Below are 57,253 nucleotides of genomic sequence, written 5' to 3' on the forward strand. Positions count from 1 at the left end.
CTTACCTTTGTCTTCAGGAAGAGGTCCACGTTGCACTTTCATTTTATGCGCTGTTTGAAAAGTTCTAGAGATCACCTCACCTACACGTCCCATTGCTTGGCTATCGGAACTCATGATTGAGAAGACACCCATGTCTTGGAAAATATCCTCTGCTGCCATTGTTTGTGGGCGAATTCTAGAATCTGCAAAAGCTACGTCTTCTTTGATTTTCTTGTCTAAATGGTGAACAGCCATCAACATATCTAAGTGTTCATCTACTGTATTTACAGTAAATGGTTTTGTAGGGTTAGTTGATGCTGGCAAAATATTAGGATACATAGCGATCTTAATAATGTCAGGTGCGTGCCCACCTCCTGCACCTTCCGTATGGAAAGTATGGATTACACGTCCATCGATTGCAGCTACTGTATCTTCCAAGAAACCTGCTTCATTTAATGTATCTGTATGTATTGCAACTTGTACATCATATTTATCTGCTACTTTTAATGAAGCATCAATTGTTGCAGGTGTTGCTCCCCAATCTTCATGGATCTTTACCCCTAGAGCACCAGCTTCGATTTGTTCTTCAATTGGTTTTGTTGTCGACACATTCCCTTTACCGAAGAAGCCCACATTTACAGGGATATTTTCGAATGCTTCTAACATTCTTTCGATATACCATTTTCCTGGGGTTACGGTTGTTGCGTTAGTACCATCTGCTGGTCCTGTACCACCTCCAATAAAAGTGGTAACACCACTATATAAAGCAGCTTCTACTTGCTGTGGACTGATAAAGTGGATGTGAGTATCGATTCCTCCAGCCGTCAGAATATAACCTGCACCACTATGAACTTCTGTTGAAGCGCCAATTACCATTCCTTCGGTTACTCCTGCTTGGATATCTGGGTTACCTGCTTTTCCTACACCTACAATTTTTCCATCTTTAATACCGACGTCACCTTTTACAATTCCCCAGTGATCAATTATGATAGCATTTGTAATAACGAAATCCAGAACCCCTTCATCTCTGAGTGCTCTTGCAGACTGGCCCATTCCATCACGGATTGTTTTACCACCACCAAATTTGTTTTCTTCACCATATACATTGAAATCTTTTTCGATTTCAATAAATAGCTCGGTGTCTGCCAATCTCACTTTATCACCTGTTGTTGGTCCAAAAAGTGAAGCATATTTATCTCTTGGGATATGCAATACACCATCAATATATTTTACCGATGATTTATCTATACCTAATTTTTCTATTCCGAGTGCATCTAGACGCATTGCTGCTGTTCCTGCTGCTGAAAGACCAACAACTTTGATCCACTCTCTTCTATTCCATGCTGCCATGTTTTTTTCTTTAATGATTATTTGGAATTTCTATATTTCTGATCTTTAATTTTTGACATTGCTGCTGATTTTATCTTAGCATCTGTCACTTTACCGTTGGTCAAATTATTGAAGCCATATACTTCTTTGTTTCCACCAATATCCACAAGGATTACGTTTTTTTCTTCACCTGGTTCGAAACGGATTGCTGTACTGGCCGGGATATTCAAGCGCATACCGAATGCTTTTTCACGATCGAATGACAAAAATTTGTTAGCTTCAAAAAAATGATAATGAGAACCGATTTGAATAGGTCTGTCACCTTCATTTTTCACAGATATGCTCACTGTCTTATGACCTTCGTTAGCAATAATTTCTTCCTTTTTTAGGATGTATTCTCCTGGAATCATATTCTTTAATTTAAAAGGTTATCGAATTGGGTTGTTAACAGTTACTAATTTAGTTCCATCAGGGAACGTCACTTCAACTTGTATATCATATATCATTTCAGGAACTCCTTCCATTACCTGATTTTTTTTCAGGAGTTGGGTTCCAAATTCCATCAATTCTGCCACAGATTTCTTACCAACACGAGCTTCTTCAACAATCTGGGAACTGATATATGCAATGCTTTCTGGATAATTTAACTTAACTCCTTTTTGGAGCCTTTTTGCAGCTAGCTCTCCGGCTAGATACAACATCAACTTTTCAGTTTCTCTTGGTGTTAAACGCATATTTTCTTTAATAAAATTTTCAAACTGTTTATGATTACAATACAGGAATAGTATAGTAGGCTCCTAATGAAACCCTATTGAACTGCTGTTTTATCTACTTCTATAATATTTTTATGAGTTACTGTATTTCCCATATATCCTAGATAGAATCTGAGGTCTTGGGTCCTAAATGGCTTGTGCTGTAACGCGGCGAAGTAGGTATAATTAGTTCTGAAATCATTACCTAATTCCTCATCATTATTGGATCCCGCAGTTTCAATTCCACCTTTTAGCGCGATTTCCCATTTATCTGCTAGAAATTGATCGTACCTAAGAATTGCTGACTTGTAGACAACATCCTTTGCCAATGTTTTATTGGCACCTGTTCTTGCATAAAAGTCATTGATTACAGATGAACCAATCATCACATGGTCAACTGCATAAAAGGAGTATTGAAGGTCCAAATAGATCATTTGGCGATCAGTCTTATATTTGTTTGCTAACGATACTGCGTGATTGATGTTGTTATTAGCGAACTGAGAGATATTGTAGGACCATTTTGTATTGAATTTCTTATCGTCAAATGCTCCAATCCAAGTAAAGTATGCGCCTAGTGGAACTTTTGATGCTTCTAAATCTCCGACAGCATATCCATTATCTGCCAACAGTCTATCAAAACTATGGTTAGATGTATTATAGATTTGAAGATTTAAGGAGTGATTGGGATTTACTTCATAAGATAACATTCCTCCGACCACGAATAAATTGAGGATACGATCGACGTAGTCTGTGAACTTATATTCATAAATTGGGTTGTTTTCGAACTCATAACTACCTACAACTGCACTTTGTTTTCCCAAAGTAACGGCCCATTTATTATCCTTACCGAATTTATATTTTAGGAATGCGAAATCTAATGCAGCTGATCCATTATCTTGGGATGTTGGTGCAAAAGATCTATTCAATCTGAACCTTACTTTATATGACAAGCGCTCATTGTATTCTCCCCCCATCAAAATTCGAGCTTCATCGAGGTTTGCATTCAATTTGTTGTTGTCATTTCCTATATTATTAGCATTTAAACCCGCTCTTAACAGTACGTCGAGGTTAAATAGTTTAGAGGCATTTGGTTCATTTATTATGGTATCTTGAACCGCATCATTCTTTAATGAATCGACGGGTTCATTTGCATTTGTGTTTTGCAGAAACAGGCTAGAAATAAAGGCTATAAGTAGATGTTTTTTCATGTTGAAATATTCAGTATGACCAAATATAGTTTCAACATATAAAAATGAAATTAGCCTGAAATTAGAGCGAGATTAGAAAGATGGTTTGGGGATTTTTACGGTAACGGTTGTTCCTTTATTCTCCAAGGATTCCAAAATCAATTGGGCATCATGTAGAATAAAAATATTGCGCGCTAGGACTAATCCGAGTCCATTTCCATAGATTTCACCGACATTAGATGCTCTAAAGAAAGAATAGTAAATATTGGGTTGATCTTGAGTTGGGATTCCTATTCCTTCATCGGTTATTTTAATAATGACATTAAATTGATCATACTCCAGTAATACCCTTACCGGTTTGTCATTTCCATATTTGATTGCATTTGATAAAATATTGGAGAAAGCAATGTAAAAAAGGTCTGGATTTGCTTTGACCAACAAGTCATCACTATCTTCGGGAATATTTGTTAGGTCAAATCGGACCTTACTTTTGGAATTCAGTTCGGTTTCTGTTTTTATTACTTCGTAAATTAATTCGTCAATTCTCACAGGAAGTATATCCCTGATCTTTCTTTGGCTCCCCAGACTGGACATTACCAAAAGATCCTTAATCATCAATTTCATTCTATTGGTATGATGGATAATGGTATCGATGGAATGATATGCTTCATGAGAAGAGTCTAAATTCATTTGAGCCAACTCAGCCTCCCCCCCAATGATTGTGAGTGGAGTTCTTAAAGAATGAGATGCATTTCCAATAAAACTTTTTTGTAATTGTACTGCAATATCCAGACGGTCTAACATAGAATTATAATTGCTGTAAAGTTGATCTATTTCATCACCTTCACTGCTAAATTTATTTTTGAGCCGATGGTCAAGTGTTGCAATATTTACCTTTTCCAACTCATCGTTCAAAACTTTTAGAGGGTTCAATATTCTATTTGCAAAGTAAAATGCAAGGCCAATTATCAGCATAAAGGATATAAGTCCTCCTGTGACTAATGTTCTATCCAGATCGGCCTGTTCACCATGTCCATAATCATCTATTCCTTCGGAAATAACTAATAGATTTTCAGAATGGAGGCGATCCTCAAAAAATAATGCGACATAGGATACCTTTCCATGCAAGTATGTTGCCTTTCCTTGTTCAATTGCTGTGGTGTAGAATTCTGCTGGCATCGGCAATTCAGGCTTTATCCTCAATTGTTTGCTTCCTTTGACAATTCTTAACAAGTAATCATTTCCTTCGGATAATTGACGCAGGTATTTTCTTTTTACTTCATAATAAATTTGGTTATTATAGGCATCATTCTGAATAGTATGACCGCCAACTATTCTAGCATTTTCTTCAAGCCTATGGAAAAATTTAGTTTGAAGACTATCCCTGGTAAAATAGGACACATAATAAGCGAATAATGCAATAAGGCTAATTGCAATAATTGAAAAGGTTAATATAATTTTTACCTTAATTTTCATTTCTCATCACATACCCCATTCCAATTACCGTATGGATGAGTTTATTTTCAAAATTCTTATCTATTTTTTTACGTAAATAATTGACATACACATCGACTACATTGGTATTCATGCTCACATCCATTTCCCAAACCGCTTCCAATATATCCATTCTTGAAATCACCTTATTCCTATTGACCATCATATATTCCAATAATCTAAATTCTGTGGCAGTTAATATGATTGCTTTTCCGTTTCGGGAAACGCTTTTACTTGCTCTATCCAGGATAAGATCATCTAATTGAATAAGATGCTGAGTGGAATTATTGTTGGATACTTTTCGAAGTTGTCGATGAATTCTAGCTTTTAACTCTTCTAATATAAAGGGCTTTGTCATGTAATCATCTGCGTCGCGATTAAATGCTTCAACGACATCCTCTGTTTGATCAAGAGCTGTTAAGATTAAGATAGGGACATCCGTATCAAATTTCCTAATTTGTCGGCAAACATCTAATCCATTCATATTAGGGAGCATGACGTCCAAAATGATCAGGTCAAATTTCTTTGAGCTGGCAATTTTCAGACCACTCAAGCCATCCATAGCCACAGTAATCTGAAAATCTTCATATTTCAGTCCTCTTTGAATTAAAGAGATTACTGAACTTTCATCTTCTACTAATAATAGTTCCAATAGTTAATGCAATATTTAAAAACGGGTACGGTAATAAATATACAAAATTTAGAAAATTTTTAGCTTAAATTTTAAATTTAGTGATGTTCACCACAATCAAAAAGAAAAAATTATCCTTGCGACAGAATCTCTTTCGCCTCTGTATCTTCTAGTCTATCTATTTCAGAATTCAGTAATTTCAACATTTTATCTTGAACCTTTTTATATTTAGGATTACCATAAATATTTTTGAGTTCCTTAGGATCACTTTTTAGATCAAATAATTCCCAACCATCCACTCGTTTATAAAAACGGATTAATTTATATCGTCCATCACTTACTCCAAAATGCGGGGATACAGCGTGTTCCCCATTTTCGTAATAATGATAGAAGATTTGGTCTTGAATATTCTTTTTCTTTCCATTCAGTAATGATAAGAAAGATTTACCTTGAATGTCCTTAGGAATTTTGGTTCCAGCCAGTTCCAAAAATGTTGGGGCTATATCGACTACTGATACCATTCCTTCGATCTTAGAATTAGGTTTTATCAATCCTGGCATCTTCATCAACATGGGTGTGCGGAAAGATTCTTCGTACATAAATCTTTTATCAAACCAGCCATGCTCACCCATATAGAATCCTTGATCGGATAAATATAGTACTAAGGTATTATCATCGAGTTTATTTTCTTTCAGATAATCTAGTACCCTTCCTATATTTCTATCCATTGATTCTGCCGTATTGAGATAGTCGACCATATAACGATGATATTTCCACTCTGCAAGTTCTTTTCCGCTGAGTTTATCATGTTTTAGTTTTTCATAGATTGGTTTATAATAGTCAACATATGCTTTGAACTGCTCGTCATTCATTCTTTTAAAATTTCCATCTTCCCTCATTTTTTCAATGTTTTCGAACATTTTGAGGTCATAGCCCATTTGCATATCTTTATCTATGCTCATTTCTTGTACTGCTGCAGCTTTTCTTGTTGAGTAGTCATCATAGAATGTTTCTGGGATGGGAATTTCCTTGTTATCATTTTTCCCAAAGTCTTCAATTGCAGGCATCCAGGTTCTGTGTGTATTTTTATGGCCAATAATTAGGCAGAATGGTTCCTTTTTATCTTGTGTATCTAACCAATCCAATGCTCTGTCAGTCACTATATCTGCCACATATCCTTCTTCTCGATCTTGTATTTCTCCTTCACCATTTTTACTGCTGATAAAGTCGGGGTTAAAATAATGACCTTGACCTGGGAGTATGCTATAATAATCAAATCCTTCTAATTTACGGCCGAGATGAATTTTACCAATCCAAGCTGTTTGATATCCATTGTTATGCAGTTCTTTGACAAAAGAGTTTTGACCATGGTTGAAGTTGGATGTTTCATTGTCTTTAAAACCGTTTTTGTTACTATACTTTCCTGTTAACAAGCTTGCACGACTAGGTCCACAGATTGAGTTTGTGACATATCCTTTAGTGAAAGTTGCACCTTCACTTGCTATACGGTCAAGATTTGGGGTATTTGCTATTTTGGATCCATAGGCTCCTATTGTCTGATAAGAATGGTCATCAGAAATAATAACTACAATGTTAGGTTTGTTTTGAGCAAATGCACAAAAACTGAGCATGCATACGCATAGGATAGATAGAATTCGCATGTATAATATTGTTTAGGAAGCTTCAAATATAAGCATTGCTTCGGAATCCTCTTGCTTTTGGATTTCCAATTTTAATTTCTTCATCATTCTTTTTTGTAGGCTTGAATGTTTAGGATCGTTATATAAGTTTTTCATTTCTCTGGGATCCAGAGATAAATCATATAGTTCCCAAGCATTTACTTTATTGTAGAATCGAATAAGTTTATACCTGCCGTCACTTACTCCGAAATGAGGAGATACATTATGTATTCCATCTTCATAATAATGATAGTATAGAATATCCCTTTTTCCTTTTCCTCCTTCAATTATTGATTTAAACGACTCTCCCTGAATTTCTTGTGGCACTTCTACTCCGGCTATTTCAAGCATAGTGGGGGCTATATCTACCGTCATTAACAGATCATTTACTTCTCTTGATTTATTAATTTTTTGAGGATATCGCATTATCATAGGGGTCCTAAATGACTCTTCATACATAAATCTTTTGTCAAACCATCCATGTTCACCCATGTAAAAACCCTGATCAGACATGTAAATGACGATTGTATTATCACTAAGATTTTTGTCATCCAAATAATCCAGAACCTTTCCTATATTTCGATCCATTGACTCAGCAGTATTTAGGTAATCGATCATATATCTTTGGTACTTCCATTCGGTCAGTTCCTTACGGTTTTTAAACTGATGGTTATCATAATCCTTTTTAACCTTAGCATAATATTCTCTGTATTTCTGTTTATCATCGATATCCATTCGATAGAAATTATGCTCTTTGTTTCTTTCTTCTTCTGATTTAAAAATTTTTAAATCGTAGTCCAGTAGTAGATCTTTACTGATTTGCATTTCTTGGATTTTTGCTGCTTCCCGTTTATCATAATTATCATAGAAATTTTCTGGCAAAGGGAATTTTTTATGGTCGTTTTTTCCAAAATCCTGCGGGTCGGGGTGCCAACTTCTATGCGTTGCTTTATGTCCCAAAATCAAGCAGAAGGGTTTATCCTTATTTAATGTATTTAACCAATTGATTGCTTTTTCAGAAATAATATCTGACACATATCCTTTTTCAATTCTTAATTCACCTTTTTGGTTTTTTAAATTCCGGATTGAAATATGATCCCTGATTGATAAGTACATCAAAATAGTCAAATCCTTCTAGTGTATCTCCAAGGTGCTGTTTGCCTATCCAAGAAGTGCTGTATCCTGCTTTTCTCAATTCTTTGGCGAATGAATTTTGGCTATGGTCAAAGTGTGATTTTTCATTTTCCTTATAGCCATTTTTATGGCTGTATTTCCCAGTCAATAAACTTGCACGACTTGGTCCACACAATGAATTGTTTACATAAGCTCTATTGAACAATATCCCTTCTTTAGCAATTCGATCAATATTGGGTGTGCTTGCTATTTTCGATCCATAAGCAGATATGGTTTGATAGGAATGATCATCAGAAACGATAATGATAATATTAGGTTTTTGCTGCGCAATTAAGGCACTGAAAGACAACAAACTAAGAGTTAGAAAGGTTAAAAACTTGTACATAAGATTAAATATACGATTTCAATGGTAATATTGACACTTTTAAAGATGACAGAAAATGAATAAAATTCTAGTTGAACAAATTTGTATAATCAATAAAAAAGAGGACTTTTGCCATATAATTCCCAATGATGAAAAAGATTATTTCCCTTATTTTATTAGTAATTTCCAGTCAATATCTATTTGCTCAAGAAGAGGTCTATAAAATTGATTATACTCTTTTTGTTGATGATTCCTTTAAATCTAATTTACAAGATATAGATTCTACTAATGAAAATACAGATCTGTTGATTTCTATGTTGGAAGGATTTAAAAACGAATCACTTTTATCTGCATGGGTGGGAAAAGAAAAAAATAAAATTCAATCCAATTACCTTGATGTATGGATTCAACTAAGAGATACTAAAGCGAAAACTTTGGTTCGTCTTGACACCAGCAATTCAACTTATTCGACTATTGCATACAATGGCGAACCAAATTTACTGTTAAAACCGGTCCAACTATCAACTGAAACAAAAACTATTGCTGGCCAAGAATGTAAATTGGCAATTTTTGAATTTGATTTTGACGATATGGAGATTGAAGAAACACCAAAAATTGAAGTTTGGTATTCAGAAAAAATCCCACAAATCGTTTGGGGTGAATATCAATACTTAATTGATGTTCCAGGTGCTGCTCTGGAAATCTCAACATCTGGCGTTTCTTTTATTGCTAAAAATGTTTCAAAATTAACTGTTCCCAACTCATTTTTTGACATTCCTGATGGTTATACGGAGGTTGATAGCTTAGACCCAGATTATTCTGAAATGTTTGAAAACATAGAGATGGGCGAGGGTATTTTAGCCTATTTTGACCAAGATCTCAATAAATATGGGATGAAAAAAGAGAATGGGGAAATAATTACAGAGCCCATTTTTGGTTCCATTACTCCTTTTAACAACAAAATTGCAATAGCTTTTTATGATTTAGATGGGTTTGCTTTGATCGACGTAAATGGTAAAAATGTAAGCAAAACAAATTTCGAATATATAGGGTTTGATCCAGAATTAAATGCTTATCAATATATGCTTGATGGTAGAATGAGCATGATGGATGACAAAGGGAATCCTATCTGGAAAAACTCATATGAATATTTCACTCCATTTACGGGGAATTATAGCATTATTTCAGAAAATGGCCAAAGTGGAGTAATTGATAGAAAGGGAGATATTGTTGTTCCATTAACGGAACACATTATTGTTTCCAATGATATCTTCCACTATATTACAGAGGAGAAGAATGAATTCAAGGCTTATGAAATCAAGAGCAATAAATTTGTGATTTCAGGCTATGCGTATCTAAGTACTACCAACTCAGAGAATTTATTTAAAGCATCGGAGGACGGAGAGAATTTCGGGCTGATTAATAAGAATGGAGAAGTGATTCTACCCTTTGAGTATGGGTATATTTCTGATTTCACCAATGGTCTTGCTACGGCCATGAAGAATGGAGAAAATGAGGAAGTAACTATCAATACACAAGGTGAAATAATAAACGATTGATAAGATGAGATACCAAATCAACACCTTACATCGTGGACGATTTATCTGGATCCTTTTAGGGTCCTTGTTTTTTGTTGGGTATCTATTGTCACTGACCACATTACAGGAAATCTATAAAATTCTTATTCTTTTGTTTTGTATTCCAGTGATTATGTGGTCGGCTGTTAGGTTCAGCAAAGATACTTCTACATGGGAAATCATAGACAACAAAATTGTTATAAACATCTTTGGAAAAGAAATTCTGTTACCTATAGACAGTATCGCTTATATCAAGAACCACATTCGTTCGGGCGGAAATCTAGTTGTATTCCATAAAAAAGGCAAATCTGGCGCTACCCGAATTTGGAGGAACAAGATATTTGCCAATAATGACCAATTCGATCCGCTGATTTCCCATCTTAAAGAACTCGGAATCGAGATTATGATCGGTTAGACTTCTTATTTTCAAATGTTAAATTTTATATATTTGACATTATGAATCTAAAACAATCTTTTTGGCCTATTATTATTGGTCCTTAGCACCCTTACCAGTTTTGCTCAGCGCAAAGGTTATTGGGATCAGAAAGTGGATTATACCATGGAAATTGATGTCAATGAAAAGACTTTCCAGTATGATGGTAAAATGAAGCTTAAATACAGCAACAATTCGGGGCAACAACTTCACAAAGTTTATTTCCATTTATATTTCAATGCTTTCCAACCTGGGAGCTTTATGGATGAGCGTTTAAAGAACATTGCAGACCCTGATGCTAGGATGGTGACCAATATTGGGACTAAAGAAAAGCCTGTTCGCCAGAGTCGTATTTCCGTATTGACCCCCGATCAAATAGGATATCAAAAAATTGAATCTGTAAAATACAGAGGTTCAGAAGTTGCATTCAAAGAGGATGGTACTATTTTGGAAGTTACCCTTCCCAGTGCGATCAATGATGGTGAGACTGTAGAATTTGATTTAACATGGAAGGCTCAGGTTCCAGAGCAAATTCGTCGCAGTGGGCGTAATTCTAGGGAAGGTGTTGCTTTTTCAATGACTCAATGGTATCCAAAAATGGCTCAATTTGATGAATTCGGTTGGCATTTAGATGAATATGTGGGTCGTGAGTTTATTGCACCATTTGGGAATTTTGATGTTACTATCCATATCAATAAAGATTATGTTATTGGATCATCGGGAAAATTACAGAATCCTTCAGAAGTAAAAGGATATGTTAAGAATGCTAAGATCAAAACAAAAAACAATAAGGCTACCTGGCACTACAAGGCTGAAAACATTCATGATTTTGCTTGGGCAGCAGATCCTAAATTTGTAGTTGATTCAGCGAAATCTAAAGGAGGAGTAACGGTTTACACTGTTTTTTTACCTACAGACAAAGAGGTTACGGATAATTGGAAAACAGCATTAGGATTAGCAACGGAATTTTTCGATTTCGTTGGGGAGCGATTTGGAGCTTATCCATGGAATACGTATACCGTTGTTCAAGGTGGTGATGGTGGCATGGAATATGGTACAGCTACCTTAATCACAGGCGGAAGAAACCTTAAAGGTTTGGTAGGGGTTATTTTCCATGAGGCTGCGCACTCGTGGTATCAACAACTTTTTGGTATCAATGAGACTGTTGATGAATGGATGGACGAAGGATTCACCAGTTATATCGAAGAGGTTGCTAATACTGAGCTTTTCGAAAAACCAACAGCTCGTGCATTAAACCCAATCGGTTCTGCATATACTTCCTATTTTAGGCTTGCAAAATCGGGACTTGAAGAGCCTATGAGTCTTTTGGCAGATTATTATAACACCAATTTTGCATATAGCATTCAAGCTTATAGCAAGGGTGGCGTTTTAGCTGAACAAATGGGTTATGTCATTGGTAAGCAGAATTTGAATAAGACTTTTCTTAATTTTTATGATATCTGGAAGCTGAAACATCCAACTCCTAATGATTTCAAAAGAGTAGCTGAAGAAACATCAGGAATAAACTTGAAATGGTATTTCAATCTATTCATCAATACGACAAGAACTATCGATTATGCAATTTCCAAAGTGTCTGAAGATAGCATAGAGCTTGTTAACAAATCCAATTTTGCAATGCCGATTGATCTTTTGGTAGAATATGAAGATGGCACAAAAGAATTGTTCTATATTCCATTGCGTGAAATGAGAGGTGAAAAGCCTGCAGAAGATTATGCAATATATCAGGGTGTGACAAGAACAGTTTTAACCGATTGGTTTTGGACGAAACCGAAGTATTCAGTTCCTGTTAAAAAGAGAGTGAAACAAGCTTGGATTGATCCTACACAAAGATTGGCAGATATAAACCAGGAGGATAATTCTTATAGTAAATAAGATATGGGAAATGGGATGTGAGATATGAGATGTGAGATTTGCGAAAAGCACCGTTAAATGACAATTTAGAAATAATAATATAATTTAAGAAAAGCCTTGAGATGATCCTCAAGGCTTTTCTTATGAATATTGTTTTGGACAAATAAATGCCTGTAAAGGGACACAGTTTTTACTTTAATCCTCTGATTTTGATTAGCTGTTCTTTCAATTCTTTAACGATTTTAGGGTTTTGTTTGGCGATATTGTTCTTTTCGCCCGGATCTTTTTCTAAATCGTATAATTGATCTTCTGGATTGTTTCCTAATTCTATATTGGTAAGTTTTGCGACGGCTTGTCCTTTGCTTGGCAGGATATATTTCATGTGACCTTCGGTGATTGAATTAGTTCCAGCTGACCTTACAAGGAATTCACGTCCTGTTTTGTCTTTACCTATAAATGATTCCCATATATTTTCACTGTCCAATTCATCAATTTGTGGAATACGAGATCCAAAATAGTTAGCAAAACTAGACAGGAAATCAATTTGGCAGACTAATGCGTCTGATGTTTGTCCTTTTTGAATTTCTTTTGGCCAGCTTATAATAAATGGCACCCGGGTTCCAGCTTCGAAAGCAGAATATTTTCCTCCTCTGAAAGGTCCAAAAGGGTTGTGCCCATTTAGTTGAGTCACTGCCCCATCCTCATAACCGTCATCCAAAACTGGTCCATTATCACTTGTGAATATTACGATCGTATTTTCATATAGCCCATTATCTTTCAATGTTCTTACGATTTCCCCTACAGTATGATCCAATTGTAGAATTGCATCTCCCCTATATCCCAAACCACTTTTCCCCTTAAACATTGTTGCAGGCATTCTCGGCACATGGGGTTCTGTAGCATGGTAACTCAAGAAAAAAGGTTTGTTTTTATGCTCGCGGATATATTGGATTGCTTTATCTGCAAAAGTCAGTGTTACTTCTTCATCTACCCATCTTGCTTGATTTCCTCCGGTCATCCATCCTATCCTACCTATTCCATTTATGATGGTATTATTATGGCCATGGTTAGGACTGGCTATCATTTTTAACAGTTCTGGATTTTCGAGCCCAGTTGGTTCATTTCCGATTTTTTCTTTATAGGACACTTGAATTGGGTCATTTGGATCAATACCCATTACGTTATGTCCTTCTAAAAATACGGTAGGTACCCTGTCCGCAGTTGCAGGGAAAATATAAGAATAATTATAACCTACTTCCAAAGGTCCAGGCTTAACAGATCCATTCCAATCTTTTTCTATTTGTTCTCCTAATCCCAGATGCCACTTTCCAACAATGGCTGTTTCATAACCCTGTTGTTTAAATAGTGTAGGCAATGTTAGATCTTCTTGGTCTATAATGAGTGCGGCATCTCCTGGAAGTACTCCGGTTCCAGATTTCCGGAACGGATATTTACCCGTCATCAATGAATACCGAGATGGAGTGCATGTAGCAGCTGAGGAGTGACCATTCCTAAATCGGATTCCATCCTGAGCAAGCGAATCAATATTTGGCGTTTTTATCTTTGTTGCTCCATAAGAACTTAGATCGCCATAACCAAGATCATCCACGTAGATTATTACGACATTAGGTTTATCTTGAGCATTAGTGATTAATGGAAAGAATAAGAGAAATATTTTGAAATAATTGATAATAGATTGCATAATATTCGATTGGGTTTAGAGTTCATTCGAATATAGGGCTTTTGATTCGTGATAATAAGAAATAGTTTGGATTTCTGCTGGTTGGTGGGGACACTAACCAGGGCGATAAACTGAGTCGTTGGACACCAACCAGGGCAATCAACGGAGTCGTGGGGGCAACAATCAGGGCGGCAAACCGGGTTTTTGGGACACCAAGCAGGGCAATGCCGTGGTCGGTGTCCTCACCGACCACTATTTGGACCGACAAGTAACCAGGGCGATTTTAATCTATTTAATCACTCCCCAATTCTTGTTTGCTTTATCTCCCAATTCTAATTCTAAGGTTCCCCCTTGGAGGATATCTTTGTGTGTTATTTCGGGTTTGTTGATAAGCTTGCCATTTAGTTTTGCTGATTGGATATATTTAAATTTATCGGATGCGTTTTTGGCTAGAACAGTGAATGTTTTGCCATTTTCCAATTTGATTGTTGATTTTTCGAAAAATGGTGAGCCAATACTATATACTCCTGATCCGGGAGTTACTGGATAGAAGCCCAGTTGTGAGAACACTACAAATGAGGATAATCCACCTCCATCTTCATCCCCTGGCACCCCCATTAGATCATCCTGAACCATTGTTTTATTAATGTTTTGATTCTTTTCTGAGTCATCCATGGCTGACCTGCATAATTATAGAGATAAGGGATATGCAAAGAAGGTTCATTAGCCATTGAGAATTGTCCGACATTACCTGTGTGATCTGGCAATTGCTGATAGAAATCAAATTTTGATTTGCCTAAAGGTTGAACAAAACATTTCATCTAGATACTGTACAAATTTTTGGTTTCCACCCATCAAATTGATTAAGTCAGGGATATTATGTTGAACATCCCAACGATAGATCCATGCGTTGTTTTCGCCATAGTATTCTCTAGCACCCTGTCCCCCCGAGAAAACATAATCGAAAGGTTGAATGAATTGGCCTTTTTCATCTTTGGGGTGGAAGAATTTTGTTTCTTGGTTGAAAAGATTCCTATAGTTGAATGACATTTTCATAAAACGGTCGTATTCATCTGTTTTGCCCAAATGCTTAGCTAATTGAGCTAGGCACCAAAGATCATAGGATGTTCCAAGAGTTACCGCAACGGGTTGTCTACGTTCGAAATCATGTACTTCGGTATAGATTTCCTTTTCTCCCGGATTTAATGCAGGGATATATCCTTTGTCCACAAAGAATTGGTCCATTTTTCCTGCTGGTTTTCCTGACCATGGTGCTAATGTTTTTTCTGTAATTGCACCTTTGGCGGCACGATATGCTTCCTCGACATTAAAAGAACGGATTCCTTTTTCGTATGCATCCAATATGGCAGCTACGCCATGATTGGAGTTCATCCTACGACTATCCCCATTGATTTCTGGGAATGTTGGCAACCAAAAGTTATCCATCTGTTCAGACATCCTAACAAAAGATTGTAAGATATTACCTTCTTTTTTGGTATCGATCAAAACATTGAGTGGATGATGAGCACGATAAGAGTCCCAGATCCAATCATCTGTAAAGAAAGGTGTTCCTTCATCATTATGTACTTTGCCATCGAAAGCACTAAAATAGCGACCATCTTCAGAAATATTTACCGGCCGTTCGAATGTCCTATATAAGGATGTATAGAAAATATTTTTATCATTTTCATTATTTCCTTCAACCTTCAATTTGCCTAGTGCCTTATTCCATGTTTGCTTACCAATTTCTTCAATTTTAGCTAAGTCAAAATCTTTAATTTCTCTATTTACATTTGCTTTTGCTTGAGCTGCATCAATAAATGAAATTCCATAACGTACCGAAACAGACTTTGTACCATTAGGAAATGTCAAAATCAGGTTAGCATTTTCTCCAGAAGATTCAGAATTATTACTGATTTTTCCGTTTTTGATTGAACCGATCTGAGCGGGATGTTTTTGAAACTCGGCGTAGAGATACACTTTTGTGTTATTTCCGATATCTTGACTTCCTGACAATCCTTTTCCATCCCATTTTATATCTCCTTTTCTTGTATTGAAAATTAATTGGGGCGTTCCTTCTTTTTCAAAGTTCAATTCATAGATTGCAGATTGGTGAGATACTGCGAAATCTACTTGAATATTATCCTGATCTAAATAAACTGAATAACTATACGGATTGATCGTTTCTTGATCATAGCTATAATTTATTACAGGTTCTAATTCTCGGGTTCCAGATGTCAGGGGGCTCAGATTGAATGCAGAACTTCCTCGGTGGCTAGTTACGATTAATGGCAATCCGTTAATTCTATCTGAGGTGTAATCTCCTCTTTCAGGATAGACCCGCAACAAAGAATTAGGGAGGTGAACTGTTGGGAAGGTTGGAACCAAAAGATGTGAGATATTACCCATATAAGGGTTCACATAATCTACTTCGGTTTTTTGGGCAAAAGTTTGGAATGCAGATATGCACATCAATGCCAAAGGCATTATTGATTTGGTTTTGCTCCACACCTTTCCTAGTTGAGGAAGTCTGATACTAAACATATGTTTGAGAAATTTTGGTCTATTCTCAAATTTAGCAAAAAAAACAGAATGAGCAAGTCGCTTAAAAGGTTTTAGCTAGTTGATATTGAATTCAGGTCATATGAATAAACAAGCCTTTGACAGTCTTATAATTATTGTTTAAAAGACTATTATTTTATCTGCATATGTTCCAAATGCTTTCCCATTAACCATTTTTCTCCAACAACTTTAAAACCTAATCTTTCATAGAGTTTTTTGGCTTTAGGATTATCATCATCTACAAGTAATCCCAATACTTTTCCCTGTTTAGACACATACTCATCAATTAGGTGCAAGATTATTTTAGACCCTAATCCTTTTCCTTGTTGTTCAGGATTTACACCAATACAATCAATATAATATTCTCCGTCTTGGGTTTCGTTCTCTGGATTGAATTCTATATTGAATTGTTCAGTCACAATTTTTGCCACAGGTTCTCTTAATTCTTCCAATCTACCACCATCATAAATCAATGCAGTTGCTAACACTTTTCCGTCATCTTCAATCACCCAGTTATTATCATAGGAATATTGATTTCCTTTTTGTTGCACTAGCTGTACTAAGAACCTCAAAGCTAATTCTCGATCTCTTTGTCCAATAAAGCGATAGGTAATTTCTTCCATTGCCAGTAATAAATATGCAGCAATTTGTTCAGAATCCTGAAAGGTTCCTTGTCTAATTATCATATTATTTTATTGTTTTTTAATAATATAGTAAAAATCAATCAAGTGATGCCATAATTAACCTAAATCCTTCGTCAGTCCAGAGAAAATCCAATGACTTTTGGCTATTTTTATTTCCATTGAAGTTATTTATGACGAGTTGATATACTGGATATTCCCAATCTTTGGCATCTCCACAATGATTTATATACTTATAAAACGCGGGGCTATCAAAAATAAAGGTATTTAAATGGCTTTTTGATATAAAGTAATCAGCTGAACCATCCATGATACTCTGAAGAATAGGTTTGATTTTATCAAAATTTTCATCCAGGTATTCCATAGAATCTTTCTTTTGCAAAGATGTATTATTGGTCCAATAGGTAATAGTGTCAAAACACAATTCACTCAATAACTCTTCACGAATATCCAATGCAAATTGTTGCTTGATTGTAGTTAGCAATGCTTTTTCAAAATTCAGGAAAGCGAACTTTTTACCATCAATGGTTGTAAATTTTTCCCAATCATCACCTTCAATATAGGTTCCATCTATACTAACGAGATGAAAATTAAGTTCATCTCCAATTGGAAATTTTTGAATTAATACATTGTTATTAGTATCGATCAGAAAGGTATTTCCTCCTTCCCAATAAGTATATTCAGAATTGGGATGAGTTTTTTTTCTGACTGCATCTTTCAGTACTGCGATCATTCCATTTTTCACCCGATCAATATGGCTATATATAGCTGGGATTTGAATTTCTCCTTTTGAATTGAGCAAACCCATTTTATCAGTTTTCTGGTCTCTAAATCTAATAAAACCTTCATTTTCACAGTCTGGCACATTATCAAACATATACAGACTATCCTTCCCTACCCTTTTTCCCTCTTTTGTCAAAAAATAGGATAGAATACGGTCATCCTTTGTTGGTTCTAAGACTGATATAATATTTTGAAAAGAATCGGGGATTCCGAAACTAGCATCGATTTTTGCAGGAATTACGATTTCACCCTTAGCGTTTTTATATCCAACTAAAGTACTATCTTGATTAAAAAAAGCATGCATTTTTTCCTTATTCTGGGCATTAACAGGATATGCAAAAAGCATTGAAATTAAGATTAAAGCGATGTACTTCATAAGTTGATATATTTAGATCAGGGACTTATCTTTTTTTCTTAATTTTCTTTTTCTTTTCGAGTTGTTCGATTCTAGCAGTAAGGGCAGAAATTGTTATTTCTTGCGATTGTATTGTTGCTTGTTGGGCGTTAATGACCTTTTCAAGAGCGGCAGCGAGGGTTCCATTTTCGACGGGTTTGTCAATTTTAGAAGGTAGAGTTATAGCGACCTCGTGGGTATGATGGTTATCTTCTTTTAACATTTCACCTACACCTGAAATCAACCATTCTGGGGAGACATCTTGGTAAGTAGTTAAAATAGTAGCTATAGCATCAGATCCCAATGCTGAATTCTTTTGAACTCCTTTAAAATTAGCATAGGACAATCCTAAACCTTTGAAAAATTCGACTTTGTGAATTCCTTTGGATTCTGAGATTAAAAGTACTCTTTCTTTGATATTGGTCATTGTATCTAGTGTTAATAAGTTTGGATAAAATATAGACTAAATTTATTAATTATTTCACTAACATCAATAACTTAACAATAAAATAACGGTTGATTTATATAGAAAAACTTTGAAAGGATAAAAAAAGGAACCCAATTTGAATTGAGTTCCTTAAAGATTTTTTCAACGAAAGCTGTTGAACATTTCGAATATGAATTCTATTAGAATTTGAAGTTAACCCCAAGGTTAATTGCGGAAATAGATCCATCATTAGATACTCCACGGTAACCACCGTAAACCTCATAAGAAGGTTGTTGGTATCCTAATTTTGGCATATAATAAAATCCGCCATCACCTCCACCGCTAGTTACAAAAGCATATCCTAAATCAGCTCCAATAAAGAAGTTTGGAACGATTGAATATTGCCCTGAGGCAGCTACTGGCACAAAATTTACATTTTCAGCACCAAGATCTTTCAATTCAGATTTGATAAAATAGTTTTGAAAACCTGCAGTTGGCCCCAATTGGAAGTTCTCACTGATATTCCATAAATAGGCTAAATCAGCTCCAGCAGTGAATGAAGCAACATCAGCAACATCGCCTACCGGCAATCCGATATTCACACCCGCTTTGAATTGACCTGGAGTTTGAGCATTGGCACCAACCCCAATTAATAAAAGGGCAGCAGCAAAAATTAATTTTTTCATTTGGATAGTTTTATATGATATATAACGTTTAAGATCGCAAAAATCGTTCCACATATTGTTTTAACCATAATTAAAAATCGAACTAGCCTACTAAAGTAAATGTCATAACATTATTCGGGTTATTCGGCCCTGCCGTATTTACCAAGTTAATTATTTAGGTTTTATGGGTCCATCCTCTTCCGTAATTAAAAATCTCCTTGGATATGATGAACCCAATAAGATTAGAAAAAATCTCCTAAATCCTTCAGTTAGTATTTAGAAAATAGCAGATTAATTGACATACGAAAAATTCCTAAATACGAAGCAATTCTATATTGTAATAGTTATTGGCATATTTTTACAACAATCTTCCGCGTAACATTACTTTACTTTTTACAACATGAGTTAAAACTCGTTACACATCATTTAACTTATGCAGCTATGTGGCATCATTTAAAAATTGATAAAGATCTACATTAATATAAAAGTTTTCTTAACCAATTTTCTGAAGATGAATCAGTTTTAATTCAACTAATTGTTCCAAATAACGCGAAGCAGTTTGTATAGAAGCATTTAGATCTTCTACTACAAAGTATATTTTTGTATACGGGTGCTTAAATAAATTGTTAATTAAATCTTGAGGTTAAATTTTTAGCAATTCTTTTCGAATCCTTTCTTTATAAGACTGCTTTAACCTTTTAATATATTTAATAATAAAAATAGTCTGTACCGATGTCTTTTCAATTGCCTCTAGCATGAATAAAACCCATTCATCCCACTCATTTGGATCGCGTATATATTGAAGAAGCCTATAATTATGGGATTTATTTTGATTTATGTATCGACTTGAACATAGTATCGGAAGGTATAATTATTCCTTTTTTACCATATATAGTATGTTGATAATACGCCCTGTTCTTCCATTACCATCGTAAAAAAAGTGAACACTTTCAAATTGATGATGAACAATAGCTAATCTGACAAAAGGATCAAGATCCGATAGAAGATGCAGATTTTGACAGTGGACATACATTCAAAGTAGAAACATTACAGCAATAGCCTTAGCCCAGTTTATTGCTTACGATGTTAGGCCAGAACTACGTCAAAAAGGTGCTACCGATACCTCGAATCTAGTTGTCCTTTTTTTCATTAAATGATGAAATGATATATGAATATCATAACGAATTATTTGATGAAACAAATGGTATAATTTTCGAAAGCATAGGCCCTATTGTATTAGGGAGAGAAAAGAGAAAAATTGAAAATAGCAATAAGGGATTAGTAATAAGACTAAATAATATTTTAGAAAAGCATATACAAGAGGGAGAAAATAGTGCATTTGTACGATTAATGATTAATCCATCAAAGGATTATTCCGCCATTGAAAGTGTTGTAAACGCATTAAAAGATATGAAAAAAGGTTTTAATAATTCTATATAAATATCTTTTATCCTTAATTCCTTACCTTTGCCTCATAACATCTACGCGTGCACCCCATGTTCTATTTTCATATTCCATTTTGCAAACAATCATGTCACTATTGCGACTTCCACTTTAGCACTTCTTTAAAATACAAGGAAGAGCTTTTGGATGCTATGCTAAAAGAAATGGAACTAAGGGCATCCTATCTTGAAGATAAAAAAGTGGAATCCTTATATTTTTGGAGGGGGAACTCCTTCGATATTGGAAGCTAAAGAAATCGATAAGCTAATTGGACAGGTTGCCAAATATTTTGAAATCAGTTCAGGTGCTGAAATTACATTGGAAGCAAATCCTGATGATCTTGATAAAAAGAAAGTTCAAGATTTAAGAAATACAGAAATCAACAGGTTCAGTATTGGAATCCAATCATTTTACGAAGAAGACTTAATATGGATGAATCGGGCACACAATTCCGAGGAAGCAAAATCTTCCATTATGCGGGTTCAAGATGCTGGATTCGAAAAACATAACTTGTGACTTGATTTACGGCTTCCCTTTACTTACAAACACTAAATGGAAAGGCAACATGCAACAGTTAATCGACCTTGATGTTCCGCATATTTCCTCTTACTCCATGACGGTTGAAAAGAAAACCGCACTTGCCCATATGATCAATAAAGGCAATACTCCCACACTTAACGAAGAACAAAGTGCTGAACAGATGCTGATGTTAGTCGACACCCTGACTTCAAGCGGTTATGAACACTATGAGATATCGAACTTTGCTAAACCTGATCGATACGCAAGACACAACAGCAATTATTGGAAAGGAAAGTCCTATTTAGGAATCGGTCCTTCTGCCCACTCTTTCAATGGGACTTCAAGATCCTGGAACATCGCCAATAACGCTCTTTATATCAAAGGAATTCTTGCCAAAGAGCTTCCTTTAGAAACTGAACAGTTAAGCAAAAATGATCGTTTTAATGAATATGTCATGACGAGCCTAAGAACGAAATGGGGAATTGACATAAAATATGTCGAACGTGAATTTGGAAGTGATTACTTAAATAGTTTACTGGAGAACATTGAAGAATATGAGTATAAAAAAGATGTCAATATTTCAGATCAGGGCATAATTACTCTTACTCCAACTGGAAAACTCCTAGCAGACCAAATTGCTTCAGAATTATTCATTTTAGATTAAATACAGGAAGGAATTAACCCCTTCTTTTCACTAAACTCGAGATTAGTTATCTCCTTTCCAACAGGGAAAAGTATTTCAAATTCAAATCTCATTTAAAAAATAAATTTAAACCCCTAAATATATTTTGAATTGCAGTTTTAAAAGTAAAATTTAATAATAAGCTTTGTGATTCACTAAAATTTTTAACTAGTTAACAGTAACTTAATATCACAATTATAAATTTGGCTCGACACTTAACTTAGCCTTTGAAAATCAATGAAGCGTTTCACGGATGTCCAGTTATTTCATCACATTAAAAATAATAACAGATTTGCATTTTGCGAATTAGTAGATCGCTATTCTGAAATTCTATTCCGTTTTATCAATAAACGTATTCAATGTCGTGAAGACAGTAAGGACATTTTACAAGAAGTGTTTTCTAATTTTTGGTTGAGAAGAGATAAGATAGAAATTACAGATTCTTTATATCCCTATTTATTTACTTCTGCAAAAAATGAAATCATCGATCGTATTTCTAAAAACAAAAAGTATCAAACTCAGCTTTTAATATTTTCAGATTTCCTTACTGACATTGTCAGTTATTCATCTGAAGATGTCTTAATGGCGAAGGAATTAGATTCATTGATTTTTAAAGAAGTGAACAAAATGCCAGCAACCATGAAGGCAGTATTTGAACTAAGTAGGAATAATAAAATGACTATAAAAGATATTGCCAAAAATTTAACTATCTCAGAACAGACAGTAAAAAACAATATTTCACTCGCCTTACATCGACTCAGACTAAAATTCAAATAAATTTTATTTTTTTTCGGTACTATCACATCTTTCCTAGGTTTATAGGAGTATATGCAGGAAAAAGATAATATCCAATATTTCCAAGAACTTCTTCAAAAGTATAAAGAAGGTAAATGTACTATTGAGGAACAAGCAATAATTAATGCTTGGTTTTATCATGGTTTTGATGACAAGGATGAATCTTTGGATGAAAAAGAAATTGAAACTATATCTAGAGAATTAAATGAAAGAATCAATGATTCAACATCGTCAGTAACAAGTAAATCATTTTCCTTCTATAAATATTTGTCAATAGCAGCAATTCTATTTGCTGTATTTTTGATTTCTTTTTTCGTTTTCAAAACATCATAATTCAAATGTCACTTTAAGTAATAATTCAAGTTTAGATTCGTCAAAAATTGATTTATTACCTGGAAAAAGATTTGCAATAATTAAATTTGAGGATGGAACAGTTGATGAAAATCCAGATTCTACAACTGAAAAGTATTCATCAAACAGCTCTAAGGTCTTAACCATGGAAGTACCAATTGCTTCAACTTTTTCGCTAATTCTAAATGACGGCACCAAAGTATGGTTAAATTCTTCATCTAAAATTTCCTATCCAACTAAATTTGATTCTGATATCCGAAAAGTAACCATCGAAGGAGAGGCTTATTTTGACGTTGTCAAAGATATAGACAGGCCATTTATCATTGAGGCAAATGGAACAGAAATTCAAGTTTTGGGAACATCATTTAATGTTAATGCCTATAACAAAATAGTGTCAACCACCTTAGTAGAAGGTTCTTTGATAGTTTCCAACGGAAATAATTCTTCAATAATCAAGCCTGGTCAAGAAGCTATTACCAATGCTGGGGTTATCGAGATCGCAGAACCAAATTTGTTAACCAAAACTGCTTGGCAACGAGGTGAATTTTTCTTTGATGGCAATAATCTCCATGAAATCTTGGAGCAATTAAAACGATGGTATAATGTTGATGTGGAGGGATTAGATCAACTAAATTACAAATCTACCTTTAAAGGTAGTATTGACAAGGATCAAAATCTTTCCAGTGTATTAAAAATCTTAAACTTAGCTACTGGAAAAAATTTAGAGTTAATAAATAAAACAATTATTATCAAATAATGAATATAGCCTATGCAAAGAAATTAAACAACCTATGACCTATTAAGAATATGAAAAAGGGGATGTTGGCGCATCCCCATATTCAAGGCATTTAGAACTGAAAATTCAAATTTATTTAACCTTAAACGTTTACAAATTTATGATTTATTTTTCTCCATTTTCTAGGAAGAAAAATGTTGGCATTTTATTGACCAATCCTTCCTTAAAAATCTTGCTCACAATGAAGCTAACCTTGTTACTCTTGACCTGTATATCCTTAGGCGCATATGCCACAGGAAAAGCGCAAAACATCAACTTGAACTTAAACAACACAAGTTTAGAACATATTTTAGAAGAAGTTTCTAAACAAAGTAAACTGCGATTGTTTTATGACCAACAAATTCTAAAAAATCTTAAAATTAGACAGATAAATTTTGAGAATGCTTCGGTATCAACTGTTTTGAGTAAAACTTTGAAAGGTAAAAACCTGACTTTCAAGATTATTGACGGAACTATTGTTATCACTGAAAAGAAACAGACAAACTATGAAATCAAAGGTCTTGTAAGTGATATAAATGGACCTCTTCAAGGTGTAACTGTATCAGTTACTCAAACACCAAGTATCCACACTATTACAGATCAAAATGGACAATATAGCCTTAGAGTACCAGAAAATTCTACTGTTACTTTCCGATATATGGGCTATACTGACCAAGAATTTCAAATCGATCAAAACAGGACGTTAAATGTAACTTTAGTTTCTTCGTCTTCTGAACTTGAAGAGATTGTGGTTGTAGGTTATGGTACCAGAAAAAAGCTAATTTAACTGGTGCTGTAGATCAAATTGACAGCAAACGTTTGGAAACTTTTAAAACTACTAATCTTGGTGAAGCATTAGCAGGTCAAGTTGCCAATTTAAATATTGGGGTAAGTGATGGAAAACCTGGTCGAGGAGCATCATTTAATATTCGAGGAAACACTTCTATCAATGGTGGGTCTCCATTAATATTATTGGACGGTGTACCTATTAGTTCCTTTGAATTAAACAATATTTCTCCACAAAGCATTGAAAACATATCCATTTTAAAAGATGCTTCTTCAGCTGCTATTTATGGAGCGCCGAGCTGCCTATGGGGTTATATTAATCACAACAAAAGAAGGAAAAGATGGAAAACCTCAAATAAACTATAATAATAACTTTAAATGGGGTAAAGCTACTAAAATCCCGAAAGTATATACAGGCTTAGATTATCTTGAAATTCAAGAAAAAGAATTCAATGGAAATATCGGTCAAACTTATTATACTGCACCTCAAGTTCAATATCCTTATGATGTAGCAAATAATCCTTCCTTACCTCCATATGATCTACAAAATATTGGTGGTAAAGCGACTTTACTATTAGGTGGTCCTGTAATTAACTATTATGAGGAATGGTTTAGAGAATTTACTCCAGAACAAAACCACAATCTGAGTATCCGCGGTGGAACAGATAAATATAAATATTTTTTAAGTGGGGACTTTAACCACGAGGAAGGAAATTAAAGTTTAAACCTGAAAAAATCAATCGTTTTAATATTCGTTCAAATAATAGTTATCAGGTTTCTGAATATGTAACCATATTCAGCAAAACATCGGCAACAATGCGCAGGGATGATATTCCAAATACATATTTATACGGTTTTAGTTCAAATCCTTGGCGTTTTATTGACAACACGAATCCCTTATTGCCAGAAACTATTGAAGTAGATGGAAAAACTATACCTACAGACATTGGTTTTTACAGACAATTCATTGAAAAACAATCAGAATACAAAACAAACACATCTAGTTTCTTAAACACATTTGGGACTGATATCAAACTATTGGAGAATAGTCTTACTCTGCATGCAGATTTATCCTATATGTATTATCATTGGTATAGAAACCGTTGGTGGGATAATACGGGACCTTACCTTTCTCACTCTTTCAATAACAGAAATACGATTTTGTCTCATTATGCAGATGCAGGTCCCGCGAAAATTTATAAAAGTAATACTGAATCTGAGACATTTAATGTAAATGCATATGCTAACTACAAGAAGTCAGTAGGTTTACACAACTTTGATATCACAACAGGTTTTACTTTTGAAAATTACACCAACCATTATGAAACAGTAGCCCATCAAAATCCAATTTTAGGTTTAGATGAACATTCAATTAATCTTGCTACTGGATTATTTGAAGCTAGTGATGATGACGATAAATATGCTAACAGAAGTATTTTCTTGAGAACAAACTATAATTTCAATGAAAAATATCTTTTGGAATTGAATGGAATGCATAACCTAACTTCTAAGTTCAGTAAAGACAGAAGAGGTGCCTTTTTTGGATCATTTTTCAGCAGCATGGAAGATTTCTGAAGAAAACTTTTTCCAACCAATAAAACCAGTGGTTTAATTCATTAAAAATCAGAGGATCATTTGGTGCTCTAGGTAACCAAAACATTGGTTCTTACGATTATCTATCAATCTTAAGCATGAACCGTTCAAATTATCTTTTGGATGGTGAACAATATACTTATACTTCAGTGCCTAGCCCGAAATCTGAAAATTTCACATGGGAAACATCTAAAACTGTTGATGTAGGCTTGGATGCAACTTTTTTCAAAGACCGATTGAATTTGGTGTTCGATTATTATCAAAGGAATACTAACAATATGTTAGCGCCTTACCATTCATTACCTTCTGTATATGGTGCTGCAGTTCCTAAAGAAAACATTGCTTCTTTGCGTAACAGAGGTTGGGAACTAACTGTAGGCTGGCAAGATCAAATCAATGGCAGCCACCCCTTTCCAATACGGAATTAACCTTAATCTTTCTGACTACAATGCTGTTATCACAGATTACTATAATCCAACCAATTATTTGGGTGATTATTATATTGGTCAAAATTTAGGTGAGATTTGGGGATTAAATACCCTAGGGTTCTTCCAAACTGACGAAGAGGCTAAAAATAGTCCAATATTACAAACTAATAGTTACCGTCAATTTGTGAGTGCAGGGACGATCAAATTCGAAGATTCAAACAATGACGGTGTCATAAGTCGCGGAGATTGGACTATGGAAAATCATGGTGATTATAGAATCATTGGTAATAGTACTCCACGTTATCAATATGGGATCAACTTGAATTTTGCATATCGTGGTTTTGATTTAAGTGCATTCTTTAAGGGTGTTGGAAAACGTGACATTTATCCATCTGCAGAAACTTCTCAATTTTGGAGTTCTTATAACAGAAAATACCAAGTTTTACTTGAACATGCAGTAAAAGACCGTTGGACCCCTGAAAATCCAAATGCATATTTTCCAAAACCTCAAGGATACATCGCATTAGGAAGTAATGACTTAGGAGTTCCCCAAACTCGATATTTACAAAATGCAGCATTTCTTCGTTTAAGCAATATGATTATTGGTTATTCGATTCCTGCAAAAGCTTTTAATAATAAAATCTCTAATCTTAGAATTTATGCTGCAGGAACAAATCTGTTTGAATGGACTAAGTTGCATGACACATTAGATCCTGAAGGGCTTGCAAAAGATCCTGATGCTGATCAGGGAAATGTGGGAATGGGAACAGCCTATCCTATTCAGAGAACCTTTGCATTTGGAATTGAACTTGGATTTTAAAATTTGAAATTATGAAAACTAAATATATTATCTTTAGCTTATTAACATTTGTTTTTTGCTCCTGCGAATCTCAATTTGACATATACCCCGAAACTCAAGTTGCTGAATCACCTGCTCTTTTTAAAAATGAAGCTAGTTTAAAAACCTTTACAGATGGTTTTTACAACAATCTTGATTTTAACTCTATTAAAGAGGACAAAAAACTCTGATAATATGGAACATATTACAACTCCTCCTACCATCCGAACATCCAACTATACTATGCCTACCGCATTAGGAAGTGGTGGTTGGAGCTGGGGAGAGCTTAGAAACCTCAACTACTTTATACAGAATGTGAATCTACACACCGAAGATGTCGCATTAAAAAACAAAAACCTAGCGGTAGCCAAGTTTTTCAGAGCTTGGTTTTATTTCAAAAAAGTTAGAGCTTTCGGCGATGTTCCTTGGTATTCTGAACCACTAAAAACATCTGATGAAGAATTATTATATAAAGGACGTGACCCAAGAACCTTAGTTATGGATAGCGTAATGCAAGATTTAGACTTTGCAATTGCTAACCTAGGTGATGGAACGAGCAAAAACAGGGTAACAAAATGGACAGCATTAGCACTTAAATCTAGAATTGCACTTTTTGAAGGAAGTTACCGGAAATATCATAAATACGCTAATCTTCCTGCTGCAGATAGATTTATAATTGCGGCAAAGGTTGCGGCAAAAACATTAATAGATTCTAAAAAATATAGCTTATATAGTACTGGAAAAACAGAAACAGATTATGCAAGCATGTTTCAGGCAGCTGCAGGCCCAACCAATGAGGTTATATTAGCTCGTTCTTCAAGTCAGAATTTCATTTATTACACCCCAGAATTTACTTCTACTTCTAATGGTAATTATGGAGCTACACACTCTTTAATCAGCGATTATGCCATGATAGATGGAAATTCCTATTACAGTGCAAATGATGGTAAAATAGAAACCAAGTCCTATTTTGAAGAATTTCAGAATAGAGATTTCAGATTGAAGCAATCTGTTGTTTTCCCAGGTTATATTAGAATAGGAACAACTAATATTGCAGTAAATGATTTTGCTGAAAACAGAACTGGTTATCAAGTCACAAAACGGGTTGGACCACCAATTGAGGACCAAGGAAGTGATAGTCGTGACGCTATTCTCATGAGATATGCTGAAGTATTATTAAACTACGCTGAAGCACGAGCTATCCTTGGTGAATTAAATCAAGAAGATCTAGATTTGACTGTTAATGCACTAAGGAAAAGAGCAGGAATTAATCAACCACTAACAATGCCTTTGAAAACTGACCAACTTCAGTTAAATAGATATAAAAGAACAACTGATGCAAATGTTTTAGAGATTTGTCGGAGCGCCGAGTTGAACTTGCCTTTGAAGGTTTACGTAAGGATGATTTGCTTAGATGGAATGAGGGCCACTTATTCAGAACGGAATATTCCGGTATATATATTAAGGGGTTTAACCAATTAATAGACTTGGATAATGACGGTAAACCAGATCTGTATGTTATTAAAAGTACTGACAATGCACCATCTGACAAGGTATCTGGGGTACAATATTTCAAACTTTCCTCAGTGAATGGTTTAACAGAAGGAGAATCAGGAAGATTAACGCCATATAAGAACGCTAAAAAACCGTTCGAAAACTGGGAATATTTGAACCCAATTCCAATTGAGGAACTCACGCTTAATCCAAAATTAAAACAAAACGAAGGTTGGGATAAAATCAATTAATCATGAAAAGAATCTGCATATTATTAATCCTATTATTTATTGCCTTTAATAATTCGTTTGGACAACAAGTTCTGAAAAAAGGCTTCTTGGTAGCTTGTGGTGACGATAAATTATTTATTATTGACCCCAATAAATCAAACAATAATCATACTGAAATCATCTGGAAATGGGTAGTCTCTGAAGCAAAATCATTGCCGGCAGAATACATTCCTCTATTAAAAAGCCTTGATGAGTGTAAACCAGTGATGGGAAATAAAAAAATCCTAGTCAATTCATCCTCTGGAGCGACAATACTCGTAGACATTGCATCAAAGGATGTAGAATTTTACGCAAAGACTCCTATGTCCCATTCTGTAGATTTATTGCCCAAAAACAGAATTGTTGTTGCAAATTCTACTCATCCTAAGGGCAACTCAATAGAATTATATGACCTCAATAAAAATGAAAAAGTTTTATTTACCGATTCACTTTATTCAGGTCACGGTGTAGTGTGGAACCCTAAAGATAATTTACTATATGTTTTGGGATATCAACTTCTAAAAACTTATTCATTGATAAATTGGGACACTGAAAATCCAAGTTTAAAATTAGAATCTTCGTGGAGAATTTCGGACAAAAGTGGGCATGATCTTTTCCGTATCGATGCTGATAATTTTTTAATATCAACGCATAATTCAGTTTTTTTATTTAATACCAGTATTAAATCATTCACTGATTTCACACTATTGAAAGGCAAAAAAGACGTTAAATCAGTAAATTATTACCCAAAAAACAATTCATTGATTTATACTATTGCAGAGGAAAGTTGGTGGACAGAAAACATTTATATGGTCAACCCAAACAAGACTATTAAATTGCCGAATCTAAAATTATATAAAGTTCGAAAAGCAATTTAGATTTTTAAAAAGGTGACCAAAAAATGGTCACCTTTTTATTATTCGATCTGCACTTTTGTAAAAATTTTATTAAACAGGACGGTACAGGACACCATACATAAATTATAAAGGTATATTTGGTTTAACCTGAATTGTCAGCTTTGGGCTGATCAATTCATATAGATCTAAACAATACCCTACATTTATTTATTATGGCTTCTTTAAAGAACCTGATTATACTTTCTTTTGCCCTAATCCTTTTTGGCTGTACACATAAACCTACTATGAAACCTGTAAAGATCCATAAAGGGTCTCGTATAGTACTAATTGGGAACAATTTAGGCTCAAGAATGATGGAATATGGAGATTTCGACACTGAACTTCATACTCGGTTTCCAGACAGCAATCTATTTATAAGAAACATCAGTAGCCCTGGAAACACGGCAGGTTTCCGACCGCATCCATCACGGAATTCACCATGGGCATTTCCGGGAGCAGAAAAATTTAATCCTGAATTTGATATCAATACGGGAAGTGAGGGGCATTTTCCCACTGAAGACGAATGGTTAACCACATTAAAACCCGACGTTATAATTGGTTTCTTTGGGTACAATGAATCTTTCCGTGGTGAAGAGGGATTGCAAGATTTCAAAGGTGAGATAGCTGCATTTATTGATCATACGCAGAATCAAGATTATAATGGAGGGAAAGGCACTCAATTGATTTTGATATCTCCAATAGCATTTGAGGATCTTTCAAATAAATATGATCTTCCAGACGGAAAAGAAATCAACAAAAACCTTAAACTGTACACTGATGCTATGAAGCAAATTGCTCAGGAAAAGAAAGTTCCTTTTCTTGATGTATATGGAGTTACCAGCAAATGGATAGACCAGGGTTCAGATGATCTCACTATCGATGGCTCACAGTTATCTGAAAAATCTTATGCAAGATTTGCGGGTTATTTGGTTAGCAGCATTTTTGGTAAAGGAGATGGAAAAAATTCTGAACATAAGGATAAAATCAAAGCGGCTGTATTAGAAAAGGACTTTATTTGGACTGAAGACTTTAAAATTCCGAATGGTGTTCATGCTTATGGTCGTAGGTTTAACCCATTTGGTCCTGAAAAATTATCCGTTTGAAATCCAGAAATTACGGCAAATGGGTGAAATTAGAGATACTGCAATCTGGATGGCGGCCAAAGGTGAGGCTTATGATCTAGCCAAAATGGATCAAAATACCTTAAAGTTACCAGAGGTTATGACTAATTTCGATTTTGGTCAAGATCCAAATTCCAAGTATTTATATGGCGAAGAGGCTTTAGCAAAATTCCATACTGCTCCAGGTTACAAAATAGACCTTTTTGCTTCGGAGAAAGAATTTCCAGACCTAGCTAATCCTGTTCAAATCTCATTTGATTCTAAGGGCAGGTTATGGGTTGCGACGATGCCGAGCTATCCCCATTGGAAGGCAGGAGATGGAAAGCCTAATGACAAAATCATTATTCTTGAGGATACTGATGGCGATGGAAAAGCAGATAAACAATCTGTTTTTGCGGACAACCTGCACTTACCTATAGGTTTTGAGTTTGCTCCCGAAGGTGTTTATTTATCTCAGGGGAAGAATTTAGTTTTACTAAAAGACACTGATAATGATAGCAAGGCAGATGTTAAAGAATTAATTCTAAGTGGGTTTGATGACCATGACACGCACCATGCTCATAGTGCATATACGATGGATCCATCAGGTGCTATTTTCATGGCAGAAGGGGTATTTTTGCATACCAATGTTGAAACATCCTATGGTCCAATCAGAGGTGTCAACGGTGGTTTTTACAGATATTCACCACAGAATAAAAAACTGGAACGAGTAGCTCAGGTTTCTATTCCAAAACCCTTGGGGTATAGCAACAGATAAATGGGGACAAACGTTATATCTAGAAACATCAGGTCCTGATGTGAGATGGATGTTGCCAGGAAGCAGCAAGCCTAGATATGGTGAGGCAAATGATAAATCATTCAGCCTAGTAGAAGAAAAACATAAAGTAAGACCTACCTCAGGTTTGGAATTTATTTCCTCAAGACACTTCCCGGATGATGTTCAAGGAGATTATCTTCTAAACAATACGATTGGATTCTTGGGTGCAAAGCAACACACCTTTGAAGATGACGGTACAGGATATAAATCAAGACATCGGCAGGATCTTTTTTGGTCTGACGACAAGAATTTCAGACCTGTAGATTTAGAATTTGCACCGGATGGCTCTCTATATGTTGTTGATTGGCACAATATGTTGATTGGTCATATGCAACATAATGCTAGGGATCCGCTTAGAGATCATGTTCATGGTAGAATTTATCGAGTTACTTATCCTTCGAGACCGTTGGTAAAACCTGCAAAAATCGATGGAGCTACTATTGATGAGCTTTTGGAGAACCTGAAATTGCCCGAGGATAGAACCCGGTATAGGACCCGCAGCGAACTTAGAATGCGAAATGCCACTGATGTTGCGAAAAAGGCAACAGATTGGGCAAACAAATTAGATAAAAATGACCCAAAATATCTTCAGAATCTAACTGAAGCTATGTGGGTAACATGGGGAGCAAATAAAATTAATGCAGACCTTGTTCAAAAATTGTTGGCGTCGAATGATTATCATGCACGTGCAGCTGCCGTTCACGCGATTAGATATAATACGGACAAAATCAAAAACTACAAGGAGTTGCTGGCAAAAAGCAGCCAAAGATGAAAATGGCCGTGTAAAATTGGAACTTATCACAGCAGCCTCATGGTTAAAACCGGCAGAAGGAATCGATCTAATGGATGCAATTGATACGACTAGCCTGGATATTTGGAATAAACCAGCTTATATCAATTCATTTTCTCACTTGAACAATAAATCTGTTAAAGAAAAAAACAGAACCAAGTAAAACAACAACTAAACTAACTGGCCAATCATTTGAACAATATAAAAGGGGGGCTGTGATCTATGCTAAAGAAGGCTATTGTATCACCTGTCACCAACCGAATGGGAAAGGCTTGGATGTTTCGGGATTCCCACCTTTAAATGCTAGTAAATGGGTTACTGGCAGTGAAGACCGATTGATAAAATTAACTCTTAATGGCCTTTTGGGTCCGATTGAGGTCAATGGCAAGAAATATCCCGGTCAAGTACCCATGACTCCGTTTGGAATGATGCTGAATGACCAAGAAATTGCAGATGTTTTAACTTTTGTGAGAAACTCATTTGGAAATGAGGCTCCTGCGGTTTCGGCAGCAAAAGTAAAAGAAATACGTGCCTCAATTCAGGATAAAAAAGGATTTTACTCGCCAGAGGAATTATTGAAAGCGCATCCTCTAGAAAAGGAATAACTATAAAAACAGAATATGAATAAAATTGGATTTAATATTTTACCATGGACAGCTGGAGTATCCTCGAACACATTTCCTATCCTTGATCGGTTGAAGTCAATTGGATACGATGGCATTGAAGTTCTTATTGGATCTCCAGAGGAAAAAGAATATAAAGCATTAGCTGCTCATGCCAAGAGCTTAGGACTAGAAACAAATGCTGTAACAGTTGTCGGGGAACATGAAAATCCAATTTCAAACAATAGAGAGGTTAGACAAAAGGGTGTTGAGAGATTAAAGTGGATTATAGATCGAGCTCATGATTTAGGTTCGAAAATATTATGCGGGCCCTTTCATTCTGCTCATAGTGTATTTACCCGAGCCGCAGCGACCGAACAGGAATATGAGTGGGCAGCTGAGGCGTTGCGAATTGCAGGAGATCATGCCCAACAGGCAGGAATTATCTTAGCACCAGAAGCTGTAAATAGGTTTGAGAATTATTTGGCAAGTTGTGTCGACCATTTGGTTCATCTAGTACAATTGGTGGACCATCCGCATGTAAAAGCCATGTATGATACACACCATGCCAATATTGAAGAAAAAAATGTTACCTGTTCTATCCAGAAAATAGCTCCTCATTTAGCGCATGTCCATATCAGTGAAAATGACCGCGGTACCCCAGGGAAAGGTTTGGTTCATTGGGATGAGGTTTTTACAGCCTTAAATGACATCAACTATCAGGGTTGGTATACAATCGAAGCATTTTCAAGAGCGGATCCAGATTTTGCGAATGCCATCAATGTTTGGCGTGAATATTCTGATCCTTGGGAAATTGCAGAATATGGATATCACTTTATAAAATCCAATCTAGAAAAATTTGAAAAAAAATAAGTTATCTTGTATCTTGTTGTACAATCAACACTTAAATTTTAACCACAAATAAACCACATTATGAGTAAACAAGTTAACCCTAGTGCCTTATTTTTAGGAAGCTGTTTAGCCCTAATTACAACAGGTCTTACCTTTTCGATCAGAGCAGGAATTCTTCCTCAGCTGGGAGAAAGTTTTAATCTTAGCGCTGAACAGTTGGGATTCATCAATTCCATGTGGTTCTTAGGATTTCCAATTTCCATGATATTAGGAGGGATTTTTTATTATAAAATCGGACCTGCCAACATCATGCGATTTGCATTTGTATCTCACACCTTAGGGATTTTGCTAACCATCTTTGCATCAGGCTATACCACTTTACTGATTTCGACTTTATTTATTGGTTTAGGAAATGGTTGTACTGAGGCGGCGTGTAACCCATTGATTGCGGATTTATATTCCGGCAAAAAGATGGATAAAATGCTGAACAGATTCCATATGTGGTTCCCTGGAGGAATTGTATTGGGAAGTTTGATATCATTAGGAATGACAGAAATGGGAGCTTCATGGCAAACTCAAATGTGGGTCATAATGATTCCTACGATCCTATACGCGATTATTTTTTACGGAAAAGCATTCCCTCAACCAAAACAAGAAAGTGCAACTTCGCTGTCCAACAATGTTAAGGCGATGTTCTCTCCTACCTTTATTTTCTTATTCTGCTGTATGGCATTAACAGCCATTTCAGAATTTGGACCTCAACAATGGGTAGGTATTATCATGGCAAATAGTGGAGCAAGTCCAATGTTAGTATTGGCTCTTGTTACCGGAGTTATGGCAGTGGGTAGATTCTTTGCTGGTCCGGTTGTCAAAGCATTAGGCCAAACAGGGGTATTATTGGCAGGCGCTATTTTTGCTACCATCGGAGTTTATTTGTTCTCCATTGCAACAGGTGGTTTAGTTTATGTTGCTGCATTATTATTTGCAATTGGAGTATGTTATTTCTGGCCTACCATGATCGCTACTACTGCACAGAGAGTTCCATTAAGTGGAGCAATAGGTATGTCTGTGATTGGTGGAGTAGGTATGTTCTCAACATCTATTTTCCAACCGATTATTGGTCGTTGGATCGACCAGTCAAAAGCTGCAGTACAGCAATCAGGAGCGGTTGTAGAAAACCTCGATTTGGCAGTTGGACAAGCTACGCTCGCAAAATTAGCCTTATTCCCTGGAGTCTTGATTATTATATTCTTATTCTTCTATTTTTGGCAAAAAAGAACATATCAACCAGTTCATGATGAAGAAACAGGAAATATCGACCCACAAGTTGAAACTACTTAAAATCCAATAACTTAAAAAAAATAATGATACTAAGCCTCAGAACAAAAATGCCTGTAACTAAAAATCTAATTATTATTTTGCTTTTGGCAATCAGTTTTTCATTACAAAACTGTATTGCACAACAAAACAATTGGTTACACTTCAAACCTGAAAATGCACAGGCCAAGAACAAAAAGATTGTCCTTATTTCTGGAGATGAAGAGTATCGTTCTGAGGAAAGTTTGCCCATGCTTGCGAAGATCTTAACTCGTAAGCATGGGTTTGAAACTGTTGTATTATTCTCTATAAATCCTTCTACCAATCAGATTGATCCTGAATATCAAAAGAACATTCCAGGCTTAGAAAATCTAAAAGATGCAGATTTAATGATTATAGCCACACGGTTTAGAGAACTGCCAGATAATCAGATGAAATACATAGATGATTATTTAAAGGCTGGTAAACCTGTTATTGGGTTACGGACTGCCACTCATGCATTTAATTTTGCTAAGGAGTCTACTAGTCCTTACAAACATTATGGTTATAGCACTGCTGATGGAGATTGGAAAGGTGGGTTTGGCGTTGTTGTATTAGGTGAAACATGGATCAATCATCATGGCGACCATGGCACTGAAGGTTCATTAGGACTACCAAACGGACTTCAGGTCAATGCTAAAAACCCCATCTTATTAGGGGTTGGTGACATTTGGGTGCCTTCAGATGTTTATGGTATTCAAAATGACCTTAAAAATTCTAACATACTAGTTTGGGGACAACCCACATTGGGAATGACAGAAGACAGTCCAGTAAACAAAAAGAAATCCATAATGCCTGTAGCTTGGACCAAGGAATATCAGTTACCTAATGGGAAAAAGGGGAAAGCATTTACCACCACGATGGCTTCATCAATTGATCTATTAGATCAAAACCTTAGAAGATTATTAGTGAATGCTAGCTATTGGGCAGTTGGTATGGAAAAGGACATTAAAACTGACTTTAATATTGACCCTATTGGGGAATACAATCCTATTATGTTTGGTTTCGGCACGCATGTAAAGGGCAAAACACCAAAAGATTATCAATAAACTACCCTAACAGCTTTTCTGTTTCCAGATATTTCATAATAATCTGGGTAGCACCTGAACGTTGTTGAACATAATTTTTAGCAGCTAGGCTCGATTTTAATAATTTATCACTCTGTTGAAGAGCAGTAAAAACTTCTTCTAACTCTTGATACTTTGAAATCGAAAAACCTGCTCCCAATTCCAAGATGTCAATTGCTTCTTGGAATTTTTCATATTTAGGACCAAAGATCACTGGCATTCCATAGGTTGCTGCTTCCAAAGTATTGTGAATTCCAGCACCAAATCCTCCACCTATGTATGCAATTCTCCCATAATAATATAAGAAAGATAGCATCCCAATATTATCAATTATAAGCTCTCTCGAAACTGTTTTCTGTTGGTCAGTATAGGTATCATATTTTGAGAAGAGCATAGCATTTGGAAACATCTTTTGAAGGGCATTGATGTGATCATCATGAATTTCATGTGGCGCAATAATGGCCTTCAAATCCTTATGTTTTTCCAAAAGCTCTTTTAACAGTATTTCATCCTCCGGCCAAGTACTCCCTGCAACCAATACATTGCTATCTTTGCTGAAATGAAGAGCTGGCAAAATCTCTTTATGCTGTTTTGGGAGTTCAACCACCCTGTCAAAACGTGTATCTCCAGCTAAGCCCGCCTTTGTGATACCTATCCATTTTAACATATTTACACTTTCATTATTTTGGGTAAAGAAGTAGGAAACTTTCTTTAGGATCGACCTGAAGAAACCACCATATTGCTTGAAAAATATTTGATCTTCCCTAAAAATGGCCGAGATCATTAACAGTCGGATATTGCGTTTGTTTAACTCATTGAAGTAGTGATACCAATATTCGTATTTGGTAAAAACAGCGAATTTTGGATTTAGAATATCTAAAAATTTCCTTGCATTTTTAGAGGTGTCAGCAGGCAAATAGAAGACAAAATCTGCTAAAGGGGTATTTTTCCTTATTTCATAACCTGACGGGGAGAAAAATGTTACAATTATTTTTTCACTTGGAAATCGTTGTTTTATTTGTTCCATGACCGATCTTCCCTGTTCGAATTCTCCGAGTGATGCAAAGTGGAACCAGATGTATTCTTGACCTTGTTCAACCGTTTGCTCTATCTGTTTCAACAATCCTTTACGACCAATGACCAAGAGCTTGGCTTTAGCATTGAAAGGTGCCAAAATCCAAATCAATAAACTATAAATGGATATCCCTAAGTCGTAAAGAAAACGCATCATGTTAAAATATTACTTATCTTCGTCAAAGATATTTAAACCTTTTCAAATTCACTATTGTGCAAGAGAACAAGCGCAAACGAATATTAATAACTGGGGCAGCTGGATTTTTAGGATCACACCTGTGCGACCGTTTTATTGATGAAGGTTTTCATGTCATCGGAATGGACAACCTTGTCACTGGTGACATCAAAAATATTGAGCATCTTTTTAAACTCCCAAATTTTGAATTCTACAACCATGATGTTTCAAAGTTCGTCCATGTGCCTGGTGAACTGCATTATATTCTACATTTTGCCTCTCCAGCAAGTCCTATAGATTATCTAAAAATACCCATTCAAACCTTGAAAGTTGGTTCTTTAGGCACGCATAATCTTTTGGGCCTTGCCAAAAGCAAAAAAGCAAGGATACTAGTAGCTTCGACATCGGAGGTGTATGGTGATCCGCTTGTATCTCCCCAAAATGAAGAATATTGGGGCAACGTAAATCCTGTTGGCCCGCGAGGGGTATATGATGAGGCGAAAAGATTTCAAGAAGCGATGACGATGGCTTATCATAACTTTCATGGCCTAGAAACGAGGATTGCGAGAATATTCAATACATTCGGTCCGAGAATGAGGTTAAATGATGGTAGGGCATTACCAACCTTTATAGCTCAAGCCCTTCAAAATAAAGATGTTACTGTTTTTGGGGACGGAAAACAAACTAGGTCATTCATTTATGTTTCTGATCAAGTTGAGGGTATATGTAAATTACTATCCAGTGATTACCATTTACCGGTAAACATTGGTAACCCAGAAGAGATGACGCTTATTGATATGGCAAAGGAAATCATTGCACTTACCAATAGCAAATCCAATATCATCTATGAACCGTTGCCAATTGATGACCCGAAACAACGTCGGCCTGATATTAGTAGAGCTCAAGAAATCTTAAATTGGCAACCAAAGGTTTCAAGAAAAGAAGGTTTAGAGAAAACAATTGGTTATTATCAATCATTATTTAAAGAACATCCAATCACATAAAAAAATATAAAATGAGTAAAATACTAGTTACCGGAGGGACCGGCTTTATTGGATCACATACAGTAGTTGAACTTCACAATGCAGGTTATACTCCTGTTTTGGTTGACAATTTATCAAATTCAAACATTAAAATCCTTGAACAGATTGAAAAAATCATCGGAGTAAAACCAGAATTCCATCAGTTTGATCTCTGTGATACAGAAAAAGTGAATGAGTTTGTCGCTGCCAATCCTGATATCTCTGGGATTATTCATTTTGCTGCTTCTAAGGCAGTTGGCGAGTCGGTTCAAAACCCATTAAAATATTATCATAATAACTTCTTCTCTTTGATCAATCTATTAGAGGCTTACCGAGAGAAACCTATCAACTTTGTATTTTCTTCAAGCTGTACAGTTTACGGGGAGCCAGACTCTCTTCCAGTAACAGAATCAGCTCCTGTAAAAAAGGCTACTTCTCCTTATGGAAATACCAAGCAAATCGCTGAAGAAATACTTGAAGAAACAGCAAATGCAAATAATAATTATCAATTCATTGCCCTGCGTTACTTCAATCCTGTTGGAGCACATGAATCAGCGTTAATTGGAGAGTTACCAATTGGTGTTCCTCAAAACCTATTGCCTTTTATCACTCAAACCGCTATTGGGAAACGTGAGAAACTAACGGTATTCGGTGCTGATTACGAAACTCCAGACGGTTCGGCAGTTCGCGATTATATCCACGTAGTAGACCTTGCAAAAGCGCATGTGGCAGCTATTAAATTATTGGAAAAAGGCAATCCTAATGGTAATTACGATGTCTTCAATATCGGTACTGGAAATGGATACTCCGTTTTGGAAGCAATCAAAGCCTTTGAAAATGCATCTGGCCAGAAATTGAACTTTGAAGTAGGCCCACGCCGTGAAGGTGATATTGTTAAAGTGTGGGGTGATGTAACGAAATCTACAAAAGAACTAGGCTGGAAAGCAGAATTGGGAATCGATGAAATGATGTCTTCTGCTTGGGCATGGGAAAAATATTTGAAAGAAAACCCAATTGGGTAGTATTTCAGAAAATGCTATAAGAAATATAAAAGTCCGCTAAAAGTAAATAGCGGACTTTCTTTTTTCATTTACTTCCCTTCAGCTTTTACCCTTTCAAATATCCTTTCGTTGAATTTGAATGAGGGTGTCATAAAATAAAGTAAGATAATTCTTGAGTATCTGTTATTGAATGGGGCTAAGAGAATAGTTACGGTCAATGCTACAATGACATATAGCCAAGGGCTTTCCAAGTTCCCAGATAAAACATAAGTAGCAACACAAGCTGCCACCAATTCTGCAACACTCATGGCATAACTCACGTACATTGCCACATAAAAATATCCTGGTTCCTTTTCAAACTTCAAATCACAAGCCGGACATCTCTCCAGCATTTTTTGAGATTTAAAACTTAAAAGTGGTGCTGCAAACATGTTTCCTGTTCTACATCTCGGGCATTTACCCTCAATCGCACTTTTCAATTCTGATGGTATGGTATATTTTGTGTCCATTTTCAATTTTACTTCCATTGTAATTTCTGAATTCTTCAGGGGTTTTCCTTTCAACTTTTTTAAAAAATTTAGTGAAATATGAATTGTCGTTGAAATTCAACTCATAAGCCACTTGCGAAATCGTCCAATCCGGAAGGATCAGCAACCGTTTCGCTTCCAACATAATCCTATTCCTTATCACTTCTCCTGCTTGCATCCCTAAATATTCTTTACAGACTGAATTTAAATGGTTGGGAGTAACAAATAGTAACTCAGCATAGTCTTTTGGCAGATGCAATTCACGAAAATTCTCATCTATTAGTGAAATAAAATTCTTTATTAATACTAAATGATAATCCACTGATTGACCCGGAAACTTCGGAGAATATGCTTGGTCTAACCTCAACAGTATGTAAAGCAACAAAGAACGCTTTAGATCAATAGCCGTTTGTTCTAAGTTCAAAACAATTAATTGATTGAATAAGTTAGAAATTTCCCGCAATTGATAATCCTCAAGGACAAAAACACCGTCGTTCAATGACGAGAATAAATTCAAATTATCAACATAACTGGGCTGTATCAATAATGATTTGAAATAATCAATATCAAAGTTGACAATAAAACCTGTCATGTTTCCCTTAAACATCCATGAATGAACTTGACCAGGTCCCATGCAATATATTTGACCCCTTTCAATAGTATATTGTTTGAAATCAATCTCATGGCTACCCTCTCCAGATAAAAATAACACCATTTGGTAAAAGTTATGCCGATGTGGGAATATTAAGTTATTATTGTTCCTTAAATATACATCCAGGCGGTCTGCCAAAAAGTGCTTATCCTCTTTGTAGGATACTGTACATTGCTCTAAAACAGGTATCTTGCCCATACATTACAAAGGTAACCAATAACTACCACTACGAATGGTATAAAACCGATTAACGTTGGTACTTTTTACTTATCAGCGGATATACTCATAGCTTTTTGATAGAAATATTGCCATTAACTTTCAGCAACTAGTATAAATTGTATTATTATCAATCTATACCTATCTTTATTTCATGTCATTACACAAAGATCAGGAACTAAAGGAGGCTGTGTTAAATTTACCTACCAAGGAGAAAGACAAGCTGTTGGTCAGATTGATCAACAAAGATAAAATGCTGTTGAAACAATTGCATTACGAGCTTTTGGAAGATGAATCTGATCTTGAAGACAGGATTATTGACTTAAAAAGCAACTTGGAATCTTTATTTGAAACCAATGCAAACAAGATCAAGAACATTCCCGTTTATTCTAATTATAAAGGATTGAGCAGCACATTGCGACAAGCAAGTGGAATGGTGAATGAGCATGAAAAAATCACAAAAGATAAGTTTTCTGTAGTAGAGGCTAGATTGTTGATATTAGAGGAAGCATTCGATCTTTATCCATCACTGTTTGGACCTTCAGCTCTTTCACCTGCCTTCAAATTGCATAAGTATGTAAATGGAAGAATTAAAAATGCCGTTAAGCTTTTCAACAACCTGCATGAGGATCTTCAATTTGACCTTAGAGAACAAATGGAATTTGTGTTGAACTTCGCAGCCGACAATAAGTTAGATTATGACTTATAGGTAAATAGCCTGTAAAATCCTCAACTAAATTTTCGTAAATTCGCAAAAATAAATAAGAGTGAACGTTCAAGAACTATTAAATAAATACAGCCATTCCCAACAAGTACAAAACTTTGCAGATAGTATCAAAGAAGGAAAACCCAAAGTCCATTTAAAAGGACTTGTTGGTTCTTCAGATGCCATGGTAGCTGCTGCTACCTACCAAATTGAGAAAAGATTAAATGTATTTATCCTTCCTACTCATGAAGAAGCATCTTATTTTTTGAGCGACTTGGAGAGCTTATTCGATAATCAGATCTTGTTTTTTCCAGCCTCTTATCGGAAAGCATTTGAATTTACTATCCTAGATAGCGCCAATGTACTCCAGCGTGCAGAAACTCTTAGCTCTTTAAACCGAAATTCTGAATTGCCAAGAATTGTTGTTACATATCCTGAAGCAATATCGGAAAAGGTTATCAATAAACAGGATCTGGAAAAAAATACCCTCGTAATTAGGGTCGAAACTAAATTAAGTATCGACTTTATCAATGAGTTTTTATATGAATATGATTTCGAACGAGTAGATTTTGTATATGAACCCGGGCAATTTGCGATCAGGGGTGGTATTGTCGATATTTTTTCGTTTTCAAATGATTTGCCTTATCGAATAGAATTTTTTGGTGATGAAATTGAAAGTATAAGGACTTTTGATATTGAATCACAACTATCTGTAAACAAGATAAACTCGGTAACCATCGTTCCGAACGTTCAAGCAAAATTCTTGAGCAACAATCATATCTCTCTGCTTGAATATATCGACAAAGATTCTATCATCTGGCTAAAAGATGTCCAATTTACCTTGGATATCATTAAAGAAGGATATAAGAAATCTTCCCAATATTGGAAAGCATTAACAGAAAAGGAAATTAAAGATAACCCAGATTGGGTGGATCCAAGGTTTACTTTTACGGACGACAAAAACTTCAATGCAATGTTGTTCGAATATCCTGTTGTCGAATTCGGAAAACAATTTTTTTATAAACCTGATGTTGAGCTATCATTTGATACTCATCCTCAACCCTCATTCAACAAGGATTTTAGCTTGCTGATTCATAATTTTCATGAAAATGAAAAGCATGCAATTCAAAATTATATTTTTTCAGATTCTACTAAACAAATCGAAAGGATATATGCAATCCTTGAAGACCTTGATAAGAATGTATCATTCACTCCTATCTACAAAGCGTTACGCGAAGGTTTTCGAGATGACAATCTCAAAGTAGCTTGCTATACGGACCATCAAGTTTTTGACCGTTATTATAAATATAAAAGGAGAAAAGGTTACGAAAGATCGCAGGCCATAACCTTAAAAGAATTAAGTGAGTTAAAACCTGGTGATTATATTACCCATATTGACCACGGGGTTGGGAAATACGCAGGTTTAGAAAAGGTTGATGTTAATGGAAAAAGCCAGGAAATGATTCGCCTGGTTTATGCGGACAATGATTTGCTTTATGTTAATATCAACTCTTTAAACCGTATTTCTAAATACTCTGGTAAAGAAGGTACAGTACCCAAGATGAATAAACTGGGGACTGATGCTTGGGAGAAATTAAAAAGAACGACCAAGAAAAAGGTTAAGGACATTGCTCGGGACCTGATTATGCTGTATGCTAAAAGAAAGGCACAAACTGGTAATGCATTTAGTCCAGACACTTATTTGCAGCGGGAATTGGAGGCTTCCTTTATTTACGAAGATACCCCCGATCAAGAAAAAGCAACAGCGGATGTAAAAAAAGATATGGAATCTCCACATCCTATGGACCGGTTGGTCTGTGGCGATGTTGGTTTTGGAAAAACTGAGGTTGCCATCCGCGCTGCCTTCAAAGCAGTTGCTGACAGCAAACAAGTAGCGGTCTTGGTTCCCACAACAATTCTTGCATTACAACATTACCGAACTTTCTCGGAACGCTTGAAAGGATTGCCAGCAAATATTGATTATATCAATCGTTTCAAATCCAGCAAACAGATTAAAGAAACTCTTAAAAAACTCGAAGAAGGTAAAGTAGACATCATTATTGGGACCCACCGTTTGGTGAGCAAAGATGTTAAATTCAAAGATCTCGGATTGATGATTATTGATGAAGAGCAAAAATTTGGAGTTTCTGTAAAAGAAAAGCTGAAGGTAATGCGTGCAAACGTAGATTCATTGACCTTGACAGCTACCCCAATTCCAAGGACTTTACACTTCTCATTGATGGGCGCCAGAGATTTAAGTATTATTTCTACACCTCCGCCGAATAGACAACCTGTACAAACTGAACTTCACGTTTTCAATGAAACTTTAATTAAAGAAGCGGTAAGTTTTGAAATAGACCGTGGAGGTCAAATATTTTTTATCCATAATCGAGTGGCAGACCTCCCGCAACTAGGTATGCTGATCAGAAAATTGGTACCGGGGGCAAAAGTCGGAATCGCTCATGGACAATTGGAGGGTGATGAGTTGGAAGATGTTATGTTAAAATTCATCAACCATGAGTATGATGTATTGATTGCCACAACCATCATTGAAGCTGGCTTGGACATTCCAAATGCTAATACGATCATAATAAACCAAGCCCATATGTTCGGGTTAAGCGACTTACACCAAATGAGAGGACGAGTAGGAAGATCGAATAAAAAAAGCATTCTGTTACCTGTTGAGCCCACCTTTATCGACTCTAACTAGTGAAGCCTACAAAAGATTATCAGCAATAGAAGAATTCTCAGAATTAGGTTCTGGATTTAATGTTGCCATGCGTGACTTGGATATCCGTGGATCTGGCAACTTATTGGGAGCTGAACAGTCTGGATTTATCGCAGAGATAGGCTTTGAAATGTATAATAAGATCCTTGATGAAGCAGTTCAAGAATTGAAGGATGATGAATTCGGGGATTTATTCGCAGATGAGGAAAACAGGAAATATGTTTCTTTCACACAGATTGATACAGATTTAGAAGTAATGATTCCAGATGAATACGTAACGAATGTTTCTGAAAGATACAATCTATACAATGATATTTCGAAATTAAAAGATGAAGGTCATTTGAAAAAATTCGAACAAGAATTATTGGATAGGTTTGGTCCTATTCCAAACCAGGTTTTTGAATTGTTCAATACTTTAAGGTTACAATGGCTGGGTAAGGATATAGGCTTAGAGAAGATATCATATAAGAAAAACATCTTAAAAGGGTTTTTTGTAAACAACCCGAAATCAAGTTATTATCAATCTGAAAACTTCGGAAAAGTTTTGGCATTTGTCCAAAAATACCCTAACATTTCAAACCTAAAAGAAGTAAAAGGTCAACTCCGAATTGCCATTAATAATGTAAATAGTATAGAATACGCTATAGAATTGCTGAAAAAAATGCTATATTAATTTAAAGGGGGCGAATGGCTCTTTTATAAAAGTATACTAAAAAACCTGTAATAAATTTTAAATACAACCTTAGCTTGATAGGAAGCGAGTTTGTTAGAATTGGCTTGTTCATATATGTGTCCCATTATTTATCGTAAAAATAAAAAGTGATGGGACACATAACAATCCCCAGAATTAGGTATTTTTACTCTATAGCAAAAAATATTGCGTTAGCCATAATCAGCTTACCACTTTCCCAAAAATTCCTGAACAAAACGTTGTCTGTCAAATAAATAACTGATCCACGACCTAGGTTCTGAGTTCCAAAGACAAGACCATTCTTGAGTTTTTTATTCAGTGTATGCCCAACAAAACCGCTCATTTTGGAATCTTCTGTGATATAGCCCACATTCCATCCCTTCCCGGTTTCAAAATATTGAAATAAGTTTTCGTCTTGTTTTAGAGTAAAGTAATCTTTTACCCCAAACATCAAGGGATGCGAACTGTCAAAGGTTACTTTGAAAATTGCACCAGCTGTATAGTTTTCCAGAGCACCACGCTCACGATCACCGTATTTCTTAAGAGGATTTGGCTTTGATTTAGAAGAAGTATCTTGTTTCACAGGTTTCAAATCCGACCATGATTGGGATGCTAATTGGGTAACTGCAGATTCTAATGCTATTACTTTCCCTCCTTTCCTTATCCAATTTGCGAATTCATCGGTCTGAGCCTTATCTTTTAAGAAAGGATAGTTGCCATTAGGCATAATGAACAGATCTATTTCATCCCATTTAACTCTAGAAAAAATCCGATGGATTGATCAATATAATTGGATATTGTAATTGCTGGTCGAAATAATGCCATACTTCCCCAACATTTGTAGCGCGTTGCCCCTCTCCTGCCATCATCAGCACTTTTGGTGTTTTGATGGTTTTCACATCAGAACTTCCTAAATCCTTACCGCCCTCAACAATGCCCGACTGAATAGCATATATCTTTACTTTGAGTCGATCCGATTCTTCCTTCAATATTTTCTCGGTATTGGATTGTTTATTACCGATCTTCATCACCAACAGTGATCCTTTTGGAAATTCCTCAGAACCGATTTTAAAAGTTTGATCTGATGCTTTAACAGTGATTTTATTCCTTAATAATGCAGCTAAAAGTTGAGCAGAAGAAAATCCATCCCATTTTATGGCATATCCAAAAGTTGAGCCGATGGTATTAGAAATAGTTTCTAACTGATAGGGATTTAAGCTGGAGATTTTAGTCTTGGATGCAATTGCTGGTAGTCCGTAAACATAGGGCAATGACCAAGCAGTGATATCATAAGTGACAGAATCGGTCAACTTCGCCTCTGGTTCAAATAATACACGAATCAGTGCAGCCTTTGATTGATTTCCCGGAATCACTAAGTCTTTAGAATTTAAACTATGTTTTTCCTCTTTTTTGCTGAAATAATCAAATCCCTTTATAGTACCTGAGGATGAATAATAATTGATCTTGTTCTTTTCCAATAATTCGATTAAAGCTCGCATGGTTTTATCCCTGCTATTGTCGTATTTTACAACATAAGTTTGAAAAGAAGATAACTTTCCTGCTGCTGCATCATCTCCAAATTTTTTAAATTCAGAAACGACTCTGCCAGCATTCTGTGATACTATTTCGATCACATTTAATCCGGAGGCATGATGTTGAATAGCGCGATCAACGAGAGTCAATGTATCCTTATCATCTGTGTACACTCCCAATCCTGCAGAACTATTGCCAGCCTTCTCGAAAGTCATTCCTATAGCCCCTGAATAGATAGGATAAGTATCTCCATACGATGGATAAAATAAGTCAAAACGTTCTTTAGTAAAATATAACCACCCTTTTGAATCAAAATATTTTGCATTATGTTGGCCAATAGTGGTTTGAAATTCTCGTTGCCATGGCGTTATTACCTCATGCAATGGTTCTGCTGCTGGCGGAAAATAATAAGGTGAATTTATTCCCTGTTCATGAAAATCAACATGAATGTGTGGCAGCCATTTATTATAAATCATGGCTCTTAATGCGCTTTCTTTTTGTGTTTGCCAAGCCCAATCACGGTTCATGTCAAAATAATAATGATTATACCTGCCTCCAGGCCAAGGCTCTCTGTGTTCGCGAGCATATAATTCCGGATTATATTTAATCCCAACAACCACCATTGTACCAGTTATTATAACGTTCCGTTCCATCTGGATTTAAACAAGGATCCAAGATCACTAAAGTATTCTCCAACCAGGATTTACTTTTACTATTGTTCGGGTTTACTAACTCAAACAAAGTCATCATCGATGCTTCTATCGAAGAAGTTTCATTCCCATGGACGTTATTGCTTATCCATACAATAGCAGGAGAAGTTGTTGTGCCCACACCTTCTATAGCATGTGCTAATTTTAAATTGTTGGTCCTTATATTTTCTAGATTCCCAATATGTTGAGCAGAGGAAATATAGAATACTTTAAGAGGTCTACCTTCATTAGACTCTCCATAAGATTCCATTTTCACTTGGTTTGGGACCTGAGTGGCAATATATTGGTAATATTCCAAAACCTTCCAATGCGGAGTTACCTTTGAACCTATTTGATATCCAAGGTATTCAGATGGAGACTTAATCTGAGCAAATGATAAGGTAGAAAGAAGACAAGCCAGAACGGCAAGTATTTTTTTCATAATATTTGAGGTAAATTAAGGTTAATTATATTAAACAAATCGAAGCTGAAATTAAGTATTTACAAGTTATTTTTTTAATTTTCATTCCTTTATTTTTTTAAAAACAACCTGCTATGTCTCATATAGAAACCGATCTAATCCATAAAGGGAAAGAATTCAACGAAAGTAAAGCCGTTGTAACCCCAATCTATCAAACTTCAACATACTTCGCAGATGAAGATCTCAAGGAGTATATTGTAGCCGCAACAGAAACAAAACACCCTAATTTTTATCATCGCCACGGAAATCCTACGAATTCTCAAGCCGCATCTATTGTCGCAAGTCTTGAAAAAACTGAAGATGCACTGGTATTGGCAACAGGTATGGCTGCTATTTCAACCGCCATCTTAAGTGTCGTTAAAGCAGGTGACCATGTGGTAACTCAAAATTCGCTCTATTCTGGTGCTATGCTCTTTTTTAAGGAATTTTTGTCAGATTATGGTGTAGAGGTAACCCACGTCGATCAAAAGGACAATCAGGCATTCGAAAAAGCGTTAAGACCAAACACAAAATTGATCTATGTCGAAACACCCTCCAACCCTAATCTGGATATTACTGACCTGCAATTTATTGCAGACCTTGGTAAAAAGCATAAGATTACGACAATGGCAGACAATACTTTCGCCTCGCCAATCAATCAGTCCCCTAAAGATCTGGGAATAGATGTAATTATCCATTCAGCTACTAAATATTTAGGCGGCCATAGTGATTTAACAGCAGGAGTGGTATGTGGAACTAAGGATTTTATTGAAAAGGTATGGCGAAGATCACTTGTTCTTGGAGGGTCATTAAGCCCATTTGATTCTTGGCTTTTATTAAGAGGGCTTGAAAACACTATCCATGCGGGTAAAACAGATCAACAGTAACTCTCTAGCGTTAGCAGAATTTTTCGAAAAACACTCTGCAATTAAGTATACTGGATTATATAGGTTTGAAGTCGCACCCTCAATATGACCTTGCACAAAAACAAATGCGTGGTGGAACGGGGATGTTATGCATTGAAGTGATTGGAAATGAAGAAAAACGCCTACCAAAATGCTCAATCTGTACTGAATAAATTGAAGATTTTCGCCAATGCGCTAGCCTTGGAGGTGTAGAATCTCTCGTTGTCCACCCAGCTAGCATGTGGGGTTCACATCACCGATAAATCCCAAAAATCAACCTCTGGAATAACGACTGGGATGTTAAGAATTTCAGTAGGAATTGAACATATAGACGATCTAATTCAGGATTTTGATCAAGCTCTAAAAGAGATAAAATAAAAAAAATCCCTTGACTAAAAAAAAGTCAAGGGGATTTTTTTAACTCTATATTATACCTACCAAAAGATAGTATACAAGGCTGCTGTAATACCAATTACAAGTAATGCACCAACTGCAAAACCTGTTTTTGTCTTGAACATCGTAGCGTCGATTTCCAAACCATTGGTAACAACACCTTTTTTGTTTTCATACATACTTATAAAGTACATACCGATTAAACAGAAGATGAAAACAAAGCCGATACGATCAATGAATGGAATTTCGTAAACCCCGTCCACAGGAATAGCAAATCCTGTAGAAGCTAAGAAAGAAAGATCCATGAAATTAGGCAAGAATTTCAATACAATTGACAGTATGAAACCTACTATTGTAGCAAACAATGCTGCATTTGAGGTCGTTTTCTTCCAAAAGAATCCCAATAAGAACATCGCAAATACACCCGGAGATACAAACCCTGTATACTCTTGAATATATTGGAAACCACCTTTCTTGTCAATACCTAAATATGGAGCAATAAAAATTGCTAAGATCATAGAAAACAACAATAGTAATCTTCCCAACATTCACTAATTTCTTTTCAGTAGCATCTTTATCAAAAATCTTTTTATAAATATCCAATGAGAATATAGTAGCAACTGAATTTGCTTTACCTGCCAAAGATGCAACAACCGCAGCGGTTAACGCCAGCAAATGATAGTCCTTTAAGACCTGTAGGTAATAAATTCAATAATACCGGGTATGCTCTATCTGGATTCAATTCTCCACCAGCAATCATCTCTTGTTGGAATAATCCATCATTATATAAAACATAAGCAGCGATACCAGGTAATACTACGATCAATGGCATAAGTAATTTTAAAACTGCAGCGAACAATAAACCGTTTCTAGCGGTCGGAAGATCCGCGCCTAATGCACGCTGAGTGATGTACTGATTACATCCCCAATAGTTCAAGTTGATAACCCACATACCACCTATCAAAACTGATAATCCAGGCAAGTCAATATAATTCGGGTTGTCAGGCTTCAAGATCATGTGGAAATGATCTTGAGCTTTCTCATGAACAATACCAAATCCATCCAGTACTCCTGTCCCACCGAAATGATCTGAAACAAGGTTTAATGCCAAATAAGTGGTTGCTAGACCTCCCAAAATCAAAAAGAATACTTGGATTACATCGGTGTAACCAATTACTTTCATACCTCCTAAGGTGATGAAAATCGCGAATACGGCCAAACCAATTCATACAGACCTGGAAATCCAATCCTGAAATACTGGAGACTGCCAATGCCCCTAAGAACAAAATGGATGTTAGGTTTACCACAATATACAATAACAGCCAAAACACCGCCATAATCATGGCTACAGTTCCATTGTACCGCTGGTGTAAGAACTGTGGCATCGTGAAGATTTTGTTCTTGAGATAAACTGGAAGGAAAAATACAGCAACTACGATCAATGTCACTGCCGCCATCCATTCATAAGTTGCAATAGCCAATCCAATCTTAAATCCTGAACCACTCATGCCGATAAATTGCTCAGCAGAAATATTCGAGGCAATCAAAGAAGCTCCAATTGCCCACCATGTCAAGGAACCTTCAGCCAAGAAATAATCCTTAGAATCCCCAGAAGCGGATTTCTTCTTATAATAAATGTAAAGTCCATACCCTGCTACTATTATGAAGTAGCATAGGAATACGATATAGTCTTTGGTTTCCATGGTTTTTATTTAGTCGTAAACTTGTAAACAGATTTGCTGGTATAGGTTTCTCCAGGATTTAATGATGTAGATGGAAAATTAGGCTGGTTTGGAGAATCTGGGAAAATGTTGGGTCTCCCAAACATAATCCCGTACGGAAACTATCCTTAGCACCATTTTTAAGTGTTACATTGTCCGCCATAAAATTCCCACTGTAAAACTGAATTCCAGGTTCTTCAGTATAGATGTCCATTACGATGCCAGATTTATCTCCTGTTAAAGTTCCTGCATGGTTTAGCCCATCAACTTTTTGTCCCGTTTAAAACCCAATTATGATCATAGCCTTTTCCAAATTTCAATTGCTCGTTGTCCTGTTCAATATCTTGGCCTATCGTTTTTGAAGTGGTGAAATCAAAAGGAGTATCTTTAACACCTGCCAATTCTCCAGTAGGAATCAAAGTACTGTCTACAGGAGTATACTTATCAGCATTAAGTTTCAAAGTATGTCCTAGAATAGTACCACTGCCTTCACCATTTAAATTGAAATATGCATGATTTGTTAAGTTAATAACTGTTTTCTTATCAGAAGTAGCTTTATATGCAATCGTCAATTCATTATTATCTGACAAACTATATGTTACTTCAATATGAATTGGTCCGGGAAATCCTTCAGCTTTGTCAGGAAGTGTTAATGCGAATGTGATAACCTTATCATTTACAGTTTTGACTTCCCAATTTTGAAAATGCAAGCCTTTAACTCCACCATGCAAGGTATTGGGACCATTGTTGGTTGGAGTGGTAAATTCCTCCCCATCGATACTAAATTTACCCTTTGCAATCCGATTACCAAATGGACCGACAATAGGTCCAAAGAAAGGCTCTTTTGGGTTGTTGTAGTCAGCAGCTTTATTAAACCCCAAGACAACATCTGTTAAAGTACCATTTTTATCAGGAACTTGCAGTCCCACGATTCTTGCTCCGAAATTTGTGAAATATGCCGTTGCACCAGATGAGTTCTTTAACGTATAAAGCTTGACAGATTTTCCATCAATATCTCCTGAAAATGAGGTGGAATCTAAGATTGTAACAACAGAATCTGTACTGTCGGCCAGTAATGTTGCTTTCCTGCTTACTATTTTGCTGACATGCTATAGGCGCAAAAAAGGGAGCCCGCAAGCAACGTTTTTAAGATAGATTTATTCATTGGTTAGTTTATAATTAAGTCTAATATACTAATTCTGAGCCATTATCAGTTTTAACAAAAATAGGTGTTAGCTCAAGGTTAAATTCTTTTTTGTAGACAGGCGATATGGAATCCACTAATTGCTGTCCGAAACCCTTCTTTACAATATTAATGGTGCATCCCCCAAAACCACCTCCCATCATTCTTGCTCCCAAAACTTCAGGAAATTTCTTAGCATTTTCTACCAAAAAGTCCAATTCATCACAACTAACTTCATACTCCTTACTCAAACCCTCATGAGCTCTAAACATTTGTCTGGCCCATTTCTTGGATATCACCTCTATCCATAGCCTCACAAGCCTTGGCAAGTCTTTCGTTTTCCTCCACCACAAACTTCCCTTTAACATAACTGTCGTTATCAATAGGCTGCACAAATCTCATCCAGCATTTCAATAGTTACATCTCTCAAGCTATTTACTTCAGGATATTTTTCCTTTACTAAGGCTACTGCCTTTTCACATGAATGCCTTCGGTCATTATATGCAGATGAGGCCAAGGAATGCTTAACGTTCGTGTTTAACAACACGATCTCGTAATCTCCAAGCTCCAAAGGAACATAGCTATAAGAAAGATCTCTGCAGTCTAATCTAACTACATGGTTCTCCTTGCTCAATACCGAAGCAAACTGATCCATTATTCCACATTTTACCCCCTGCATAAGTGTGGTTCAGCAAGCTGACCAATTTTTGCAATGGAAACCCTGTCAATATTCAGATCAAAAAGTTCATTCAATCCAAAACCTGTAGCACATTCTACTGCTGCAGATGATGAAAGACCAGCCCCCACAGGTATGTCCCCATCTATATAAAGGTTAAATCCCGAAATCTTATATCCACGATCCTTCAATTGATTAACTACTCCAAGAATATAATTTGGCCAGCCATTATCGGTTGGTGAAACATCTTTTAAATCAACTTGAAAAGACTCATTAAAATCCTCTGCAAATAAATGAATCTCTGTATCATTACGCTTCCCTAAAGCCACATATACAGCTTTGTCAATTGCAGTAGGCAGAACGAATCCTTCGTTATAATCCGTATGTTCTCCAATTATATTAATTCTTCCGGGCGATTTGGAAACTAATGCTGGATCTACTCCCGTACAATTCCTTATACTTAGCACTAATTTGGTCTCTCTCAATCATTTGGTATTAGATTTATAATGTATGGTGGGTTGATTTCTGATGATTTCTGCTGCTTTTTCTGCAGTAATATCTCTTTGGGGATTAGCTAACATCTCATAACCTACCATAAATTTCTTTACAGTCGCTGAACGCAGTAATGGTGGATAAAAATGCATATGCCCAATGCCAAAAATCCTGGTTCCCCATTGTTTACAGGAGCTTGGTGCATCCCTGCAGAATATGGGAAAGTCGTTGAAAATATATTATCATAACGGATGGTTAGCTCCTGTAAGGTTCTTGCTAAATCCAAACTTTTCTTCTTCAGAAAACTCAGTGATATCCGTAACCTGACGCTTACTGATCAGCAGGGTTTCAAATGGCCATGCCGCCCAAAATGGAACTAAAGCCACAAAATGCTCATTGTCAATGATAATTCGTTCTTTTTTCTCTAATTCTAAGGCTAGATAATCAGATAATAAAGACTTTTTATTTTTTAGGAAATATTCCTGCTGCTGCTTTTCCTCTTTGAGGATTTCCATGGGTAACTTACTTTCCGCCCAAATCTGACCATGAGGATGTGGGTTGCTACAGCCCATAATAGATCCTTTGTTTTCGAATATCTGAATGTATTTAACCCATTCATTGGACGCTAAAGAGGTAAATTCGCTCTGCCATACATCAACGACCTTTTTGATATCCTCAACATCCATTTCAGGAAGAGTCAAATCATGCCTTGGAGTAAAATGCAAAAACTTTACAAATTCCTCGCTCAGTTTCAGCAACTAATAATCCTTCTTCATTTATATTTCCTTCTTCAGTATCTTTCAACAGAGCAGAAAAGTCGTTGACAAAAACAAACTCTCCTTATAATTGGGATTTTCACTGCCATCTGCCCGTTTATTCCCTGGACAGAGATAGCAATTTGGATCATATTCAGCCTTTTATCTAAGGATAAATTCCTCCACTTGCCCCTGCCATGGTCGCTTGCTGCGATGTGGCGAAACAAGAATTCTTTCCCTGTTAATATGTTTAAGCGAGTGGTGTGGTACGTCATTAATTGCAAAATCTGGCATAGGTGGTTCTTCAATTAGTTCTCCTAAGATACAAATTCCATCAATTATTTGTAGTAGGACCGTGTACTTTTAACACACCTTGAGAATCTATCTCTATCGGATCTATAAAAACAACCCGATCATTGCCCGTCTTTGTAGTCCTTCCATGATATACACAGTACATTTTACCATCTTTGCCAACAAAAATGGAATTATGGCCAGTCCCTGTAACATCGCCACCTTTATCATTATTTTTCTCCAAGACTGGATTGGCAGCAGATTTCTTAAATGGCCCTAGTGGATTTTTTGAAGTCGCATATCCAACAGCATAATAAGGTCCAGCATAATGATTTCGCAGAATACATCATGTAATAAAGATTATTATGCTTAAAAAGATAAGACCCTTCGGTCCATCGACGATTTATCTCAGCATTGTTAACTGATCTGCTTTCCCATTCTGCTTGTTTATCATTGATTTTTACTGGTGGACGCAATAATAATTTCGGTTCTCCGATTACCCCACTCAAATCAGGCTTCAACTCAACTCCGTAAACCCAACTCTCTTCAATCTCATCATATAAACCTTTCTTTTTTGCCCAAGCAGCAATTTCTGATTCTACAGGATGCTTATAACAGCACCTCGAATAATAAAGGTATTTCTTGCCATCCTCACTCACATATACATTTGCATCAATGATTGGATATCCTGGATCAAATAACGGTTTATCATCAATGTCTATAAAACGGACCAGTTGGCTTGTCAGGAAACTGCGACGGCCTATTTTATAATTCTCCAACTCATTATTAGGATTTTCCTTTCCAATGTGCACTATAGAACAGATAAAATTTATCATTCCATTTATAAACTTCGGGTGCCCAAAAATCTTTCGTTCCCCATGATTTCTCCTGTAGGTTTAGTGTAAATAACTCCTTCATTCTCCCAATCTTTCAAATCCTTTGGAAGAATATACTACAAAAACCATTCTTTGTACCCACCAGTGCCATACAGATAATAGGTGTCCTGCTTGTCATCATAAAATAATGTATGGATCGCCCCAATGCAACCGGACAATGGATTCCCTGGCAACTCTTGTGAATTTGCAACATTGCTCAACAAAAACAATAATCCTAAACAAAATAATCTGATTTTCATATAAAATTTTAAAGCTGAATTTAATTTATGACTGGTTTTTTCTGTTTCTTGTTCTGAGGTTTGCCTCCCCCGATAATCGGCCATTCACCTTCCCAAACTAATGGATCCAACATTAGCATTCTTCTAGACGTACCGTTTCCAAGTTTCCCTTGATTCTTATCAATCGCATGATAATAAATCCAATCCTGACCTTTGGCGTCAGTTATAACCCCTGATGTATGTCCTGGGCCGACGATATCTTCAGAACCCTGCATTACAATAGTTCCATTTCCTCTTTCCTTGATATCCCTTCCCTCTTTGTCCACATAAGGTCCTAATAGATTCTTCGATCTAGCTACCAAAACATGATATTTACTATTAGCTCCCTCACAACAACTTCCCTTAGATCCTAAAAAATAATAATACCCATTCTTCTTAAAAATGGTGACCGCCTCATAATCACCTGCTGCGATTTTTACTTTCTGTCCAATATTGACTTTTTTGCCATCTTCACTCAATTCCAAAGCAAAAGTACCTTGCCCAGGAGTATCTGAGAAACTTCCCCAAAAAAATATAATTCTTCCCATTATCAGCAATAAAAAAAGGATCAATGAATTAGGAACACTCATAGATTCACTGTCGAACAAACTTCCCCTGATCTATAAATGGCCTTTTGGAGAATCCGAAATAGCCAAAACCTACACCTGGGTTTTTATCGCCCCACGTTGAATAAGAATAGTATAAATAGTATTTCCCGTTCACTAAATTAATATCTGGAGCCCAGATGCCGCCAGCACCTTTCCAAGAAGGTTTTTCTTGAAAGGCAGGACCAACATAACTCCAATTCACCATATCTTTGGATTCCAAAATTGGAACCAACCTAGATCCTTGACCATCATCCCAATTGTCTTGAGTACCATATGCATAAAACAGCTTTGTTTTTAGGATCTTGAAGCACCGTAGGATCAGCCAAGACAGGCTCAAAAACAGGATTCTGAAAAGTATTTCCCCCTTCAACAAATGAACTCGAAACCGCAGAATTCCTTTTTGCACATGAATCAAAAAAAGAAACAGAAATCAACACCAAAGCTATTAAAAATGAATTTCTAACCACTGGTACATAAATTAGAGTTTTAATATAAACTATACTTCTCAGAAACATATCGTGAAAAAAGTTTAGAATGGTTTAAC

Annotated in this window: 67 protein-coding genes and 5 pseudogenes (1 of these 72 only partly in view); 34 read left to right on the plus strand and 38 right to left on the minus strand. The window is 35.9% G+C overall.

Annotated elements, in window-relative coordinates; genetic code table 11:
- From ureC to FGL31_RS28455, 9 genes are all read right to left on the minus strand, one after another.
- Positions 1-1,329: the 5' portion of an urease subunit alpha gene (gene ureC, locus FGL31_RS20315; protein ID WP_138094050.1), read on the minus strand. The gene continues 525 nt to the left of window position 1, outside the view; 1,329 of the gene's 1,854 nt are visible here — the first part of the coding sequence; it begins with the start codon at positions 1,327-1,329; its stop codon lies off the left edge, out of view.
- A gap of 17 nt (positions 1,330-1,346) precedes the next feature.
- Positions 1,347-1,718, minus strand: coding sequence for an urease subunit beta (gene ureB, locus FGL31_RS26845; protein WP_138094052.1), 372 nt, complete (start codon positions 1,716-1,718; stop codon positions 1,347-1,349).
- A gap of 18 nt (positions 1,719-1,736) precedes the next feature.
- Positions 1,737-2,042, minus strand: a complete 306-nt coding sequence (ureA, locus tag FGL31_RS26850) for an urease subunit gamma (protein WP_138094054.1) — start codon at positions 2,040-2,042, stop codon at positions 1,737-1,739.
- A gap of 74 nt (positions 2,043-2,116) precedes the next feature.
- Positions 2,117-3,268, minus strand: a complete 1,152-nt coding sequence (locus tag FGL31_RS20330) for a porin (protein WP_232047020.1) — start codon at positions 3,266-3,268, stop codon at positions 2,117-2,119.
- 72 nt (positions 3,269-3,340) lie between these two features.
- Positions 3,341-4,723: a sensor histidine kinase gene (locus tag FGL31_RS20335; RefSeq protein WP_138094056.1), complete on the minus strand. Its 1,383-nt coding sequence runs from the start codon at positions 4,721-4,723 to the stop codon at positions 3,341-3,343.
- Positions 4,713-5,393, minus strand: a complete 681-nt coding sequence (locus tag FGL31_RS20340) for a response regulator transcription factor (RefSeq protein ID WP_138094058.1) — start codon at positions 5,391-5,393, stop codon at positions 4,713-4,715. The genes FGL31_RS20335 and FGL31_RS20340 overlap by 11 nt, the downstream gene beginning before the upstream one ends.
- 110 nt (positions 5,394-5,503) lie before the next feature.
- Complete coding sequence (locus FGL31_RS20345) at positions 5,504-7,003, minus strand: sulfatase family protein (protein WP_232047021.1); 1,500 nt, start codon at positions 7,001-7,003, stop codon at positions 5,504-5,506.
- A gap of 42 nt (positions 7,004-7,045) precedes the next feature.
- The gene (locus FGL31_RS28450; protein ID WP_262709196.1) at positions 7,046-8,086 is read right to left on the minus strand and encodes a sulfatase/phosphatase domain-containing protein; all 1,041 of its coding nucleotides are present in this window, start codon (positions 8,084-8,086) and stop codon (positions 7,046-7,048) included.
- A 22-nt stretch (positions 8,087-8,108) separates the two neighbouring features.
- The gene (locus FGL31_RS28455) at positions 8,109-8,570 is read right to left on the minus strand and encodes a sulfatase-like hydrolase/transferase (RefSeq protein ID WP_262709197.1); all 462 of its coding nucleotides are present in this window, start codon (positions 8,568-8,570) and stop codon (positions 8,109-8,111) included.
- Between the two features lie 125 nt (positions 8,571-8,695).
- Between FGL31_RS28455 and FGL31_RS20355 the strand changes: the two genes are divergently transcribed.
- The 3 genes from FGL31_RS20355 (at position 8,696) to FGL31_RS20365 (ending at position 12,452) form a co-directional block, all read left to right on the plus strand.
- A complete protein-coding gene (locus FGL31_RS20355) occupies positions 8,696-10,108 on the plus strand; it encodes a WG repeat-containing protein (protein WP_138094062.1) in 1,413 nt (470 codons plus the stop codon).
- A gap of 4 nt (positions 10,109-10,112) precedes the next feature.
- A complete protein-coding gene (locus FGL31_RS20360; protein WP_138094064.1) occupies positions 10,113-10,541 on the plus strand; it encodes a hypothetical protein in 429 nt (142 codons plus the stop codon).
- Between the two features lie 75 nt (positions 10,542-10,616).
- A complete protein-coding gene (locus tag FGL31_RS20365; protein ID WP_232047022.1) occupies positions 10,617-12,452 on the plus strand; it encodes a M1 family metallopeptidase in 1,836 nt (611 codons plus the stop codon).
- A gap of 169 nt (positions 12,453-12,621) precedes the next feature.
- Here the strand turns inward: FGL31_RS20365 and FGL31_RS20370 are convergent, their stop codons facing one another.
- The 9 genes and pseudogenes from FGL31_RS20370 to FGL31_RS30125 all read right to left on the minus strand — a co-directional run bounded on the left by FGL31_RS20370 (position 12,622) and on the right by FGL31_RS30125 (position 20,617).
- A complete protein-coding gene (locus FGL31_RS20370) occupies positions 12,622-14,133 on the minus strand; it encodes a sulfatase family protein (protein ID WP_138094066.1) in 1,512 nt (503 codons plus the stop codon).
- Between the two features lie 267 nt (positions 14,134-14,400).
- Positions 14,401-14,933, minus strand: a pseudogene (locus FGL31_RS26860) (glycoside hydrolase domain-containing protein).
- The gene (locus FGL31_RS20375; RefSeq protein WP_232047024.1) at positions 14,893-16,656 is read right to left on the minus strand and encodes a GH92 family glycosyl hydrolase; all 1,764 of its coding nucleotides are present in this window, start codon (positions 16,654-16,656) and stop codon (positions 14,893-14,895) included. The pseudogene FGL31_RS26860 and the gene FGL31_RS20375 overlap by 41 nt, the downstream one beginning before the upstream one ends.
- Positions 16,657-16,805: 149 nt before the next feature.
- Positions 16,806-17,360, minus strand: a complete 555-nt coding sequence (locus FGL31_RS20380) for a GNAT family N-acetyltransferase (protein ID WP_138094068.1) — start codon at positions 17,358-17,360, stop codon at positions 16,806-16,808.
- A 34-nt stretch (positions 17,361-17,394) separates the two neighbouring features.
- Positions 17,395-18,474, minus strand: a complete 1,080-nt coding sequence (locus tag FGL31_RS20385; protein WP_138094070.1) for a WG repeat-containing protein — start codon at positions 18,472-18,474, stop codon at positions 17,395-17,397.
- Between the two features lie 25 nt (positions 18,475-18,499).
- Positions 18,500-18,919: a hypothetical protein gene (locus FGL31_RS20390; protein ID WP_138094072.1), complete on the minus strand. Its 420-nt coding sequence runs from the start codon at positions 18,917-18,919 to the stop codon at positions 18,500-18,502.
- A gap of 200 nt (positions 18,920-19,119) precedes the next feature.
- The gene (locus FGL31_RS20395; protein WP_138094074.1) at positions 19,120-19,605 is read right to left on the minus strand and encodes a porin family protein; all 486 of its coding nucleotides are present in this window, start codon (positions 19,603-19,605) and stop codon (positions 19,120-19,122) included.
- 472 nt (positions 19,606-20,077) lie between these two features.
- Positions 20,078-20,215, minus strand: a complete 138-nt coding sequence (locus tag FGL31_RS30120; RefSeq protein WP_394366196.1) for a hypothetical protein — start codon at positions 20,213-20,215, stop codon at positions 20,078-20,080.
- A gap of 240 nt (positions 20,216-20,455) precedes the next feature.
- Complete coding sequence (locus tag FGL31_RS30125; protein ID WP_138094076.1) at positions 20,456-20,617, minus strand: Fic family protein; 162 nt, start codon at positions 20,615-20,617, stop codon at positions 20,456-20,458.
- A gap of 128 nt (positions 20,618-20,745) precedes the next feature.
- On the opposite strand from FGL31_RS30125, the gene FGL31_RS20405 reads away from it, so the two are divergent.
- The 24 genes from FGL31_RS20405 to FGL31_RS20490 all read left to right on the plus strand — a co-directional run bounded on the left by FGL31_RS20405 (position 20,746) and on the right by FGL31_RS20490 (position 37,040).
- On the plus strand, positions 20,746-21,024 hold the full coding sequence (locus FGL31_RS20405; protein WP_138094078.1) for a hypothetical protein: 279 nt from the start codon (positions 20,746-20,748) through the stop codon (positions 21,022-21,024).
- 189 nt (positions 21,025-21,213) lie between these two features.
- A complete protein-coding gene (locus FGL31_RS29380; protein WP_317131098.1) occupies positions 21,214-21,543 on the plus strand; it encodes a radical SAM protein in 330 nt (109 codons plus the stop codon).
- 49 nt (positions 21,544-21,592) lie between these two features.
- The gene (locus FGL31_RS29385) at positions 21,593-22,210 is read left to right on the plus strand and encodes a hypothetical protein (protein WP_317131099.1); all 618 of its coding nucleotides are present in this window, start codon (positions 21,593-21,595) and stop codon (positions 22,208-22,210) included.
- Between the two features lie 255 nt (positions 22,211-22,465).
- Positions 22,466-23,005 carry an RNA polymerase sigma factor gene (locus FGL31_RS20415; RefSeq protein ID WP_138094081.1) on the plus strand — a complete coding sequence of 180 codons (540 nt, stop codon included), beginning with the start codon at positions 22,466-22,468 and terminating at the stop codon, positions 23,003-23,005.
- A 51-nt stretch (positions 23,006-23,056) separates the two neighbouring features.
- Positions 23,057-23,356, plus strand: coding sequence for a hypothetical protein (locus FGL31_RS20420; RefSeq protein WP_138094083.1), 300 nt, complete (start codon positions 23,057-23,059; stop codon positions 23,354-23,356).
- Between the two features lie 163 nt (positions 23,357-23,519).
- A complete protein-coding gene (locus FGL31_RS20425; RefSeq protein ID WP_138094085.1) occupies positions 23,520-24,131 on the plus strand; it encodes a FecR family protein in 612 nt (203 codons plus the stop codon).
- Positions 24,132-24,351: 220 nt separating this feature from the next.
- Positions 24,352-24,936, plus strand: coding sequence for an STN domain-containing protein (locus tag FGL31_RS20430; protein WP_171017741.1), 585 nt, complete (start codon positions 24,352-24,354; stop codon positions 24,934-24,936).
- 32 nt (positions 24,937-24,968) lie between these two features.
- Positions 24,969-25,301 (plus strand): TonB-dependent receptor plug domain-containing protein, encoded by a 333-nt coding sequence (locus FGL31_RS20435; protein ID WP_232047025.1) that lies wholly within the window; start codon positions 24,969-24,971, stop codon positions 25,299-25,301.
- Positions 25,222-25,653, plus strand: a complete 432-nt coding sequence (locus FGL31_RS20440) for a hypothetical protein (protein WP_138094091.1) — start codon at positions 25,222-25,224, stop codon at positions 25,651-25,653. The genes FGL31_RS20435 and FGL31_RS20440 overlap by 80 nt, the downstream gene beginning before the upstream one ends.
- Before the next feature lie 98 nt (positions 25,654-25,751).
- A complete protein-coding gene (locus tag FGL31_RS20445; RefSeq protein ID WP_138094093.1) occupies positions 25,752-26,510 on the plus strand; it encodes a hypothetical protein in 759 nt (252 codons plus the stop codon).
- A 116-nt stretch (positions 26,511-26,626) separates the two neighbouring features.
- Positions 26,627-26,956 carry a TonB-dependent receptor domain-containing protein gene (locus tag FGL31_RS20450; protein WP_394366166.1) on the plus strand — a complete coding sequence of 110 codons (330 nt, stop codon included), beginning with the start codon at positions 26,627-26,629 and terminating at the stop codon, positions 26,954-26,956.
- Complete coding sequence (locus FGL31_RS20455; RefSeq protein WP_138094096.1) at positions 26,925-27,776, plus strand: SusC/RagA family TonB-linked outer membrane protein; 852 nt, start codon at positions 26,925-26,927, stop codon at positions 27,774-27,776. Before FGL31_RS20450 ends, FGL31_RS20455 begins: the two co-directional genes overlap by 32 nt.
- A gap of 11 nt (positions 27,777-27,787) precedes the next feature.
- A complete protein-coding gene (locus FGL31_RS22820) occupies positions 27,788-27,985 on the plus strand; it encodes a hypothetical protein (protein ID WP_171017742.1) in 198 nt (65 codons plus the stop codon).
- A 4-nt stretch (positions 27,986-27,989) separates the two neighbouring features.
- A complete protein-coding gene (locus FGL31_RS20460; protein ID WP_171017743.1) occupies positions 27,990-29,276 on the plus strand; it encodes a RagB/SusD family nutrient uptake outer membrane protein in 1,287 nt (428 codons plus the stop codon).
- Positions 29,201-29,539: a RagB/SusD family nutrient uptake outer membrane protein gene (locus FGL31_RS28460; protein ID WP_262709198.1), complete on the plus strand. Its 339-nt coding sequence runs from the start codon at positions 29,201-29,203 to the stop codon at positions 29,537-29,539. Before FGL31_RS20460 ends, FGL31_RS28460 begins: the two co-directional genes overlap by 76 nt.
- Positions 29,540-29,541: 2 nt before the next feature.
- On the plus strand, positions 29,542-30,435 hold the full coding sequence (locus FGL31_RS20470) for a DUF6528 family protein (protein ID WP_138094102.1): 894 nt from the start codon (positions 29,542-29,544) through the stop codon (positions 30,433-30,435).
- 191 nt (positions 30,436-30,626) lie between these two features.
- On the plus strand, positions 30,627-31,556 hold the full coding sequence (locus FGL31_RS23930) for an SGNH/GDSL hydrolase family protein (protein WP_197734338.1): 930 nt from the start codon (positions 30,627-30,629) through the stop codon (positions 31,554-31,556).
- Between the two features lie 19 nt (positions 31,557-31,575).
- The gene (locus FGL31_RS23935) at positions 31,576-32,331 is read left to right on the plus strand and encodes a PVC-type heme-binding CxxCH protein (RefSeq protein ID WP_197734339.1); all 756 of its coding nucleotides are present in this window, start codon (positions 31,576-31,578) and stop codon (positions 32,329-32,331) included.
- A gap of 49 nt (positions 32,332-32,380) precedes the next feature.
- Positions 32,381-33,163 (plus strand): DUF7133 domain-containing protein, encoded by a 783-nt coding sequence (locus FGL31_RS23940; RefSeq protein ID WP_446677084.1) that lies wholly within the window; start codon positions 32,381-32,383, stop codon positions 33,161-33,163.
- Positions 33,164-33,179: 16 nt separating this feature from the next.
- Positions 33,180-33,344, plus strand: a complete 165-nt coding sequence (locus FGL31_RS23945; protein WP_197734341.1) for a hypothetical protein — start codon at positions 33,180-33,182, stop codon at positions 33,342-33,344.
- Positions 33,316-33,786 (plus strand): c-type cytochrome, encoded by a 471-nt coding sequence (locus FGL31_RS23950; RefSeq protein ID WP_262709263.1) that lies wholly within the window; start codon positions 33,316-33,318, stop codon positions 33,784-33,786. Before FGL31_RS23945 ends, FGL31_RS23950 begins: the two co-directional genes overlap by 29 nt.
- A 15-nt stretch (positions 33,787-33,801) precedes the next feature.
- Positions 33,802-34,656 (plus strand): sugar phosphate isomerase/epimerase family protein, encoded by an 855-nt coding sequence (locus FGL31_RS20480; protein ID WP_138094104.1) that lies wholly within the window; start codon positions 33,802-33,804, stop codon positions 34,654-34,656.
- A 60-nt stretch (positions 34,657-34,716) separates the two neighbouring features.
- The gene (locus FGL31_RS20485; RefSeq protein ID WP_099370743.1) at positions 34,717-35,976 is read left to right on the plus strand and encodes an MFS transporter; all 1,260 of its coding nucleotides are present in this window, start codon (positions 34,717-34,719) and stop codon (positions 35,974-35,976) included.
- 23 nt (positions 35,977-35,999) lie between these two features.
- Positions 36,000-37,040: a ThuA domain-containing protein gene (locus FGL31_RS20490; protein ID WP_197734343.1), complete on the plus strand. Its 1,041-nt coding sequence runs from the start codon at positions 36,000-36,002 to the stop codon at positions 37,038-37,040.
- A gap of 1 nt (position 37,041) precedes the next feature.
- On the opposite strand, the gene FGL31_RS20495 is transcribed toward FGL31_RS20490, so the two are convergent.
- Entirely contained in the window at positions 37,042-38,289 is a 1,248-nt protein-coding gene (locus FGL31_RS20495; RefSeq protein ID WP_232047026.1) for a 3-deoxy-D-manno-octulosonic acid transferase, read from the minus strand.
- 56 nt (positions 38,290-38,345) lie between these two features.
- On the opposite strand from FGL31_RS20495, the gene FGL31_RS20500 reads away from it, so the two are divergent.
- Positions 38,346-39,311, plus strand: a complete 966-nt coding sequence (locus FGL31_RS20500; RefSeq protein ID WP_099370745.1) for a UDP-glucuronic acid decarboxylase family protein — start codon at positions 38,346-38,348, stop codon at positions 39,309-39,311.
- A gap of 11 nt (positions 39,312-39,322) precedes the next feature.
- The gene (gene galE / locus FGL31_RS20505) at positions 39,323-40,351 is read left to right on the plus strand and encodes a UDP-glucose 4-epimerase GalE (protein ID WP_099370746.1); all 1,029 of its coding nucleotides are present in this window, start codon (positions 39,323-39,325) and stop codon (positions 40,349-40,351) included.
- A gap of 68 nt (positions 40,352-40,419) precedes the next feature.
- Here galE and FGL31_RS20510 read toward each other — a convergent pair whose 3' ends face one another.
- Both FGL31_RS20510 and FGL31_RS20515 read right to left on the minus strand, forming a co-directional pair.
- On the minus strand, positions 40,420-40,722 hold the full coding sequence (locus tag FGL31_RS20510) for a DUF983 domain-containing protein (RefSeq protein ID WP_317131100.1): 303 nt from the start codon (positions 40,720-40,722) through the stop codon (positions 40,420-40,422).
- Positions 40,723-40,792: 70 nt separating this feature from the next.
- Positions 40,793-41,707, minus strand: a complete 915-nt coding sequence (locus FGL31_RS20515) for an AraC family transcriptional regulator (protein WP_138094106.1) — start codon at positions 41,705-41,707, stop codon at positions 40,793-40,795.
- Between the two features lie 172 nt (positions 41,708-41,879).
- Between FGL31_RS20515 and FGL31_RS20520 the strand changes: the two genes are divergently transcribed.
- Both FGL31_RS20520 and mfd read left to right on the plus strand, forming a co-directional pair.
- Entirely contained in the window at positions 41,880-42,434 is a 555-nt protein-coding gene (locus FGL31_RS20520; RefSeq protein WP_099370748.1) for a hypothetical protein, read from the plus strand.
- 58 nt (positions 42,435-42,492) lie between these two features.
- Positions 42,493-45,832: pseudogene (mfd, locus tag FGL31_RS20525) on the plus strand (transcription-repair coupling factor).
- Positions 45,833-46,016: 184 nt separating this feature from the next.
- Here mfd and FGL31_RS26870 read toward each other — a convergent pair.
- From FGL31_RS26870 to FGL31_RS26880, 3 genes are read right to left on the minus strand one after another with little or no spacing between them, the layout of a single operon-like run.
- Positions 46,017-46,577, minus strand: a complete 561-nt coding sequence (locus tag FGL31_RS26870) for a hypothetical protein (protein WP_232047027.1) — start codon at positions 46,575-46,577, stop codon at positions 46,017-46,019.
- A gap of 31 nt (positions 46,578-46,608) precedes the next feature.
- Positions 46,609-48,036 (minus strand): M14 family metallopeptidase, encoded by a 1,428-nt coding sequence (locus FGL31_RS26875; protein WP_232047028.1) that lies wholly within the window; start codon positions 48,034-48,036, stop codon positions 46,609-46,611.
- Complete coding sequence (locus FGL31_RS26880; RefSeq protein ID WP_232047029.1) at positions 47,987-48,514, minus strand: M14 family zinc carboxypeptidase; 528 nt, start codon at positions 48,512-48,514, stop codon at positions 47,987-47,989. Before FGL31_RS26880 ends, FGL31_RS26875 begins: the two co-directional genes overlap by 50 nt.
- A gap of 113 nt (positions 48,515-48,627) precedes the next feature.
- Between FGL31_RS26880 and FGL31_RS20535 the strand changes: the two genes are divergently transcribed.
- The 3 genes from FGL31_RS20535 (at position 48,628) to FGL31_RS30135 (ending at position 49,815) form a co-directional block, all read left to right on the plus strand.
- Complete coding sequence (locus tag FGL31_RS20535; protein ID WP_138094108.1) at positions 48,628-49,419, plus strand: trans-sulfuration enzyme family protein; 792 nt, start codon at positions 48,628-48,630, stop codon at positions 49,417-49,419.
- Entirely contained in the window at positions 49,394-49,507 is a 114-nt protein-coding gene (locus FGL31_RS30130) for a hypothetical protein (protein ID WP_138094109.1), read from the plus strand. Before FGL31_RS20535 ends, FGL31_RS30130 begins: the two co-directional genes overlap by 26 nt.
- Before the next feature lie 152 nt (positions 49,508-49,659).
- Positions 49,660-49,815, plus strand: a complete 156-nt coding sequence (locus tag FGL31_RS30135; protein WP_197734344.1) for a PLP-dependent transferase — start codon at positions 49,660-49,662, stop codon at positions 49,813-49,815.
- A gap of 56 nt (positions 49,816-49,871) precedes the next feature.
- Here the strand turns inward: FGL31_RS30135 and FGL31_RS20555 are convergent.
- The 14 genes and pseudogenes from FGL31_RS20555 to FGL31_RS28475 form a co-directional block, all read right to left on the minus strand.
- Positions 49,872-51,542, minus strand: a pseudogene (locus FGL31_RS20555) (sodium/sugar symporter).
- A 49-nt stretch (positions 51,543-51,591) separates the two neighbouring features.
- Positions 51,592-51,765, minus strand: coding sequence for a hypothetical protein (locus tag FGL31_RS26885; RefSeq protein ID WP_232047030.1), 174 nt, complete (start codon positions 51,763-51,765; stop codon positions 51,592-51,594).
- Between the two features lie 49 nt (positions 51,766-51,814).
- Positions 51,815-52,648, minus strand: a complete 834-nt coding sequence (locus FGL31_RS20560) for an aldose epimerase family protein (protein ID WP_197734405.1) — start codon at positions 52,646-52,648, stop codon at positions 51,815-51,817.
- A gap of 88 nt (positions 52,649-52,736) precedes the next feature.
- Positions 52,737-53,102, minus strand: a complete 366-nt coding sequence (locus FGL31_RS26890; RefSeq protein WP_232047031.1) for a galactokinase — start codon at positions 53,100-53,102, stop codon at positions 52,737-52,739.
- An 11-nt stretch (positions 53,103-53,113) separates the two neighbouring features.
- Positions 53,114-53,389, minus strand: a complete 276-nt coding sequence (locus FGL31_RS26895) for a galactokinase (RefSeq protein ID WP_232047032.1) — start codon at positions 53,387-53,389, stop codon at positions 53,114-53,116.
- Between the two features lie 11 nt (positions 53,390-53,400).
- Positions 53,401-53,895, minus strand: coding sequence for a galactokinase (locus tag FGL31_RS26900; protein ID WP_232047033.1), 495 nt, complete (start codon positions 53,893-53,895; stop codon positions 53,401-53,403).
- A pseudogene (gene galT, locus FGL31_RS30140) lies at positions 53,896-54,188 on the minus strand (galactose-1-phosphate uridylyltransferase).
- A complete protein-coding gene (gene galT / locus FGL31_RS26915) occupies positions 54,145-54,660 on the minus strand; it encodes a galactose-1-phosphate uridylyltransferase (RefSeq protein ID WP_394366167.1) in 516 nt (171 codons plus the stop codon). The pseudogene galT (FGL31_RS30140) and the gene galT (FGL31_RS26915) overlap by 44 nt, the downstream one beginning before the upstream one ends.
- Positions 54,605-54,756, minus strand: a pseudogene (locus FGL31_RS26920) (galactose-1-phosphate uridylyltransferase); the annotation flags it as partial. The gene galT (FGL31_RS26915) and the pseudogene FGL31_RS26920, both read right to left, overlap by 56 nt.
- A 235-nt stretch (positions 54,757-54,991) precedes the next feature.
- Positions 54,992-55,291 carry a family 43 glycosylhydrolase gene (locus FGL31_RS28465; protein ID WP_317131156.1) on the minus strand — a complete coding sequence of 100 codons (300 nt, stop codon included), beginning with the start codon at positions 55,289-55,291 and terminating at the stop codon, positions 54,992-54,994.
- Positions 55,215-55,784, minus strand: a complete 570-nt coding sequence (locus FGL31_RS26925) for a family 43 glycosylhydrolase (protein WP_232047036.1) — start codon at positions 55,782-55,784, stop codon at positions 55,215-55,217. Before FGL31_RS26925 ends, FGL31_RS28465 begins: the two co-directional genes overlap by 77 nt.
- A 116-nt stretch (positions 55,785-55,900) precedes the next feature.
- Positions 55,901-56,083, minus strand: coding sequence for a hypothetical protein (locus FGL31_RS26930; RefSeq protein ID WP_232047037.1), 183 nt, complete (start codon positions 56,081-56,083; stop codon positions 55,901-55,903).
- 20 nt (positions 56,084-56,103) lie between these two features.
- Positions 56,104-56,649 carry a family 43 glycosylhydrolase gene (locus FGL31_RS28470; RefSeq protein WP_171017745.1) on the minus strand — a complete coding sequence of 182 codons (546 nt, stop codon included), beginning with the start codon at positions 56,647-56,649 and terminating at the stop codon, positions 56,104-56,106.
- Between the two features lie 46 nt (positions 56,650-56,695).
- Positions 56,696-57,046: a family 43 glycosylhydrolase gene (locus tag FGL31_RS28475; protein ID WP_171017746.1), complete on the minus strand. Its 351-nt coding sequence runs from the start codon at positions 57,044-57,046 to the stop codon at positions 56,696-56,698.
- Between the last annotated feature and the right edge of the window lie 207 nt (positions 57,047-57,253).

It is taken from the genome of Sphingobacterium daejeonense (genome assembly GCF_901472535.1).
Taxonomy (GTDB): Bacteria; Bacteroidota; Bacteroidia; order Sphingobacteriales; family Sphingobacteriaceae; genus Sphingobacterium; species Sphingobacterium daejeonense.

What these genes read in the sequence shown, in the direction of transcription:
- ureB (WP_138094052.1), bottom strand. Translation starts at nt 1,718, where the DNA reads ATGATTCCAGGAGAATACATCCTAAAAAAGGAAGAAATTATTGCTAAC.
- ureA (WP_138094054.1), bottom strand. Translation starts at nt 2,042, where the DNA reads ATGCGTTTAACACCAAGAGAAACTGAAAAGTTGATGTTGTATCTAGCC.
- FGL31_RS20330 (WP_232047020.1), bottom strand. Translation starts at nt 3,268, where the DNA reads ATGAAAAAACATCTACTTATAGCCTTTATTTCTAGCCTGTTTCTGCAA.
- FGL31_RS20335 (WP_138094056.1), bottom strand. Translation starts at nt 4,723, where the DNA reads ATGAAAATTAAGGTAAAAATTATATTAACCTTTTCAATTATTGCAATT.
- FGL31_RS20345 (WP_232047021.1), bottom strand. Translation starts at nt 7,003, where the DNA reads ATGCTCAGTTTTTGTGCATTTGCTCAAAACAAACCTAACATTGTAGTT.
- FGL31_RS28455 (WP_262709197.1), bottom strand. Translation starts at nt 8,570, where the DNA reads ATGTACAAGTTTTTAACCTTTCTAACTCTTAGTTTGTTGTCTTTCAGT.
- FGL31_RS20355 (WP_138094062.1), top strand. Translation starts at nt 8,696, where the DNA reads ATGATGAAAAAGATTATTTCCCTTATTTTATTAGTAATTTCCAGTCAA.
- FGL31_RS20360 (WP_138094064.1), top strand. Translation starts at nt 10,113, where the DNA reads ATGAGATACCAAATCAACACCTTACATCGTGGACGATTTATCTGGATC.
- FGL31_RS20370 (WP_138094066.1), bottom strand. Translation starts at nt 14,133, where the DNA reads ATGCAATCTATTATCAATTATTTCAAAATATTTCTCTTATTCTTTCCA.
- FGL31_RS20375 (WP_232047024.1), bottom strand. Translation starts at nt 16,656, where the DNA reads ATGTTTAGTATCAGACTTCCTCAACTAGGAAAGGTGTGGAGCAAAACC.
- FGL31_RS20380 (WP_138094068.1), bottom strand. Translation starts at nt 17,360, where the DNA reads ATGATAATTAGACAAGGAACCTTTCAGGATTCTGAACAAATTGCTGCA.
- FGL31_RS20385 (WP_138094070.1), bottom strand. Translation starts at nt 18,474, where the DNA reads ATGAAGTACATCGCTTTAATCTTAATTTCAATGCTTTTTGCATATCCT.
- FGL31_RS20390 (WP_138094072.1), bottom strand. Translation starts at nt 18,919, where the DNA reads ATGACCAATATCAAAGAAAGAGTACTTTTAATCTCAGAATCCAAAGGA.
- FGL31_RS20395 (WP_138094074.1), bottom strand. Translation starts at nt 19,605, where the DNA reads ATGAAAAAATTAATTTTTGCTGCTGCCCTTTTATTAATTGGGGTTGGT.
- FGL31_RS30125 (WP_138094076.1), bottom strand. Translation starts at nt 20,617, where the DNA reads ATGTATGTCCACTGTCAAAATCTGCATCTTCTATCGGATCTTGATCCT.
- FGL31_RS20405 (WP_138094078.1), top strand. Translation starts at nt 20,746, where the DNA reads ATGATATATGAATATCATAACGAATTATTTGATGAAACAAATGGTATA.
- FGL31_RS29385 (WP_317131099.1), top strand. Translation starts at nt 21,593, where the DNA reads ATGCAACAGTTAATCGACCTTGATGTTCCGCATATTTCCTCTTACTCC.
- FGL31_RS20415 (WP_138094081.1), top strand. Translation starts at nt 22,466, where the DNA reads ATGAAGCGTTTCACGGATGTCCAGTTATTTCATCACATTAAAAATAAT.
- FGL31_RS20420 (WP_138094083.1), top strand. Translation starts at nt 23,057, where the DNA reads ATGCAGGAAAAAGATAATATCCAATATTTCCAAGAACTTCTTCAAAAG.
- FGL31_RS20425 (WP_138094085.1), top strand. Translation starts at nt 23,520, where the DNA reads ATGGAAGTACCAATTGCTTCAACTTTTTCGCTAATTCTAAATGACGGC.
- FGL31_RS20430 (WP_171017741.1), top strand. Translation starts at nt 24,352, where the DNA reads ATGAAGCTAACCTTGTTACTCTTGACCTGTATATCCTTAGGCGCATAT.
- FGL31_RS20440 (WP_138094091.1), top strand. Translation starts at nt 25,222, where the DNA reads ATGGAGCGCCGAGCTGCCTATGGGGTTATATTAATCACAACAAAAGAA.
- FGL31_RS20445 (WP_138094093.1), top strand. Translation starts at nt 25,752, where the DNA reads ATGCGCAGGGATGATATTCCAAATACATATTTATACGGTTTTAGTTCA.
- FGL31_RS20450 (WP_394366166.1), top strand. Translation starts at nt 26,627, where the DNA reads ATGAACCGTTCAAATTATCTTTTGGATGGTGAACAATATACTTATACT.
- FGL31_RS20455 (WP_138094096.1), top strand. Translation starts at nt 26,925, where the DNA reads ATGGCAGCCACCCCTTTCCAATACGGAATTAACCTTAATCTTTCTGAC.
- FGL31_RS22820 (WP_171017742.1), top strand. Translation starts at nt 27,788, where the DNA reads ATGAAAACTAAATATATTATCTTTAGCTTATTAACATTTGTTTTTTGC.
- FGL31_RS20460 (WP_171017743.1), top strand. Translation starts at nt 27,990, where the DNA reads ATGGAACATATTACAACTCCTCCTACCATCCGAACATCCAACTATACT.
- FGL31_RS20470 (WP_138094102.1), top strand. Translation starts at nt 29,542, where the DNA reads ATGAAAAGAATCTGCATATTATTAATCCTATTATTTATTGCCTTTAAT.
- FGL31_RS23930 (WP_197734338.1), top strand. Translation starts at nt 30,627, where the DNA reads ATGGCTTCTTTAAAGAACCTGATTATACTTTCTTTTGCCCTAATCCTT.
- FGL31_RS23935 (WP_197734339.1), top strand. Translation starts at nt 31,576, where the DNA reads ATGGGTGAAATTAGAGATACTGCAATCTGGATGGCGGCCAAAGGTGAG.
- FGL31_RS23940 (WP_446677084.1), top strand. Translation starts at nt 32,381, where the DNA reads ATGTTGCCAGGAAGCAGCAAGCCTAGATATGGTGAGGCAAATGATAAA.
- FGL31_RS20480 (WP_138094104.1), top strand. Translation starts at nt 33,802, where the DNA reads ATGAATAAAATTGGATTTAATATTTTACCATGGACAGCTGGAGTATCC.
- FGL31_RS20485 (WP_099370743.1), top strand. Translation starts at nt 34,717, where the DNA reads ATGAGTAAACAAGTTAACCCTAGTGCCTTATTTTTAGGAAGCTGTTTA.
- FGL31_RS20490 (WP_197734343.1), top strand. Translation starts at nt 36,000, where the DNA reads ATGATACTAAGCCTCAGAACAAAAATGCCTGTAACTAAAAATCTAATT.
- FGL31_RS20495 (WP_232047026.1), bottom strand. Translation starts at nt 38,289, where the DNA reads ATGATGCGTTTTCTTTACGACTTAGGGATATCCATTTATAGTTTATTG.
- galE (WP_099370746.1), top strand. Translation starts at nt 39,323, where the DNA reads ATGAGTAAAATACTAGTTACCGGAGGGACCGGCTTTATTGGATCACAT.
- FGL31_RS20510 (WP_317131100.1), bottom strand. Translation starts at nt 40,722, where the DNA reads ATGCTGGAGAGATGTCCGGCTTGTGATTTGAAGTTTGAAAAGGAACCA.
- FGL31_RS20515 (WP_138094106.1), bottom strand. Translation starts at nt 41,707, where the DNA reads ATGGGCAAGATACCTGTTTTAGAGCAATGTACAGTATCCTACAAAGAG.
- FGL31_RS20520 (WP_099370748.1), top strand. Translation starts at nt 41,880, where the DNA reads ATGTCATTACACAAAGATCAGGAACTAAAGGAGGCTGTGTTAAATTTA.
- FGL31_RS26870 (WP_232047027.1), bottom strand. Translation starts at nt 46,577, where the DNA reads ATGCCTAATGGCAACTATCCTTTCTTAAAAGATAAGGCTCAGACCGAT.
- FGL31_RS26875 (WP_232047028.1), bottom strand. Translation starts at nt 48,036, where the DNA reads ATGGAACGGAACGTTATAATAACTGGTACAATGGTGGTTGTTGGGATT.
- FGL31_RS26880 (WP_232047029.1), bottom strand. Translation starts at nt 48,514, where the DNA reads ATGAAAAAAATACTTGCCGTTCTGGCTTGTCTTCTTTCTACCTTATCA.
- FGL31_RS20535 (WP_138094108.1), top strand. Translation starts at nt 48,628, where the DNA reads ATGTCTCATATAGAAACCGATCTAATCCATAAAGGGAAAGAATTCAAC.
- FGL31_RS30130 (WP_138094109.1), top strand. Translation starts at nt 49,394, where the DNA reads ATGCGGGTAAAACAGATCAACAGTAACTCTCTAGCGTTAGCAGAATTT.
- FGL31_RS26885 (WP_232047030.1), bottom strand. Translation starts at nt 51,765, where the DNA reads ATGGACATCTATACTGAAGAACCTGGAATTCAGTTTTACAGTGGGAAT.
- FGL31_RS26890 (WP_232047031.1), bottom strand. Translation starts at nt 53,102, where the DNA reads ATGTTAAAGGGAAGTTTGTGGTGGAGGAAAACGAAAGACTTGCCAAGG.
- FGL31_RS26895 (WP_232047032.1), bottom strand. Translation starts at nt 53,389, where the DNA reads ATGGATCAGTTTGCTTCGGTATTGAGCAAGGAGAACCATGTAGTTAGA.
- FGL31_RS26925 (WP_232047036.1), bottom strand. Translation starts at nt 55,784, where the DNA reads ATGATAAATTTTATCTGTTCTATAGTGCACATTGGAAAGGAAAATCCT.
- FGL31_RS26930 (WP_232047037.1), bottom strand. Translation starts at nt 56,083, where the DNA reads ATGAAAATCAGATTATTTTGTTTAGGATTATTGTTTTTGTTGAGCAAT.
- FGL31_RS28470 (WP_171017745.1), bottom strand. Translation starts at nt 56,649, where the DNA reads ATGGGAAGAATTATATTTTTTTGGGGAAGTTTCTCAGATACTCCTGGG.